Annotated in this window: 49 protein-coding genes and 1 pseudogene (1 of these 50 running past the window's edge); 29 read left to right on the top strand and 21 right to left on the bottom strand. The window is 72.8% G+C overall.

Annotated features, from left to right (window positions below):
• Positions 1-733 carry the 3' portion of an acyltransferase family protein gene (locus ACXJKF_RS19645; RefSeq protein WP_456789410.1) on the top strand. Its footprint begins 341 nt before the window's first position, so the window shows 733 of its 1,074 coding nt (coding positions 342-1,074); the start codon falls outside the window, past its left edge; the stop codon is at positions 731-733.
• On the opposite strand, the gene ACXJKF_RS19640 is transcribed toward ACXJKF_RS19645, so the two are convergent.
• Positions 734-1,633 (bottom strand): glycosyltransferase, encoded by a 900-nt coding sequence (locus ACXJKF_RS19640; protein WP_456789409.1) that lies wholly within the window; start codon positions 1,631-1,633, stop codon positions 734-736.
• 119 nt (positions 1,634-1,752) lie between these two features.
• Here ACXJKF_RS19640 and ACXJKF_RS19635 point away from each other — a divergent pair, with 119 nt between their 5' ends.
• From ACXJKF_RS19635 to ACXJKF_RS19620, 4 genes are read left to right on the top strand one after another with little or no spacing between them, the layout of a single operon-like run.
• Positions 1,753-2,847, top strand: a complete 1,095-nt coding sequence (locus ACXJKF_RS19635; RefSeq protein WP_456789408.1) for a glycosyltransferase family 4 protein — start codon at positions 1,753-1,755, stop codon at positions 2,845-2,847.
• Positions 2,844-4,109 (top strand): hypothetical protein, encoded by a 1,266-nt coding sequence (locus tag ACXJKF_RS19630; protein WP_456789407.1) that lies wholly within the window; start codon positions 2,844-2,846, stop codon positions 4,107-4,109. Before ACXJKF_RS19635 ends, ACXJKF_RS19630 begins: the two co-directional genes overlap by 4 nt.
• Positions 4,110-4,119: 10 nt before the next feature.
• A complete protein-coding gene (locus ACXJKF_RS19625; protein ID WP_456789406.1) occupies positions 4,120-4,863 on the top strand; it encodes a glycosyltransferase family 2 protein in 744 nt (247 codons plus the stop codon).
• Complete coding sequence (locus ACXJKF_RS19620) at positions 4,860-5,243, top strand: DUF2304 domain-containing protein (protein ID WP_456789405.1); 384 nt, start codon at positions 4,860-4,862, stop codon at positions 5,241-5,243. The genes ACXJKF_RS19625 and ACXJKF_RS19620 overlap by 4 nt, the downstream gene beginning before the upstream one ends.
• On the opposite strand, the gene ACXJKF_RS19615 is transcribed toward ACXJKF_RS19620, so the two are convergent.
• From ACXJKF_RS19615 to rfbD, 3 genes are all read right to left on the bottom strand, one after another.
• Positions 5,216-7,198 carry a DUF7657 domain-containing protein gene (locus ACXJKF_RS19615; protein ID WP_456789404.1) on the bottom strand — a complete coding sequence of 661 codons (1,983 nt, stop codon included), beginning with the start codon at positions 7,196-7,198 and terminating at the stop codon, positions 5,216-5,218. The two genes, ACXJKF_RS19620 and ACXJKF_RS19615, sit on opposite strands and share 28 nt — an antisense overlap.
• On the bottom strand, positions 7,195-8,070 hold the full coding sequence (locus tag ACXJKF_RS19610; RefSeq protein WP_456789403.1) for an NAD-dependent epimerase/dehydratase family protein: 876 nt from the start codon (positions 8,068-8,070) through the stop codon (positions 7,195-7,197). The genes ACXJKF_RS19615 and ACXJKF_RS19610 overlap by 4 nt, the downstream gene beginning before the upstream one ends.
• Before the next feature lie 123 nt (positions 8,071-8,193).
• Positions 8,194-9,048, bottom strand: a complete 855-nt coding sequence (gene rfbD, locus ACXJKF_RS19605) for a dTDP-4-dehydrorhamnose reductase (RefSeq protein WP_456789402.1) — start codon at positions 9,046-9,048, stop codon at positions 8,194-8,196.
• A gap of 90 nt (positions 9,049-9,138) precedes the next feature.
• Between rfbD and rfbC the strand changes: the two genes are divergently transcribed.
• Positions 9,139-9,756, top strand: a complete 618-nt coding sequence (gene rfbC, locus ACXJKF_RS19600) for a dTDP-4-dehydrorhamnose 3,5-epimerase (protein WP_456789424.1) — start codon at positions 9,139-9,141, stop codon at positions 9,754-9,756.
• A 5-nt stretch (positions 9,757-9,761) separates the two neighbouring features.
• Complete coding sequence (locus tag ACXJKF_RS19595) at positions 9,762-10,871, top strand: glycosyltransferase family 4 protein (protein WP_456789401.1); 1,110 nt, start codon at positions 9,762-9,764, stop codon at positions 10,869-10,871.
• A 9-nt stretch (positions 10,872-10,880) separates the two neighbouring features.
• On the opposite strand, the gene ACXJKF_RS19590 is transcribed toward ACXJKF_RS19595, so the two are convergent.
• On the bottom strand, positions 10,881-11,918 hold the full coding sequence (locus tag ACXJKF_RS19590; protein ID WP_456789400.1) for a lysylphosphatidylglycerol synthase domain-containing protein: 1,038 nt from the start codon (positions 11,916-11,918) through the stop codon (positions 10,881-10,883).
• A complete protein-coding gene (locus ACXJKF_RS19585; RefSeq protein WP_456789399.1) occupies positions 11,915-12,607 on the bottom strand; it encodes an acyl-ACP--UDP-N- acetylglucosamine O-acyltransferase in 693 nt (230 codons plus the stop codon). Before ACXJKF_RS19585 ends, ACXJKF_RS19590 begins: the two co-directional genes overlap by 4 nt.
• Positions 12,608-12,776: 169 nt before the next feature.
• Between ACXJKF_RS19585 and ACXJKF_RS19580 the strand changes: the two genes are divergently transcribed.
• On the top strand, positions 12,777-13,877 hold the full coding sequence (locus ACXJKF_RS19580) for a DegT/DnrJ/EryC1/StrS family aminotransferase (RefSeq protein WP_456789398.1): 1,101 nt from the start codon (positions 12,777-12,779) through the stop codon (positions 13,875-13,877).
• Positions 13,874-14,548: pseudogene (locus tag ACXJKF_RS19575) on the top strand (Gfo/Idh/MocA family protein); the annotation flags it as partial. The gene ACXJKF_RS19580 and the pseudogene ACXJKF_RS19575, both read left to right, overlap by 4 nt.
• A 279-nt stretch (positions 14,549-14,827) precedes the next feature.
• Here ACXJKF_RS19575 and ACXJKF_RS19570 read toward each other — a convergent pair.
• From ACXJKF_RS19570 to ACXJKF_RS19555, 4 genes are read right to left on the bottom strand one after another with little or no spacing between them, the layout of a single operon-like run.
• The gene (locus tag ACXJKF_RS19570; protein WP_456789397.1) at positions 14,828-16,015 is read right to left on the bottom strand and encodes a glycosyltransferase family 4 protein; all 1,188 of its coding nucleotides are present in this window, start codon (positions 16,013-16,015) and stop codon (positions 14,828-14,830) included.
• The gene (locus tag ACXJKF_RS19565; RefSeq protein WP_456789396.1) at positions 16,012-16,467 is read right to left on the bottom strand and encodes an acyltransferase; all 456 of its coding nucleotides are present in this window, start codon (positions 16,465-16,467) and stop codon (positions 16,012-16,014) included. Before ACXJKF_RS19565 ends, ACXJKF_RS19570 begins: the two co-directional genes overlap by 4 nt.
• Positions 16,467-17,399: an NAD-dependent epimerase/dehydratase family protein gene (locus ACXJKF_RS19560; protein WP_456789395.1), complete on the bottom strand. Its 933-nt coding sequence runs from the start codon at positions 17,397-17,399 to the stop codon at positions 16,467-16,469. Before ACXJKF_RS19560 ends, ACXJKF_RS19565 begins: the two co-directional genes overlap by 1 nt.
• Before the next feature lie 40 nt (positions 17,400-17,439).
• Positions 17,440-18,579 (bottom strand): DegT/DnrJ/EryC1/StrS family aminotransferase, encoded by a 1,140-nt coding sequence (locus ACXJKF_RS19555; RefSeq protein WP_456789394.1) that lies wholly within the window; start codon positions 18,577-18,579, stop codon positions 17,440-17,442.
• 218 nt (positions 18,580-18,797) lie between these two features.
• On the opposite strand from ACXJKF_RS19555, the gene ACXJKF_RS19550 reads away from it, so the two are divergent.
• The 6 genes from ACXJKF_RS19550 to ACXJKF_RS19525 all read left to right on the top strand — a co-directional run bounded on the left by ACXJKF_RS19550 (position 18,798) and on the right by ACXJKF_RS19525 (position 26,372).
• Positions 18,798-20,135, top strand: coding sequence for a hypothetical protein (locus tag ACXJKF_RS19550; RefSeq protein WP_456789393.1), 1,338 nt, complete (start codon positions 18,798-18,800; stop codon positions 20,133-20,135).
• A gap of 54 nt (positions 20,136-20,189) precedes the next feature.
• Positions 20,190-21,377, top strand: coding sequence for an L-2-hydroxyglutarate oxidase (gene lhgO, locus ACXJKF_RS19545; protein WP_456789392.1), 1,188 nt, complete (start codon positions 20,190-20,192; stop codon positions 21,375-21,377).
• Positions 21,378-21,516: 139 nt separating this feature from the next.
• Positions 21,517-22,059 (top strand): hypothetical protein, encoded by a 543-nt coding sequence (locus tag ACXJKF_RS19540; RefSeq protein ID WP_456789391.1) that lies wholly within the window; start codon positions 21,517-21,519, stop codon positions 22,057-22,059.
• Entirely contained in the window at positions 22,056-24,125 is a 2,070-nt protein-coding gene (locus ACXJKF_RS19535; protein WP_456789390.1) for a hypothetical protein, read from the top strand. The genes ACXJKF_RS19540 and ACXJKF_RS19535 overlap by 4 nt, the downstream gene beginning before the upstream one ends.
• A 229-nt stretch (positions 24,126-24,354) precedes the next feature.
• A complete protein-coding gene (locus ACXJKF_RS19530; protein WP_456789389.1) occupies positions 24,355-24,909 on the top strand; it encodes a hypothetical protein in 555 nt (184 codons plus the stop codon).
• Entirely contained in the window at positions 24,906-26,372 is a 1,467-nt protein-coding gene (locus tag ACXJKF_RS19525) for a hypothetical protein (RefSeq protein WP_456789388.1), read from the top strand. The genes ACXJKF_RS19530 and ACXJKF_RS19525 overlap by 4 nt, the downstream gene beginning before the upstream one ends.
• 212 nt (positions 26,373-26,584) lie before the next feature.
• Here ACXJKF_RS19525 and ACXJKF_RS19520 read toward each other — a convergent pair whose 3' ends face one another.
• The 4 genes from ACXJKF_RS19520 to ACXJKF_RS19505 all read right to left on the bottom strand — a co-directional run bounded on the left by ACXJKF_RS19520 (position 26,585) and on the right by ACXJKF_RS19505 (position 32,189).
• On the bottom strand, positions 26,585-29,098 hold the full coding sequence (locus tag ACXJKF_RS19520) for a glycosyltransferase (protein WP_456789387.1): 2,514 nt from the start codon (positions 29,096-29,098) through the stop codon (positions 26,585-26,587).
• Entirely contained in the window at positions 29,095-30,300 is a 1,206-nt protein-coding gene (locus ACXJKF_RS19515; protein WP_456789386.1) for an ABC transporter ATP-binding protein, read from the bottom strand. The genes ACXJKF_RS19520 and ACXJKF_RS19515 overlap by 4 nt, the downstream gene beginning before the upstream one ends.
• Complete coding sequence (locus ACXJKF_RS19510) at positions 30,297-31,139, bottom strand: ABC transporter permease (RefSeq protein WP_456789385.1); 843 nt, start codon at positions 31,137-31,139, stop codon at positions 30,297-30,299. The genes ACXJKF_RS19515 and ACXJKF_RS19510 overlap by 4 nt, the downstream gene beginning before the upstream one ends.
• Positions 31,140-31,268: 129 nt before the next feature.
• Positions 31,269-32,189 carry a class I SAM-dependent methyltransferase gene (locus tag ACXJKF_RS19505; protein ID WP_456789384.1) on the bottom strand — a complete coding sequence of 307 codons (921 nt, stop codon included), beginning with the start codon at positions 32,187-32,189 and terminating at the stop codon, positions 31,269-31,271.
• 154 nt (positions 32,190-32,343) lie between these two features.
• On the opposite strand from ACXJKF_RS19505, the gene ACXJKF_RS19500 reads away from it, so the two are divergent.
• The 5 genes from ACXJKF_RS19500 to ACXJKF_RS19480 all read left to right on the top strand — a co-directional run bounded on the left by ACXJKF_RS19500 (position 32,344) and on the right by ACXJKF_RS19480 (position 38,331).
• Positions 32,344-33,438, top strand: coding sequence for a glycosyltransferase family 4 protein (locus ACXJKF_RS19500; protein ID WP_456789383.1), 1,095 nt, complete (start codon positions 32,344-32,346; stop codon positions 33,436-33,438).
• Positions 33,435-34,511, top strand: coding sequence for a glycosyltransferase family 2 protein (locus tag ACXJKF_RS19495; RefSeq protein WP_456789382.1), 1,077 nt, complete (start codon positions 33,435-33,437; stop codon positions 34,509-34,511). Before ACXJKF_RS19500 ends, ACXJKF_RS19495 begins: the two co-directional genes overlap by 4 nt.
• Before the next feature lie 67 nt (positions 34,512-34,578).
• The gene (gene rfbB / locus ACXJKF_RS19490; RefSeq protein ID WP_456789381.1) at positions 34,579-35,574 is read left to right on the top strand and encodes a dTDP-glucose 4,6-dehydratase; all 996 of its coding nucleotides are present in this window, start codon (positions 34,579-34,581) and stop codon (positions 35,572-35,574) included.
• 93 nt (positions 35,575-35,667) lie between these two features.
• Positions 35,668-36,912 carry an LCP family protein gene (locus ACXJKF_RS19485; protein WP_456789380.1) on the top strand — a complete coding sequence of 415 codons (1,245 nt, stop codon included), beginning with the start codon at positions 35,668-35,670 and terminating at the stop codon, positions 36,910-36,912.
• A gap of 384 nt (positions 36,913-37,296) precedes the next feature.
• Positions 37,297-38,331 carry an LCP family protein gene (locus ACXJKF_RS19480; RefSeq protein ID WP_456789379.1) on the top strand — a complete coding sequence of 345 codons (1,035 nt, stop codon included), beginning with the start codon at positions 37,297-37,299 and terminating at the stop codon, positions 38,329-38,331.
• A 6-nt stretch (positions 38,332-38,337) separates the two neighbouring features.
• On the opposite strand, the gene purE is transcribed toward ACXJKF_RS19480, so the two are convergent.
• Both purE and ACXJKF_RS19470 read right to left on the bottom strand, forming a co-directional pair.
• Positions 38,338-38,877 (bottom strand): 5-(carboxyamino)imidazole ribonucleotide mutase, encoded by a 540-nt coding sequence (gene purE, locus ACXJKF_RS19475; RefSeq protein ID WP_456789378.1) that lies wholly within the window; start codon positions 38,875-38,877, stop codon positions 38,338-38,340.
• 86 nt (positions 38,878-38,963) lie between these two features.
• Entirely contained in the window at positions 38,964-40,130 is a 1,167-nt protein-coding gene (locus ACXJKF_RS19470; RefSeq protein ID WP_456789377.1) for a 5-(carboxyamino)imidazole ribonucleotide synthase, read from the bottom strand.
• Positions 40,131-40,253: 123 nt separating this feature from the next.
• On the opposite strand from ACXJKF_RS19470, the gene ACXJKF_RS19465 reads away from it, so the two are divergent.
• The gene (locus tag ACXJKF_RS19465) at positions 40,254-40,763 is read left to right on the top strand and encodes a GtrA family protein (protein WP_456789376.1); all 510 of its coding nucleotides are present in this window, start codon (positions 40,254-40,256) and stop codon (positions 40,761-40,763) included.
• A 25-nt stretch (positions 40,764-40,788) separates the two neighbouring features.
• On the opposite strand, the gene manA is transcribed toward ACXJKF_RS19465, so the two are convergent.
• The 3 genes from manA to ACXJKF_RS19450 form a co-directional block, all read right to left on the bottom strand.
• Entirely contained in the window at positions 40,789-41,985 is a 1,197-nt protein-coding gene (manA, locus tag ACXJKF_RS19460; RefSeq protein ID WP_456789375.1) for a mannose-6-phosphate isomerase, class I, read from the bottom strand.
• 103 nt (positions 41,986-42,088) lie between these two features.
• Positions 42,089-43,411, bottom strand: a complete 1,323-nt coding sequence (locus ACXJKF_RS19455; protein WP_456789374.1) for an ATP-binding protein — start codon at positions 43,409-43,411, stop codon at positions 42,089-42,091.
• A gap of 3 nt (positions 43,412-43,414) precedes the next feature.
• A complete protein-coding gene (locus tag ACXJKF_RS19450) occupies positions 43,415-44,113 on the bottom strand; it encodes a response regulator transcription factor (protein ID WP_056585365.1) in 699 nt (232 codons plus the stop codon).
• A 153-nt stretch (positions 44,114-44,266) separates the two neighbouring features.
• Here ACXJKF_RS19450 and ACXJKF_RS19445 point away from each other — a divergent pair, with 153 nt between their 5' ends.
• From ACXJKF_RS19445 to ACXJKF_RS19425, 5 genes are all read left to right on the top strand, one after another.
• Entirely contained in the window at positions 44,267-45,622 is a 1,356-nt protein-coding gene (locus ACXJKF_RS19445) for a sensor histidine kinase (RefSeq protein ID WP_456789373.1), read from the top strand.
• A complete protein-coding gene (locus tag ACXJKF_RS19440) occupies positions 45,619-46,335 on the top strand; it encodes a response regulator (RefSeq protein ID WP_456789372.1) in 717 nt (238 codons plus the stop codon). The genes ACXJKF_RS19445 and ACXJKF_RS19440 overlap by 4 nt, the downstream gene beginning before the upstream one ends.
• A gap of 104 nt (positions 46,336-46,439) precedes the next feature.
• On the top strand, positions 46,440-47,240 hold the full coding sequence (locus ACXJKF_RS19435) for an ABC transporter ATP-binding protein (protein WP_456789371.1): 801 nt from the start codon (positions 46,440-46,442) through the stop codon (positions 47,238-47,240).
• The gene (locus tag ACXJKF_RS19430; protein ID WP_456789370.1) at positions 47,240-49,831 is read left to right on the top strand and encodes an ABC transporter permease; all 2,592 of its coding nucleotides are present in this window, start codon (positions 47,240-47,242) and stop codon (positions 49,829-49,831) included. Before ACXJKF_RS19435 ends, ACXJKF_RS19430 begins: the two co-directional genes overlap by 1 nt.
• A 111-nt stretch (positions 49,832-49,942) precedes the next feature.
• A complete protein-coding gene (locus ACXJKF_RS19425; protein WP_456789369.1) occupies positions 49,943-53,593 on the top strand; it encodes an FtsK/SpoIIIE domain-containing protein in 3,651 nt (1,216 codons plus the stop codon).
• On the opposite strand, the gene ACXJKF_RS19420 is transcribed toward ACXJKF_RS19425, so the two are convergent.
• Positions 53,575-53,970 (bottom strand): hypothetical protein, encoded by a 396-nt coding sequence (locus tag ACXJKF_RS19420; RefSeq protein ID WP_456789368.1) that lies wholly within the window; start codon positions 53,968-53,970, stop codon positions 53,575-53,577. The two genes, ACXJKF_RS19425 and ACXJKF_RS19420, sit on opposite strands and share 19 nt — an antisense overlap.
• Before the next feature lie 382 nt (positions 53,971-54,352).
• Here ACXJKF_RS19420 and ACXJKF_RS19415 point away from each other — a divergent pair, with 382 nt between their 5' ends.
• Complete coding sequence (locus ACXJKF_RS19415) at positions 54,353-54,601, top strand: WhiB family transcriptional regulator (protein WP_055912771.1); 249 nt, start codon at positions 54,353-54,355, stop codon at positions 54,599-54,601.
• A gap of 83 nt (positions 54,602-54,684) precedes the next feature.
• Here the strand turns inward: ACXJKF_RS19415 and ACXJKF_RS19410 are convergent, their stop codons facing one another.
• Positions 54,685-56,166: a sensor histidine kinase gene (locus ACXJKF_RS19410; RefSeq protein WP_456789367.1), complete on the bottom strand. Its 1,482-nt coding sequence runs from the start codon at positions 56,164-56,166 to the stop codon at positions 54,685-54,687.
• A gap of 102 nt (positions 56,167-56,268) precedes the next feature.
• On the opposite strand from ACXJKF_RS19410, the gene ACXJKF_RS19405 reads away from it, so the two are divergent.
• Together ACXJKF_RS19405 and ACXJKF_RS19400 are read left to right on the top strand one after the other, a co-directional pair.
• The gene (locus ACXJKF_RS19405) at positions 56,269-56,835 is read left to right on the top strand and encodes a DUF2505 domain-containing protein (protein ID WP_456789366.1); all 567 of its coding nucleotides are present in this window, start codon (positions 56,269-56,271) and stop codon (positions 56,833-56,835) included.
• A 288-nt stretch (positions 56,836-57,123) separates the two neighbouring features.
• Positions 57,124-57,671, top strand: a 548-nt coding sequence (locus tag ACXJKF_RS19400) for an extracellular solute-binding protein (RefSeq protein WP_456789365.1), incomplete at its 3' end; no start/stop codon positions are given.

Raw genomic sequence — 57,671 nt, 5'->3', positions numbered from 1 at the left:
GCTCCTGCCGTACGGAGGCTCGGCCTACGCGCTGGGTGTCGAGTGGACGCTCGTCTTCGAGATCGTGTTCTACATCTTCGTCGCCGTCCTGATCGCCCTGAAGCTGCAGAAGTCCGCCGCGTCCGCGCTCATCGGCTGGCTCGGGCTGATCCTGATCCACAACGTCCTGCGGCCCGACAACCCCGCGGTCAACGTGTTCCCCGCCCACCAGTTGCCGTTCGTCGCGATCAACACCGCGTTCGCGTTCGGCATGCTGCTGCCGATCGTCGTCACCCGGTGGTCGCCGCACCCGGTCCTGGCGCTGATCGTCGGTACCGCCACGTGGCAGCTGGGATCGAGCATCAACGTCACCTGGAGCCGGTGKGGACTGGGGTTCGGTGCTGCGCTCCTCGTACTGAGCCTGGTGCGGTTCACGGGGTGGCGCACGATCTTCGGGGACACGGTCCTGGGCCGGCTCGGCAACCACCTGGGCAACTACAGCTATGCCCTCTACCTGCTGCACGTCCCGGTGATCAGGACCGTGTACGCGGTGTTTCCCCTGCTCAGCCCACGCCGCTCGTTCCTCCTCGCGGTCGTGGTCGCCCTGCTGCTCTCGATTCCGCTGGGCTGGCTCGACATGCGCATGTACCGGAGCCTGCGGGCGAGGGTCGACGCGGGCACGCCCCGCGTCCTGGCGATCTGCGCGTCGGTGTTCGTCGCCCTGTTCGCCGTGCAGTTCGTGCGCTTCTTCTAGTCAGGCCTTCCGCAGCGGGACGAGCGCGTGGCGCAGGAGCACCCCGACGCCCGACAGCCCGCGCGCCCGCACCGCCGCGGGTGCCAGCGTGAGTGCGTGCAGGCGCGACGTGAGGTGCCAGCGGGCCGCTCGAGCCGCCCGGTGCCAGCCCTGCGCGTCCGCGAGGGACGCCGCGAGCGAGAAGTAGTCCCGCTCCCCCGTGAACCGTGAGCCGTCGAACGCCTTCGCCGACGACGCGCTCGACGCGTGCCGTCGGTACTGGAAGCAGGTACGGGGCTCCACCAGCAGCGACCCGCCCGCGAGCACGAGGTCCACGACGATCGCCAGGTCCTGGATGATCGGCATCCCGTCCCGGAACGGCACGCTGGTCAGGGCGTCGCGGCGGAACGAGAGGGACGGCCAGTAGAGCCAGTCGGCCTGCAGGAGGCTCGCGGCGAGCGCCTCGCCGCGCAGCAGGCGCCCGTGCCGGGTCGCCCGACCGCGCAGCCGGTCCTTGACCAGGTCGCCGAGCGGGCGCACGACCGTGCCGTCGGCGTCGATGACCTGGACCCCGGGCTGGATGATCGCGGCCTCGGGGACACGCGCGTGCGCTGCGAGGACGGTCCGCACGTAGCTGGGCAGCAGGACGTCGTCGCAGCCCAGCAGGGCGACGTGCTCGTGCGTGGCCATCGCGACGCACGACCGGTAGTTCTCGGTGATCCCGACGTTCGACTCGTGCCGCACGTAGCGGACGCGCTCGTCGTCGATCCCCTCGACGAACGCGCGCGGACGCGGGTCGGGGTAGGCGTCGTCGACGACCGTGAGGACCCAGTCGTCGCTGTCTTGAGCGAGGACGCTGCGGACGGTGGTCTCGAGGAGGTCCGGGTCGCCCCAGAACGGGACGAAGATGTCGAGCGGCACAGCGGCGAGCCTAGTCGTTGCACGGGTCACACCACGGACGGCACCGACCCTCGGCGACGTGCACCAAGATGGTGCAGTGCCCGGCCGGCGTGCCGGTCCACCCCACGAGAAGGAGCCCCATGTCGCAGGGTCAGACCCGGTTGCGTGTCGCGGTGTCGATGCCGACCCTCGTGCCGGGCGGCATGGGCGGCACCGAGACGTACACGCGCGAGCTCCTCGCGGCGCTCGCACGCCGGGACAACGTCGCGGTGCACGCCTTCGTCCCCGCGTCGGCCCAGGGCACCAACGGCGACGTGCCGGAGACGGTCCTGCCGGGCGTCGGACGACGCACCGGGACCGTCGGCAGGATCGACACGCTGCTGCAGGCGGGCGTCCTGCAGCGCGGCCGGATCCGGCGCCTGCTGCAGGGCGCGGACGTGGTGCACCTGCCGTTCACGGTCAACCTGCCCGCGCCCCGCGGGCCGGGCGTCGCCGTCACGCTGCACGACGTGCAGCACCTGGACCTGCCGCACCTGTTCACCCGCGTCGACCACGCCTACCGGCGGGTGTTCTACGAGAACGTCTCCCGGCGCGCGGACGTGGTCATCACCATCAGCGAGTTCTCCCGCGAGCGGATCGTCGAGCACCTCGGCCTCGACGACAGCCGTGTGGTGGTCGCGCCGCTCGGTGTCGACACCGACGGCTTCACCGTCGCCGGTGCGGAGGGTCGGGAGAACTTCGTGCTCTTCCCCGCCCGCAGCTGGCCGCACAAGAACCACGCCCGCCTCGTCGAGGCGGTTGCGCGGCTGCGCGAGGACGACCCCGACCTGCGCCTCGTGCTGACCGGCGGCGCGCTCGACCGGCTCGGCCCGCTGCCGGAGTGGGTCGACGTCCGCGGACTGGTGCCCCTCGCGGAGCTGCGCGAGCTCATGCGCCGCGCCCGCGTCCTGGCCTTCCCGAGCCTGTACGAGGGGTTCGGGCTCCCCCCGCTGGAGGCGATGGCGTCCGGGCTGCCGGTCGCGTCGTCGAACGCGGGCGCCCTGCCCGAGGTGTGCGGGGACGCGGCCGTGCTGTTCGACCCCACGGACGTCGACGCGATCGCCGACGGGATCACCCGGGCCGCGGCGGACCACGAGCGCCTGCGGGCAGCGGGGATCGAGCGCGTCCGCGAGTTCACGTGGGACCGCTCCGCACAGCTCCACGAGGAGGCGTATCTCGCCGCGGCACGGTCGTGAGCCCGTCCACCGATGACCGCTCGGCGGCCGGGTCCCGACCACCGGTCGCGATCGGTCGTCGCGGCGCCACGCGGGTCGCCGCCGCGTCGGTCGTCGCCGCCGCCGGTGGCTACGTCGTGCTGGTGCTGGCGTCCCGGACGCTGACGCCCGCCGCCAACGCCGACTTCCTCGCCTTCTGGGCGCTCATGTTCGGGATGTTCGGCGTCCTCGCCGGCGTGCAGACCGAGACGACCCGCGGCGTGCGTCGCGCCGCGCAGGAGGGCATCCGGGGCGCCCGCGCACTGCCGGTCGGGCTCGCGGTCGGCGCCGTGCTGGCCGTCGTCGTCGCGGCGACGTCACCGCTGTGGGCGGGTCGCGTCCTGGGCGACGACCACGTCGGCGACCTCGTGGTCGTGGTCGCCGCCGTCCTGCTGTTCGCCGGGCACAGCGCCCAGGCGGGCGCCCTGTCCGGCATGGGGGCGTGGACCCGGTTCGCGGACCTCGTCGGCCTCGAGGCGCTCGTCCGGGTCGCCGCGACGGCGGTCGCCGCCGCGGCGGGTGCCGCCGTCGCGGGGTTCGAGGCGGCGGCCGCGGCCGGCGCGTGCACGTGGGTCCTGCTCCTCCTGGCGCCGCCCTACCGCCGCACGGTCCGTGCCCGGGTCGACGTGCCGTGGCCCGCCTTCGTCCGCGGCCTCTCCCACGCCATGGCCGCGTCGGCGGCGAGTGCCGTCCTGCTCGTCGGGTTCCCGGTGCTGCTGCGGCTCACGTCGACACCGGCGGAGTTCGCGACCGCCGCTCCCCTCATCCTCGCGGTGTCCCTGACGCGCGCGCCGCTCCTCATCCCGCTCAGCGCGTTCCAGGGCGTCGTCATCACGCACGTGCTGGAGAACCGGGACCAGGGCCTGCGCGCGCTCCGGCCCGTCGTGCTCGCGCTCGTCGGTGCCGGGCTCGTGGGTTCGGCGCTCGCCTACCTCGTCGGGCCCGCGCTCATGACCCTGCTGTTCGGTCCGGAGTACGAGGTGTCCGGCGCGGTGCTCGCGGGGCTGACCGCGGCCGCCATCGGCCTGGCCCTGCTGACGCTGACCGGCGCGACCACCGTGGCGCTGGACCTGCACCGCGCCTTCTCCGCCGGCTGGATCGTCGCGACCGTCGTCACGGTGGCCCTGCTGGTCGCCCCGTGGACGATCGAGGCGCGGACCGTCGCCGGACTCCTCGTCGGGCCGCTCGTCGGCATCGTCGTGCACCTCGTGGCCCTGCGCCGTGCCCGCGTCGCGCGCCGGTAGAGTGCGCGCCATGCAGCACCAGCCGTCCCGACGGTTGCTCGCCATCATCCCCGCGTGGAACGAGCAGGCCACCATCGCTGCCGTCGTCTCGGAGATCCGCGACACCCTCCCCGACGCCGACGTCCTCGTCGTCAACGACGGGTCCACCGACGGCACGAGCACGGTGGCCCGACGCGCGGGCGCCGCCGTCCTCGACCTCCCGGTGAACCTGGGCGTCGGCGGAGCGATGCGCGCCGGCTACACGTACGCCTTCCGCGCGGGGTACGACAGGACCGTCCAGCTCGACGCGGACGGCCAGCACGACCCCCGGGGCGTCGCCGAGCTGGCACGGGTCATGGACGCGGAGGGAGCCGACATCGTGATCGGCGCGCGGTTCGCCGGCGTCGGCGCCTACGACGTCCGCGGGCCGCGGCGGTGGACGATGCGACTGCTGTCCGTCGTGCTGTCGCGGGTCACGGGCACCCGGCTCACGGACACCACCTCGGGCCTCAAGCTCTGCGCCCGCCCGGCGATCCGCCTGTTCACCTCGAACTACCCGGCCGAGTACCTGGGCGACACGATCGAGTCCATCGTCATCGCGTCCCGCGCCGGGCTGACCATCCGGCAGGTCGGCGTGGAGATGCGTCCCCGGGCCGGCGGCAGACCGTCGCACAGTCCCATCAAGGCAGCCGTGTTCCTCAGCCGCGCGCTGCTGGCGCTCGTCGTCGCCCTCAGCCGTCCTCGTGAACCGGTCCCCGGARGTCCCGACGCATGACCGCGTACCCCTTCGCGCTCGCGATCAGCGCCGTCGTCGTCCTCCTGCTGCTCTGGCTGCTGCGCAGCCGGCGGCTCAAGGAGAAGTACGCGGGCCTGTGGATCGTGCTCGCGCTCGCCGTCGTCATCCTCGGCGTGTTCCCTGACCTGGCGGGCTGGCTCGCCCGGCTCGTCGGGGTCCAGACCCCGATCAACCTCGTCTTCCTGCTCGGCTTCGTCGCGGTCCTCGCGGTGTGCATCCAGCTGAGTGCTGAGCTGTCCCGGGCGGAGGAGACGACCCGCACCCTCGCCGAGGAGATCGCCCTGCTCGGCCTCCGGGTCGAGGGTGTCGAGGCGGCGACGTCCGGCGACACTCAGGGCGCGGACGACACCACCTCGTAGACGCGGTAGGTCGCGTCGGGCGTCGTCGTGCTCGCGATCTCCTGCACGCAGTCCTGCTCGAGAGGCTCGGCGGTGGCGACGTAGTCGACGTGCTGCTGCGCGAACTGGGCGCAGGAGTCGAACCGCAGCGTCAGCGCGTCAGCCGCCGGCAGGGCGATCGGCGGCGCCGCGGGGTCCGCGGTCCAGCCGACGTAGGCGTAGCGGTTCCACGCGGACTCGTTCGCGCCGGTCGGGTCGATCAGGTCCCACATCTCGTCCGAGGGCCAGCCCTGCACGCCGCTGAACGACGGCACCCCGGACTCGCGGAGCACGGCGACGACCGCACCGTCGTCGAGGCCGACCCAGTTCCCGGGGTCCTCGTCCTGCACGCTCTCGACGAGCTTGCCGAGCTCGGTCTGGCGCAGGTCCAGCACGCCGCGGTACAGCGGCACGACCCCCGCCACCATCGCCAGCGCCACGACCGCGACGATGACGGACGGCAGCGTCGCCCTGCCGCGCGCGTACATCCACACGGCCGCGGCGAACGCGACGACCAGCACGGGCCACCACCAGAACTCGGAGAGGACCTGCGGGGCGTTCGCGCGCAAGTACAGGGCGACCAGTGCGTGCGCCACGAGCACCAGGAGGACGGACACCCCGGCCACCCAGCGCGCGGCGGGACCCTCCTGGGAGACCCGGTCCACGACGACCACCAGGACGAGCAGCGCGACGAGCCCGAACCCCACGATGAGTCGCGGGAGGCTGGTCAGGTCGAGCAGGAGGAGCGAGGCGAGGGCGTCCCAGCCGGGGACGTACACGAAGGCCACGAGGACGACCAGGATGCCGAGGAGGGCCGCCAGGGTGCCGTCGACCCGGCCTGGACGGCGACGCGGCCGCAGCAGCACGAGCGCGACCGGCAGCAGGTAGAGGCCGGTCAGCAGGAAGCTCGAGCCCTCGCTCGCGTTGATGGCGAAGCCCTCCGGGGTCGACGCCCGCAGCCCGATGCCGAAGACTCCGGCGAACATGGGCGCCCAGGGGAACTGGGTGGGGTCGCCTGTGGGCCATCGCCGGTCGCCCGGGTACTCGGTCGACGTGATGTCGTCGAGGGTCGCCGCGTGCGTCGTGAGGAACAGCACGAGCACCACGGCGGCGACCGCCCCGCTCACCAGCAGCGGGACCAGCCGGACCAGCCGGGTGCGCCAGGCGAGGTGGCGTGCGTCGACCAGCGTCCCCAGGACGAAGGCCGCCGCGACGAGCGCGCAGGGCACGAGGAACGGCGGGTACATCGTCATGGCGGCGACGACGGCGACGTAGGCCGTCAGGCCGGCCGTGACCCAGCGCACCCACGCGCGTGTGGGGCGGACGGCGACGACCACGCTCAGGCAGACCATGACCGCGAACGTCAGAGGCCAGTACGTCCCGGCGCCGAACCACCACTGCGTGAACGGCGAGAACGCGAACGCGACCGAGACCGCCAGGGCCGCCAGCGGCTTGCGCCACACGACCACGACGAGCGTGTGCACGGCGATGCCGAGCGCGACCAGCGGGAGCCACCAGCGCAGCGCGAAGGCGTTGTCCAGCGGGAGGACACCGAAGCCGAGGTTCTGCGGGCGGAACACCGCCCAGACGTCGCGGTACGGGACGTCGAACAGGACGGAGACGTCCAGGCCGCCCGGGATCACGCGGCTGAACCGGGGCAGTCCCTGCTCGATCTGCCCGATGAGCAGCGGCGTGGTCACCATCCACTCGTCGCTGCGCAGGCCACGCGGTCCGCCGAGCAGGAGCCGCGGGTCCCGTCCGTCGTAGAAGTCGCGGTAGAACGCGCCGGACGAGGAGCCGTTGATCGTGGTGACGACCAGCACCGCCAGGGCCAGGAGGTACGCCGCGACCCCGAGCAGCACCTGCCAGCGCAGCCGCAGGCCGTTGAGGGTGCGCAGCGGGCTCAGCACCCGGTCGAGGACGTGCCGGGCCCTCACCGCGGTGCTGCCGCGTCGCGGCCGGTGGCCTCGCGCTCGAGGACGGCGCGCACGAGGGTGGCGTCCCCCCAGATTCCCGGCGAGTCGTACGGCCGGTCCGGGAACCGCCCGTAGTCCAGCTCGATGTCGAGCCCTCGCTCGCGGATGAACTGCTCGGCGCGCTCCCCCAGTGACATCGGGACCCCGGAGCAGCAGTTGATGATCCCGCTGACCTCGTCCTGCAGGGTCACCGCGGCGATCTGCTGCGCGAGCTCGCCGACGTCGAGGAAGTCGTAGAGGTTGCGGCCACTGGTGAACGGGAAGGTCCGCTCCCCCCGGGCGGCGGCCGCCGCGATCTTGGAGAACACCGACGCGTTGCCCTCGTCGTCCCCCGTCACGTAGAAGCACCGGAGCCACTGCAGCACGGTGTCACCACCGGCGAGCTCGATCTCGAGGGCCTGCCGGAGCGCGTTCTTGGCCACGCCGTACAGGGAGAGCGGACGCGTCGGCGTGGTCGCGACGACGGGACCCTCGTGGTACCCGACCTCGTGCATCGACCCGATGACCGCGAGGCGACCCACCCCGCTGCGCGCGAGCTCCCGCAGGAGGTCCAGGTGCTGAGGCAGCCGCTCGACGTGGACCGGCGCGTTGTGCACGAAGCCGGCCTCCCAGGCCAGGTGCAGGCACACGTCCGGCGAGCCCAGCCGCTCGAACCGGTCCCCGGGGTGCGCGAAGATGTCGGCCTCGATGCGCCGGACTCCCGGCGGGGGCGGTGCGCCCTGCGGGTCCCGCTCGACGGTGACGACGTCGGCGTCGCGTGCGACCAGCGCCTCCACGACGTGCCGACCGATGTACCCACCGGCCCCGGTGACGAGGACGACCGGGCGCGTCATACCGGCTGCGCCATGGTCGGGCGACTCACCATTCGCATGCAGACTCTCCACCTACCGTGACCGTCGCGGTCCTGCTGCGGACGGCGAAACCTGCCGCGAAAGGTATCACCGTCGCGGCAGCGGTCACGGCGCGGGCGCCAGCACCTCCGCGGCCGCCGCCTCCCACCGCTGCGCCCAGTCGGGAACAGGGGCGACGCCCACGTCGGCGAAGCGGTCGTGGCCGAGGACCGAGTACGCCGGGCGCGGCGCGGGACGCGTGAACTGCTCGCTCGTCACGGGCCGGACGATCTCCGGGTCGAGCCCGGCGGCGGCGACCACCGCGCGCGCGAAGCCGAACCACGTCGCGGTGCCCTGCGAGGTCGCGTGGTAGATCCCGGCGGGGGCCTCCGCCGCGACGAGGTCGAGCACGACCCGCGCCACGTCCTTCGTCCACGTCGGCTGCCCGACCTGGTCGTCGACCACGTCGAGCCCGCCACGCTCCGCGGCGAGGCGCGCGATCGTCCGGGGGAAGCAGTTCCCGTTGTGCCCGTAGAGCCATGCCGTGCGGACCACGATCCCGTCGGGGCAGCCCGCGAGCGCGGCCCACTCCCCCGCGGCCTTCGTGCGTCCGTACGCGGACCGAGGGGCCACGGCGCCGTCCTCGGCGTACGGGGTCGACGCGTGCCCGTCGAACACGTAGTCGGTCGAGACCTGGACCAGCCGGGCGCCGTTGCGGCGTGCCGCGGCGGCCAGCAGCGAGGGCGCGACGGCGTTGAGGCGGAACGCGTCGGCCTCCCGCGTCTCCGCGTCGTCGACCCCGGTCCACGCGGCGCAGTTGACCACGACGTCGTGCCCGCGGACCGCCGCGGCCACGGCGTCGACGTCGAGCACGTCGAGCGTGGCACGGTCGGCGGCGGTGACCTCGACGCCTGCCGAGCGCAGCGTCGCCACGATGTCGCTGCCGAGCATCCCGGCAGCTCCCGTCACCAACCAGCGCACAACTGTCTCCCCAACCTCGCTCACGACTACGGCGGCCAAGATTAGCCGCCTAGAGTGGCTCGGCACACTTCGACCATGAGGAGACAACCCGTGCAGTTCCGCGAGCTCGCCGTTCCCGGCGCCTGGGAGATCACGACGAAGCAGTTCGGTGACCCTCGGGGCGTCTTCCTCGAGTGGTTCAAGGACGAGGCCTTCCAGGAGGCCGTCGGTCACCCGCTCGACCTGCGGCAGGCAAACTGCTCGGTCTCCGCGGCCGGCGTCCTGCGCGGCATCCACTTCGCCGACGTGCCCCCGGGCCAGGCCAAGTACGTGACGTGCGTGAAGGGCGCGGTCCTGGACGTCGCCGTCGACATCCGGGTCGGGTCGCCGACGTTCGGCCGGTGGGACGCGGTCCTGCTCGACGACACCGACCGGCGCGCCATCTACCTCTCCGAGGGCCTGGGCCACGCGTTCCTGTCGCTGGAGGACGACTCGACCGTCGTCTACCTGTGCTCGACCGGCTACTCCCCGGGCCGCGAGCACGGGATCCACCCGCTGGACCCCGCGATCGGCATCGACTGGCCGACGGTCGACCGGCAGGGCCGCAGCATCTCGCCGCAGCTGTCCGAGAAGGACCTCGTCGCGCCCACCCTGGAGGAGGCGCGCACCGGAGGGCTGCTCCCGACGCTCGAGGACGTCGAGCGCTACGTCGGCACGTTGCGCGGCTGACCCGCGTGACAGGCCCCCACGACCTGCGCGTCGCGCTCACCGTCGAGCAGGTCTGGCAGCGCACGCCCGGTGGTTCGGGCACCTACGTCGTGGAGCTGAGCCGCGCGCTGTCCGAGCGGTCCGGCGTCGACGCGGTCGGCATCGCCGGGTGGCACCGCGAGCCGCCGCCGTCGGCCTGGCCGGTGACCATCCCGGTCCGCCGCGTCCCGCTGCCCCGGCGTGCGCTCTACGACGCGTGGCAGCTGCTGCACCTGCCGCGCGCCGAGCACGTGGTGCCCGGCACGGACGTCGTGCACGCGACGACGTGGGCGATCCCGCCGACGCGGCGACCCCTCGTGGTGACCGTCCACGACCTCGCGTTCCTGCACGACCGCAGCCACTTCACGGCCCGCGGCAACGCGTTCTTCCGACGAGCCCTGGACCGCGTGCGCGACGACGCCGCTGCCGTGCTGGTGCCGTCGCAGGTCACGGCCGACGAGTGCGTCGCCGAGGGGCTCGACGCGGCGCGCATCACCGTGGTGCCGCACGGCGCCCGGATCACGCGCCCGTCCGACGCGGCCCTCGCGGACTGGCGCCGGCGGCACGGCGTCGAGCGCGACTACGTGCTGTGGTGCGGGACGGTCGAGCCGCGCAAGAACCTGCCCACGCTCCTGGCGGCCTACCAGCGGGCCGCCCTGGCGGACGTGGACCTCGTCCTGGTCGGTCCGCAGGGCTGGGGCCGGCTCCCGGCGATCGGCGAGGAGCTCGACCACGGCAAGGTGCACGTGCTCGGCTCGCTGGACCGGGCGGACCTCGACGCGGCGTACGCCGGGGCACGGGCCTTCTGCTTCCCCTCGATCCGGGAGGGGTTCGGCCTGCCCGTCCTCGAGGCCATGCAGCACGGCGTCCCGGTGGTGACGTCGGCGGGGACGGCGTGCGCGGAGGTCGCCGGTGACGCGGCCCTGCTGGTCGACGCGCTCGACGTGGACGCGCTCGCCGAGGCGCTGGTGCAGGCCACGGGCGCCGCGCACGACGAGCTGGTCGCACGGTCGACGGTGCGGGCCCAGGACTTCTCGTGGGAGCGCTCGGCCGATTCGACCGTCGGTGTCTACCGCGAGGTCAGCGGGACCCGCTGACGGCGGCCTTCAGCGCGGGACCGACTGCGCGTGCTCGGCCAGCTCGGCCTCGTGCACCAGCTCAGGGTGGTCCTGCTCGTCGGCCGCGGTGTGCTCGAGGGACCGGCGCTGCACCAGGACGGCGACGAGCGCCGCGGCGCCGGCGACCAGCAGGTCCGCGACGGTGAAGATCAGGCGCGACGCGACGGCGAGCCCGGTCGCTGCACCGGTGGTCATCACGGTGCTGAGCGCGGCGATGATGACGGCCTCGCGGACTCCGACCCCCGACGGCAGGAACACGGCGAACAGACCCGCCGTGAGCCCGATGGCGATCGTGCCGACGCACAGCAGGAGCGTCGTGACGCCGGGGTCGACCAGCGAGTTCGCCAGGATCCAGAGGTGGACGCCGAAGCACGTGTAGGAGAACACGGCCCACCCGAACGACCGCGCGACGACCCGCCCGCCGAGGCGGTGCTCGAGCGGCGGGCGGCGCAGGATGCGGAACACCAGCCCGGCGAGGTAGGTCATGACGCGCGGGAGCAGGCAGACGAGGCCGAGCGGGAGGAGCGCGAACAGCCACAGGAGGTCCTGGTGCCCGTCCATCACCACGGGGATCGCCGCCAGGCCGAGCACCAGCGAGGCGACCACGCCGATCCCGGCGGCGAACAGGCTCGCGGCGAACACCCGTGCGCGAGCGATGCCGTAGCGGCGACCGAGCTCCATCTGGAGCACGTACGCCCACACCGAGCCGGGCACGTACTTGCCCAGCTGCCCGACGAGCACGACCTGACCGCCGCGGGCGACGCCCACCTTCGGTCCCATGTCGTCGAGCAGCGCCTGCCAGCTCAGCGCGCCGGCGATGATGCCGACGACGACCGCCACGAACGACGCCGCGATGGACAGGGCGTTGACCTGGCGCAGCGCGACCGAGACCTCGTCCCACTGGTAGACCACCTGCCAGACGGCGGCCGCGACGACGACGAGGATGAGCACCCACCGGCCGACCACCAGCAGACGCTGCTTCGTGGTGCGGGGCGGCGTCTCGGGCACGACCTGCTCGACGCTCACGGAGCGGACACCTTCTCCCAGGTGAGGAACTCGTCGCGCAGCTCGTCCGGCACGTCGTCGGCGGTGGGCACCAGGCCCTGCTCGTAGAACGTGCTGATGGCGTCGACGGCAGCCTCGTCGAGACCGCGGCGGGTCATCCCGACGCGGTTGGCGCCGCGCACCCGGGCGGGGTTGCCGAACGCGAGCGCGAACGGCGGGACGTCGCGCGTGACGACCGATCCCATCCCGACCATGGCGCCCGCGCCGACGAAGCGGCGCTGGTGCACGACGCTGCCGAGCCCGATGTTCGCGCCCGCACCGATCCGCACGTGCCCGCCCATGGTCACGGTCGACGCCAGCGTGGAGCCGCTCTCCACGACGGAGTCGTGCGCGACGTACACCTTGTTCATCAGGAAGCAGTCGTCACCGATGACCGTCTGCTGCTGCCACCCCTGGTGGATCAGCGTCTGCTCGCGGATCACGTTGCGGTGCCCGATGACGATCCCCGGCCCGGTGGGCGCGGACTCCCACTGCGCCACGTGCTCCACGCCGCGCACCTCAGGGGGCGTACCGATCGTGACGCCGGGGCCGATCCAGTTGCCGTCGCCGATCTCCAGCGGGCCGTACAGGACGACGTGCGGCCCGATCACATTGCCGTCACCGAGGACCACACCGTCTCCGATGACGGCCGTGGGATGGATCGAGTTCATGTTCCTCCGAGCGCAGACATAGCACACCGATGTTACCCGGGCTCGTGACGCCCTCGCGCCTCGACGGCGTGTCGAGGGGCTGACCTGGGGGCATGCGGCGAAACGTGGCGCCGCTGGTACCGTCGTGGCCGCATCCCACCAGCCGCACCCCGAAGTCGAGGTCGTTGTCGTGATCCCCATCTCCTCCGTCGAGCTCGGTCCCGAGGTCGAGGCCGAAGTCCTCAAGGTCCTGCGCTCGGGAATGATCGCGCAGGGTCCGGTGGTCGCCGAGTTCGAGCGCCGCTTCGCCGAGCTCACGGGCGTCAAGCACGCCGTCGCCGTCAACAACGGGACCACCGCCCTCGTGGCGGCGCTGCAGGTCCAGGACCTGGAGCCCGGTGACGAGGTCGTCACGAGCCCGTTCACGTTCGTGGCCACGCTGAACGCGATCCTCGAGGCCGGCGCGACGGCGACGTTCGCCGACATCCGCGACGAGGACTTCAACCTCGACCCCGCGGCCACGGAGGCGGCCCTGACCGACCGGACGCGCGTCGTCATGCCGGTCCACCTGTACGGGCAGACCGTCGAGGCGTCCGCCTTCACCGACCTGGCGCAGCGCCGCGGCCTCGTGCTGGTCGAGGACTCGGCGCAGTCGCACGGGGCCACGTTCGAGGGCCGCGCGGCGGGCAGCTTCGGCATCGGCTGCTTCTCGTTCTACGGCACGAAGAACCTCACCACCGGCGAGGGCGGCATCATCACGACGGACGACGACGGGATCGCCGACCGGCTGCGGGTGCTGCGCAACCAGGGCATGCGTGCGCGCTACCAGTACGAGGTCGCCGGCCACAACTACCGGCTGACCGACCTGCAGGCCGCCGTGGTGCTCCCCCAGCTCGACCGGTACGCGGCCAAGGTCGCCGACCGCCGGGCGAACGCCGCGGCGCTCATCGAGGGCCTGCAGGACGTGCCCGGCCTCGTCGTCCCCCGCCAGCTGGCCGGCCGCGAGCACGTCTGGCACCAGTTCACGGTCCGGGTCACCGCGGACGCGGCTGTGAGCCGCGACGAGCTGGTCACGCGGCTGACGGAGGCCGGCGTCGGCAGCGGCATCTACTACCCGAAGCTCGTCTTCGACTACGAGACGTACCGCACCCACCCGCGGGTGCGGATCAGTGACGTCCCCGTCGCCGCGCAGGTGGTGACCGAGGTCGTCTCCCTGCCCGTCCACCCCAAGCTCTCGGGCGACGACGTCCAGCACGTCGTCGAGTCCGTCCGCAAGATCCTCGGGGCATGACCGTGGCCGCTCCCCGGATCCTGCTCGTCGGCGCGGGCGCGATGGGGTCGCTGCACGCGCGCGTCACGGCCCAGCACCCCGGTGCCGAGCTCGTCACCGTCGTCGACCCCCGTCCCGAGGTCGGCCAGGMGCTCGCCGACCGCTTCGGTGCCACCTGGCGGCCCGAGATCGGCTCGCTCTCCGACGTCGACGCGGTGATCGTCGCCGCCGCGACCGAGGCGCACTTCGGCCTCGCGCGCGAGGTGCTCGAGGCCGACGTCCCGCTCCTCGTCGAGAAGCCCGTCACGGACAAGCTGACGCAGACCATCGAGGTCCTCGAGCTGTCCGCCGCGCGCGGCGTCCCGATCATGTGCGGCCTGCTCGAGCGGTACAACCCCGCCGTCCTGACCGCCCGGACCATGATCGACTCGCCGATCCACGTGACCGGCGTCCGGCACTCGCCGTACGCGCCGCGGATCCGCACCGGCGTGGCGTGGGACCTGCTCGTGCACGACGTCGACCTCGCGCTCCAGGTGATCGGCGGCAACGTCTCGCACATCGAGGCCGCCGTCGGCCACTACCACCCGACGTCCGTCGCGGGCGCCGAGGACGTCGTCGAGGCGCTCCTGCGGTTCGACTCGGGCGCGGTGGCCAGCGTCTCCGCGAGCCGGCTCGGGCAGCGCAAGGTGCGGTCCCTGACCATCCACGAGCTGGACCGCCTCATCGAGGTGGACCTGCTGCGCCGGGACGTGACGGTCTACCGGCACGTGTCGGGCGAGTCGGCCGACGACGGCCGCGGGTACCGCCAGCAGACGATCATCGAGATCCCCGAGCTCGTGACGTCGCAGGAGCCGCTCGCCGCCCAGCTCGACCGGTTCCTCGGCATCCTCGCGGGCACGGTCGACGCGGACGCCGAGCGCGCCCGCGTGCCGGACCGCAGGGTCCTGGCACGCGCCTCTCGTCGTCGGGCCTCAGCCCCGGTTGGCCACCATCTTGCCCAGCACGTCGAGGTGCTGGTCGAGGACGTGCTCGAGGGAGAACGACTCGTGCACGACGGCCTGCGCGTTCGCGCCCACCGCGCGCCCGCGCTCACGGTCGCGGAGCACCTCGCGCAGCGCCGTGCCGAGTCCGGGCACGTCACCGGGCGCGACGAACCAGAGATCCTCGCGGTTCCGCAGCGGGATCGTCGGGAAGTTGTCCTCCCGTGCCGGCGCGACCACCGGGACGCCCGCGGCCATCGCCTCGAGCGTCGCCGTGCCGAGCCCGATGCCCTGCTCGTGGGACTCCACGTCCGCCGCCGCGAGGAAGTCCGGGACCTGCGCCTTGGGGATGGCGCCGACCGAGATCACCGACGACCGGATGCCGAGCTCGTCGGCACGCTGCTCGAACGCGTCGTAGTACACCTTGCCGACCACCACGAGCTTCGCGTCCGGGAACTCCGCGAGCACGTCCGGCATCGCCTCAACCAGCGCCACGCGGTCCCGCAGCGGGATCACGTGACCGAGCGAGAGGATCAGGGGCACCTGCGCGTCCAGTCCCAGCGCGGCGCGCGCCGCCGACCCGTCGCCCCCCGCGGTCCAGGCCGGGTCGACGCCGACGGGGATGTAGTCCAGCCCCCGGTACGCGCCCTTGTACCGACCCTTGATGTACTCGTCCATCAGGACGTCCATGACGACGACACGCGGCTGCGAGATCCGCAGCGCCGGCTTGACCATCGTCGCGTCGAGGACGCGGAACACCCCGTGGTAGTGCGCCTTGGGATTCTCCAGGCGGGTGTGCACGCTCAGCAGCACCGGGATCCCGCGCCGCCGTGCGTACATGCCGGTCGCCCACGTCAGGTCGAAGAACTGGCCGTGCTGGTGGATGACGTCCGGCCGGAAGTCGTCGAGCAGGGCGGCCAGCCGCCGGCCCAGGCTGGGCCGCGACGCGAACGAGATGTCGAAGCTCACCGCGAGCCGGGTCTCCGGCAGGGAGACCGACGGCAGCCGGACGATCCGCAGCCCGTCGCGGACCTCACGCGCGGGCGCGTCGCCGTAGGACGCCGTGACGACGAGCACCTCGTGGCCACGCTCGGCGTACCCGCGGGCGAGGGCGTCCGCGAGGTGCGAGCTCCCACCCACCCGCGGCGGGAAGAAGTTGTTGACGACGACGATCCTCATGTGGCGTCCGGCACCCGGACGAACGCCGGGGTGCCGTCCTCGTCGAGCTCGACGGTCGAGACCACCCGGGCGGGCACGCCCGCGACGACGACGCCGGCCGGGACGTCCTGCGTCACGACGGCGCCGGCCCCGATCACGGAGCCGTCGCCGATGGTCACGCCCATGGTGATGACGGCGTTCGCACCGACGAACACGCGGTCCCCGAGGGTCACCGGAGCCCGGTCGACCGTCGGGTAGCGCCGGCCCGAGACGCACCTGCGTGCGCTGCTGTGCGTGTAGATCTGGGCGCCGGCGCTGATGTCGCAGCCCGCACCGATCGTCAGTCCGCCGGAGCCGTCGATGACGGTGAAGGCACCGATCCAGGTGCCCTCACCGATCGACGGCTCACCGACGATCCAGGCGAGCTCGTGGTACGGGTTCTCGGGGAGGACCCCCGGCCGACGCACCTCCATCAGCCGCCGTTCCGGATGAGGTCGGCCATCCCGTCGCCCACGGCGATCGTCGGCTCGAAGCCGAGGATCTCCTTCGCGCGCGTCACGTCGGCCGCGCGGCGGCTGACCAGGACGTCGCGCGGGTTGAAGATCGGCTCCACGTCGGCGCCGACGGCGTCGATGAGGATCCGGGCCAGGTCGGCGATCGAGGTGTCGATGCCGGTGCCGACGTTGACGGGCACGTTCGCCTGCTCCGACTCGAGGGCGAGCACGACCGAGCGCGCGATGTCGTGGACGTGGATGAAGTCCATCGACTGCTCACCCTTGCCGTCGATGACCGGCGCCTCGCCGTTGCGCAGCCGGTTGACGAAGTGGTTGATGACGGACGTGTAGTACGCCGTCGTCTTCTGCCCGGGGCCGTAGACGTTGAAGAACCGCAGCGCGATCCAGGAGAGGTTCGAGCGCCGCTGGTAGTAGCCGAGCAGGTCCTCGCCCGTGCGCTTCGCGATGCAGTACGGCGTCAGCGGCGACAGCTCGTCGTCCTCGTGCATCGGGAGCTTCTCCGGGTCGCCGTAGACCGACGCGCTCGACGCGTACACGAGGCGCTCCACGCCGTGGTCGGCGGCCGCCGCGAACACGTTGTGGCTGCCGATCATGTTGATGTCCATCGACTCGTACGGGTCCGACTGGCTCTTGTTGATCGACACCGCCGCGAGGTGGATGACGTGGCTGGCACCCTTCATCGCCTGGTGGACCGCGCCGCCGTACCGGACGTCCTGGTCGATGAGCTCGACGTCGCCCGTCTGCGCGAGGGCGGCGACCGCGTCCCGGTCACCGCGGAACATGTTGTCGAAGATGCGGACCTTGTAGTCCTTCTCGAGCAGCATCGGGACGACGTGGAGGCCGATGAACCCGGCACCACCGGTGATGAAGACGGTCTTCTTGTCTGCCATGACGAACGAGGGCTCCTTGGTCGGTGCGTGCGGGTGGGCGTCAGCGACGCGAGGCGGGTGCGGTGACGACGTCGCGCACGACGTCGGACACGCGTTCCACCTGGGCGTCGGTCAGGTTGGCGTGCATCGGCACCGCGAGGTGCCGGGCGAAGAGGTCGGCCGAGACCGGCAGGTTCTGGCGACCACCATAGACGGGCTGCAGGTGCGAGGCGTACGTCCCGAAGTTGCACTGCACGCCGCGTGCGCGCAGCTCGAGCGCCACCGCACCGCGGTCGAGGCTCGGGTCGAGCGTCAGGACGTACGACTGCCACGGGTGCTCGCGGTCGTCGAGCGCGGCGGGGAGCGTGACGAGGTCGAGGTCGCCCAGCAGCTCGGCGTAGCCGGCGGCGGCCCGGCGGCGCGACGCGAGCAGGTCGGGCAGGCGCTTGACCTGCACCCGCATGATCGCGGCGGCCACGTCGGACAGGCGGTAGTTGTACCCCGCCTCGTCGAACGACGGCACGGGCAGCTCCTGGGCGCCCTCGCGGGAGAGCGCCGGCTCGATGCCGTAGGTGTGCAGCTTGCGGGCGTGGCTGGCCAGGTCGTCGCGGTCCGTGGTCAGCGCACCGCCCTCGCCGGCCGTGATGCCCTTGCGGCCGTGGAAGCTGAACGTCGCGACGTCGGCGAGCGAGCCGGCCGGACGGCCCTTGTAGGTGGCGCCGGCGGAGCATGCCGCGTCCTCCATGAGCCACAGCCCGTGCCGGTCCGCGATCGCACGCAGCTCGTCGTAGTCGGCGGGCTGGCCGAAGACGTCGACCGCGAGGATGCCGACGGTCCGCTCCGTGATGGCGGCCTCGACGGCCGCCGGGTCGGCGCTCCAGATGTCCGGGCGGACGTCGGCGAACACAGGTGTCGCACCGGTCCACATGACCGAGTGGCCGGTGGCGGGGAACGTGTAGTCGCCGACGATGACCTCGTCACCGGGACCGGCGCCGAGCACGTCGAGACCGAGGTGCAGCGCCGACCCGCAGTTCGACGTGGCGAGCACGTGCTGCGTGCCCGAGACCGCGGCGAAGTCGGCCTCGAACGCCTTGCACGCCGGTCCGGCGCCGGAGAGCCAGCCCGAGGCGAACACCTCGGCGATGGCGTCGAGCTCCTCGCTGCCGACGGTGGGCTGCCCCAGCGGGACGACCTCGGTCATGTGACTCCTCGAGACGGGGCAACCCGTGTCGGTTGCCGGTGGCGACGTGCCGGTCGGCGGTCGCGGCGCCGCGACGCCGGAACGCCGCGACGCGGGCCCGGGCCGCTGGACGTGGGTCCGCGACCCGACCTGCAGGGCCCGCCTACCCTACCCGGCGAGTCAGGTTCGGCCCGTATCCGCGGGTACCCTGTGGCGACTCCCCGGACCGAAGGACCGCCATGACGACCGAGCTCGCTCCCCCTGAGGACGCGACCCGATCCCTCCCCCTCGCTCGCCGGCTGCTGCGGTCGCCGATCGTCCAGTTCCTGATCGTCTTCGGGTGCGCGCTGCTGATCAGCGCCCCGTTCCTCGGTCAGCGCATCCGGGAGACCCCGGGCATCAGCCCGCAGGACGAGCTCTCCTACATCGACACGCTGATCCGCATCCAGGACGGCCAGCTGCTGATGCACCAGGGCGACACCCTCGACGAGGAGACGCTGCAGGAGCTGGGGTGCCGCGGCGTCGACGCGTCGGCGCTGGTGCCGAACGTCGCCGTCTGCAAGGGCACGGCCGACTCGGACGTCGAGTTCTTCAACACCGCGGACATCGACCCTCCGGTGTACCACTGGACCGTCGCTGCGCTGTCCCAGCTGCCGTTCGACATCGGCATCACCAAGAACATGGTCACGGCGGCACGGCTGCTCGGGATCGTGTGGTGCTCGCTGACCATGACGATCATCTTCTTCCTGGCCCGACGCCTCGGGGCGCCCGTGGCCGCGGCCGCCGCGGCGGCGTCGACGGTGCTGTGGCTGTCGATCGTCAACGTCCAGTTCCAGTACGTGACGCCGCACTCGACCGGTGCGCTGGTCGGCGCCGTCGTCGCACTCGTGGTGGCGGCGCGGCTGCAGGACAAGGTGGGGTGGTGGCTCGTCACCCTCGCCGCTCTGCTCGCTGCGACGGTCAAGCTCACCAACCTCGTCATCGTCATGGCGGGCTGCGCGGCGTTTCTCGCCGCGTACGTGTGGCTGCAGGGCGACGGGCCTCGACCGCGGCGACGGCTGTGGGACACCGTGAACCTCGGCGGGACGGCGATCGCGGCCACCCTCGCCTGGGTCGTGATCCGGCGGATGTCGCGGACCAGCGACGTCGAGCCGTACCCGTGGGCAGTGGTCGACCACCTGACCGTGCCGCAGGTGCTGGAGAACGTCGGCGCGTTCGTCTACCCGTGGAGCACGGGGACGGCGCGCGGCTTCGCGATCCTGCTCACCGTCGTCGTGTTCGGTGTGGCCGGCTGGCTCGTCTTCTCGCGGGACACGGCTGCCGTGCAGCGCAACCTCGCGATCGGCCTGCTCGCGTCGGCCGTCCTCGCCCCGGTCGCCCTCGTCGTCATGAACTGGGTGGTCACCCGGTACTACGTGCCGACGCAGGGCCGCTACGGCCTGTCGCTCGTGCCGCTCGCGGTCGCGCTCGCCGCCTCGCAGGTCCGTGCGCGATGGCTGCAGATCACGCTCGTCGTGGTCTCGCTCGTCGCGTTCTGGCTCGCGTGGCAGTCCGCCCCCTCGCTCGCCGGCTCCTAGCGCGAKACCGCACGCCCGCTCGTCGACCTGTCCCTTCCTTCTCCCGGAGCGCCCGTGGCCCGCATCGTCATCGTCGGAACCGGCATCGTCGGCCTCGCCGTCGCCGCACGTCTGGCCCAGCGGGGCGACGACGTCGTGGTCCTCGACAAGGAGCACCGGCTCGCCGCGCACCAGACGGGCCGCAACTCCGGGGTGATCCACTCCGGCCTGTACTACGCACCCGGCAGCCTCAAGGCGCGGATGAGCCGCGCGGGCGCCCGGTCCATGGCCGCGTTCGCCGCCGAGCACGGCGTCGCCACCGAGCGCACGGGCAAGCTCGTCGTCGCCACGGACGACGCCCAGGTCCCCGCCCTGCACAAGCTGGCCGAGCGCGCCAAGGCGAACGAGATCGAGGCGACCCTGCTCTCCCCCGCCGCGGCACGCGAGCACGAGCCGCACGTCCGCGCGGTCGCCGCGCTGCACGTGCCCAGCACGGGCATCGTCGACTACCGCGGGGTCTGTGACGCGCTCGCGCGCACGGTCGTCGAGCACGGCGGCGAGATCCGTCTCGGGACGGTGGTCGCCGCCGCCCGGACGCAGGGTGCGCACGTCGTGGTGGAGACCTCGGACGGCGACGTGACCGGCGACGCCTTCGTGAACTGCGCCGGGCTGTTCAGCGACCGTCTGGCCGCGGCGTCCGGCCTCACGCCCGACGCCCGGATCGTGCCGTTCCGGGGCGAGTACTTCGAGCTCGTGCCCGAGCGCTCCGACCTGGTCCGGGGGCTCATCTACCCGGTGCCCGACCCGCGCTTCCCCTTCCTCGGGGTGCACCTGACCAAGATGGTCGGCGGGTCCGTGCACGCCGGACCGAACGCCGTGCTGGCGCTGGCCCGTGAGGGGTACCGGTGGTCGGACGTGAACGTCCGCGACGTCGTGGACGCGCTGAGCTGGCCGGGGCTGTGGCGGCTTGGTGCCCGCAACCTGCGACCCGGCGCGCAGGAGGTCCTCCGGTCGCTGTCGCGGACGCGGTTCGCTGCGAGCCTCGCCGAGCTGGTGCCCGAGATCACTGCTGCGGACCTCGTGCCGTCCGCCGCGGGCGTCCGCGCACAGGCCATGCGACGCGACGGGACCCTCGTCGACGACTTCCTCGTCCAGCGCGCACCGCGACAGGTGCACGTCCTGAACGCCCCGTCCCCCGCCGCGACCGCGGCTCTCGAGATCGCCGCGCACCTCGTGGACGAGGTCGACGCGGTCCGCGCCTGAGGCGCTCCCCCTCGGCAGACCGGGACGAACCGGACCGCCTGGCGAGTGGCCGGTGACCCGTGCCGCGTCGCGCGCGATCGACCGCGCACGGCGCGCTACCGTGGCGGTCGGACACCGACCCCCACCCCTGAGGTTCGTCATGCATCGCGCCGACCGCCGGGCCGTACGGCTCGCCGTCCCGCTCCTCGTGCTCGGCGGGCTCGCTGCATGCACGCCAGGCTCCCCCACCTCGTCCTCGCCGACGCCGAGCTCCTCGACCGCGCGCCCGAGCGCCGTCGCGACGACCGCCGGACCGACCTCGGTACCGACGACGACCCCGACGGACGGCACACCACCGGCCTCGCAGGAGCCCACGGCCGGCGCACCGGCTCCCGACGACCTGACGCAGGTCGCCGTCACCATCTCCTACGCGGGCTGGGTGGCGGACGGCGCACGCGTGGAGGTCGGCGCGTACGTCGACGGCGTCATCGAGGGCACGGGGACCTGCACGCTCACGTTGACCCGTTCCGGCCGGTCGGTCAGCGCGACCGTGCCCGGCACGGCCGACGCGTCGAGCACCAGCTGCGGCGCCGTGGCAGTCGACGGCTCCCAGCTCAGCAGCGGCACGTGGTCCGCTGTCGTCGACTACGGCTCACCGACCTCGGTGGGCTCGTCCGCTCCCACAGAGGTGGTCGTCCCGTGACCTCGTCCCCCGCGCCCTGGCGGCGCCTCGTCTCGCTCGCGGTCGCCGCAGCGGTCGCCCTGCTCGGCCTGACCGTCGCCTCGGTCGGCGCCCCCGCGCCCGCCACCGCCGCTGACCTGTCGAGCTTCGACCCGGGCTACCTGGTCTCGGAGCAGAACTTCTGGGACTCCACGGCCATGGGGGTGGCGGACATCCAGGCGTTCCTCAACGCCCGCGGCTCGGCATGCGTGCTGAACACCACCGACGGCGCACCCTGCCTCAAGGACGTCCGGCAGGACACCACCAGCCGCACGGCGGACGACCGCTGCGCCGGCGGGTACGCCGGCGCCGCTTCCGAGAGCGCGGCCACGATCATCGCCAAGGTCGCCCAGGCCTGCGGCGTCAGCCCTCGCGTGATCCTGGTGACGCTCCAGAAGGAGCAGGGGCTGATCACGACGAAGAAGCCGACACAAGACATGTACCGCAAGGCGATGGGGTACGGCTGCCCCGACACGGCGCCGTGCGACGCCCAGTACTACTGGTTCCAGAACCAGGTCTACAAGGCCGCGTGGCAGTTCCGCAGCTACGCCCTGACGCCCACGCGCTGGACCCACCGGGCGGGCATGGTCAACAACATCCGCTTCCACCCGAACTCCGCCTGCGGGACGTCTCCGGTCACCATCCGGAACCAGGCGACGGCCGGCCTGTACAACTACACGCCGTACCAGCCGAACGCCGCCGCGCTGGCCGCCGGCTACGGCACGGGAGACTCCTGCTCGTCCTACGGCAACCGCAACTTCGTGTCGTACTGGACCGACTGGTTCGGCTCCCCCACCGGCGTGTCGCCGGTCGGCAACGTGGACGGGATCGGCTTGACGAACACGGGCATCACCGTGGCGGGCTGGGCGCTCGACCCCGACACCACTCCCTCGATCGCGGTGCACGTGTACATCGACGGCGTCGGGACGGCCATCACCGCAGACCAGTCCCGGCCGGACATCGCGGCCATCTACACCCGGCACGGGGACAAGCACGGGTTCACGTTCACGTCCCCGCAGGACCCCGGCAGCCACGCGATCTGCGTGTATGCGATCAGCTCCGACCCAGGCCCCAACACCCTGCTGATGTGCCGGACCGTCGTCGTCCCGGACTCGGCGCCCATCGGATCCGTGGACTCGGTGACATCCACGTCGTCGAGCATCACCGTCAGTGGGTGGACGATCGACCCCGACACGTCGGCCTCCACCCAGGCGCACATCTACATGGACGGCGTCGGCGTCGCGGTCAAGGCCAACAAGTCCCGCCCCGACCTCGTCGCGGCGTTCGGTCGCGGTGACAAGCACGGCTTCTCGCTCACACTCCCGGCGACGGTGGGGCGCCACCAGCTCTGCGTCTACGGGATCAACACCGCCAAGGCTCCGCACACGCTGCTGTGGTGCGGCGCGGTCGACGTCAAGATCGTGACCGCGGCACCGTTCGGTTCGCTCGACTCGGTCACGGTGAGGGGGCGGACGGTCTTGCTCGCCGGCTGGACCATCGACCCGGACACCACGGACCCGACCGACGTCCATGTGTACATCGACGGTGTCGCCACCATCGCTGTGCGGGCGGACAAGTCGCGCCCCGACGTCGCCAACGCGTTCGGCAAGGGCGACAAGCACGGCTTCGCCTGGTCGACCACCCTGGCGGACGGGCCGCACACCGTCTGCGCCCATGCGATCAACACCCAGGGCACCCCGCACACCCTGCTCGGGTGCAGGTCGATCACGGTCGCGAACGCGGCCCCGATCGGCGCCGTGGACTCCGTCACCGTCTCGGCGGGGTCCGTGACCGTCTCCGGCTGGACGCTCGACCCGGACACGTCCGACCCGACGCAGGCGCACGTCTACATCGACGGCACCGGCGTGGCCCTGGTCGCCGACCAGTCCCGCCCCGACGTCGCCRCGGCGTTCGGCAAGGGCGACAAGCACGGGTTCAGCCACACCGCCGCGCTGTCGGCCGGCAGCCACGCGATGTGCGTCTACGCGATCGACACCACGGGCGGGGTCAACACGACGCTCACGTGCAGGTCGTTCTCGGTGCCCTGACCGGGCCGGTCACCGGCGCGGCGCGCGGCCTCGCGCACCCCGCCCTGGTTCAGGTGCTCGCGGAACAGGCGCGGGGTGCACTCCGCTCCTGTCGCAGGACGACGGGAGAAGACGGTCGTGGCGACGGCATCGGCCCCGGGCGACACGGGAACTCGCGAGTGCGCCATCGACCACCCCCTGACGCGCTACCGTGGCCGCCGGACACCGACCCCCACCCCTGAGGTTCGTCATGCATCGCGCCCACCGCCGGGCCGTACGGCTCGTCGTCCCGCTCCTCGTGCTGGGCGGGCTCGCGGCGTGCACGCCGGGCTCCCCGGCGTCGTCCTCGCCGACGCCGAGCTCCTCGACGACGCGTCCGAGCGCTGACGCCACCACCACCGGACCGACCTCGGCACCGACGACCGCACCGACGACCGCACCGACGGACGACGCTCCGCCGGCCTCGCCCGAGCCGACGTCGGCCGCGCCGGCACCCGACGACCTGACGAAGGTCTCCGTCACCATCGCGTACGCGGGCTGGGTGACGGACGCCGCACGGGTGGAGGTCGGCGCCTACGTCGACGGCGTCATCGAGGGGACCGGGACGTGCACGCTCACGTTGACCCGCTCCGGGCGGGAGGTCACCACGACCGTGCCCGCGGTGGCCGACGCCTCGAGCACGAGCTGCGGTGCCGTGACCGTCGACGGTGCTCAGCTCAGCAGCGGCACGTGGTCCGCTGTCGTCGACTACGGCTCACCGACCTCGGTGGGCTCGTCCGCTCCCACAGAGGTGGTCGTCCCGTGACGTCGTCATCCGCGCCCTGGCGGCGTCTCGTCTCGCTCGTGGTCGCCGCGACGGTCGGCCTGCTCGGTCTGACCGCCGTCACGGTCGGCGCGGCAAGCCCCGCCACGGCGGCGGACCTGTCGGGCTTCGACCCCGGCTACCTGGTCTCGGACCGGAACTTCTGGGACTCCACGGCGATGTCGTCGACCGATATCCAGTCGTTCCTCAACTCCCGAGGCTCGGGCTGCGTGGCGGCCGCCGACGGCACCCCGTGCCTGAAGGACTTCCGCCAGGACACCACGAATCGCAGTGCGGACGACCGCTGCAGCGGTGGGTATGCCGGCGCTGCGTCGGAGAGCGCGGCCACGATCATCGCGAGGGTCGCCCAGGCTTGCGGAGTCAGCCCTCGCGTGATCCTGGTGACGCTGCAGAAGGAGCAAGGTCTCGTCACGACGAAGACGCCGACCCCGACCCGTTACCGCTCCGCGATGGGGTACGGCTGCCCTGACACGTCGGTGTGTGAGTCCAAGTACTACGGGTTCCAGAACCAGGTCTATATGGCCGCGTGGCAGTTCCGGGGCTATGCGCTCACACCGTCGCGCTGGGCCCACAAGGTGGGCCTCGTCAACAACATCAAGTTCCATCCGCGCACCGACATGGACTGCGGGACGTCCCCGGTGCTGATCCGGAACCAGGCCACCGCCGGCCTGTACAACTACACGCCGTWCCAGCCGAACGCCGCCGCGCTGGCCGCCGGCTATGGCACCGGCGACGCGTGCTCCTCCTACGGGAACCGCAACTTCGTGGCCTACTGGACGGACTGGTTCGGCTMCCCCACCAACCTGCCGCCGGTCGGCAACGTGGACGGGATCGGCCTGACGAACACGGGGATCACCGTGGCGGGCTGGGCTCTGGACCCCGACACGAGCGCCTCGATCGCGGTGCACATCTCCATCGACGGCGCCGTCTCCGCCATCACCGCGAACCAGTCCCGCCCGGACATCGKGGCCCTCTACACCAAGCACGGAGACAAGCACGGGTTCACGTTCACGTCTGCGCAGGACCCCGGAAGCCATGCGGTCTGCGTCTACGCGATCGACGCCGACGCCGGCACCAACACGCTGCTGACGTGCCGGACCGTCGTCGTGCCCGACGCGGCCCCCATCGGCGCGGTCGACTCGGTCAGTGCGACGTCGTCGACGATCACCGTCAGCGGCTGGGCGATCGACCCCGACACGTCGGCCTCCACCCAGGTGCACATCTCCCTGGACGGCGTCGTCGTCGCGGTCGCAGCCAACCGGTCGCGCCCTGACCTCGCCGCGGCCTACGGTCGCGGTGACAAGCACGGCTTCACGCACACGCTGCCGGCGACGGTGGGGAGCCACCAGGTCTGCGTCTACGGCATCAACACCGTCAACGGTCCCCAGACGCTGCTCTGGTGCGGCAAGGTCGACGTCATGGGGCGCTTGGTGGGGTCCTGGTGACAGGGCGGTCCGTCGCGTTCGGCACGCACGGGTTCAGGCCTACCGCCGCCCTGTCGGCCGGGAGGCACGCGAGGGGCTTCCCCGAGATCGACGCAGCGGGCGGGAGCAGCACGACGCTCACGCGCCGGACGGTGCCCTGACCGGACCGGCAACCACGACGACGGGCGGGTCACTCTCGGTGACCCGCCCGTCGTCGTTCGTCGTTCGTCCACTCAGGCGTGCGTGCCGCCCAGGCCGGTGACGCGGCGGACGCGTCCACCGGCACGACGTGCGACCTCGCGCACCCCGCCCTGGTTCAGGTACTCACGGAACAGCCGCAGGTCACCGCGGACCGAGACCGGCGGCGGCGGGGGCAGACGGAGCGAGTCGGTCGTCGTCCCCGGTGCGCGCAACGCCAGGTCCGCAGCCCGGCGCGGTGACCGGCAGAACTCGACGAGCGGCGCGAGGACCCGGGTCCACCGGTAGGCCTCGGCGAACTCCTCCACGCGTGCACGCGCCGCGGCGATCGCCTCCTCGTCGTACAGCATGGCCTCGAGCGCCGCGACGAGACCGTCGACGTCCTCCGGCTCCACCGTCCGGCCCAGACCCTTGTCCCGGATCAGCTCGCCGAAGGTGTCCCCACCGGTCGCGACGATCGGGAGCGTGCACCACAGGTAGTCGAGGATCCGCGTGCGGAAGCTGAACGCCGTCTCGATGTGGTGGAAGTGCGTCGACACGCCGACGTCGGCGTCGAGCAGGTAGTCCGCCCGCTMCTCGTACGGCACCCAGCTGTCGTTGAAGAACACGTGCTTGTCGGTCAGCCCCAGCTCGGAGGACAGCTCGCGCGCGTCCCACGCGATGCGCATGTCCGGCACCCCCGGGTTCGGGTGCTTGGTGCCCAGGAAGAACAGGCGCACCTCGGGGTGGGCCACCCGCAGGCGGTCGACCGCGTGGATCAGCGTCAGCGGGTCGAACCAGTTGTAGATGCCCCCGCCCCACAGGATGACCTTGTCGTCGGGGCCGATGCCGTCGATCGTGCCCTTGATGCCGTGCCGCTTCTGCACGGGCGGCTCGTCCGCGATGCCGAAGGGGACGACCGTGAGCAGCGAGTTGAGCGTCGCGTCCTCGTCGTAGACCGTCGGGTTGATGCGCCCCTGGCCGGCGAGCTGACCGAGCCAGAAGTCGCGCTGCTTGTCCGACGCGCACAGCAGGAGGTCGGCGCGGGCGATCTGCTCGTTCAGCGTCCGGGTGGTCTCCCGGACCGCCATCGCCCGGCCACCGAGCCCGAGGTCCCGCGCCTGCTCGAGCTGCTCGAGGTGGATCGGGTCGTAGATGTCGGCGACCACGATCTTGGTGCTGTTCTTGAGCCAGGGAGCCGCCTCGAGGAGGAAGCCCTGGAAGATGATCACGTCGGCCCAGCCGGTGGCCTCGACCAGCGACTTCCCGTGCACGTACTCCGTCGCGAAGTCGTCGTGGGTCACCGAGACGCCGGAGGTCGACGCGAGCCGCACCTCGTGGTCGGGAGCGAGCGCGCGTGCGATCTCCCAGGCGCGGATCGCGGGGCCGGCCATGCGTGCCTTCAGCGGCTCGCCGGTCACGACGAGGATGCGCTGCTTCGACCGGAAGTGGCTCGCGATGCCGAACGCCTCGACCAGGACGCGGTGCGCCTCCAGGTAGCTGTCGATCGCGTACGCGGGCTCCATCGCCTCCCGGAAGAGCGGCAGCAGCTCGCGGTCCGTCCGGCGGCGCCGCGACTGCAGAGCCTGCCGCGTGACGTGCAGCGACTCGAGCTGCTCGACGAAGTAGTCGATCGCGTACGGGCCCGTCAGGCTCATCTTCGGCAGCTCGAGCGTGCCGATGTCGTCGTTGCCCGGCGACCGCTGCAGGTCGAGCGTCGTCGTGTCGACGTCCGCCCGTGCGAAGGAGCGACGCACGGCGAGCGCCATCGCTGCAGGCAGGGCCCGCGCGAGCGTCTCGTCGTCGAAGTTCTTGTACATCGAGAGCAGCGCGTTGCGCTCGAGCAGGTAGCTCTCGCGGAAGTTGCCGAACTTCTTCATCGTGACGTGGTGCTTGTGGTACGCGACCGAGCCGGGCACGTACCGGACCCGGTAGCCGAGGAGATTCAGGCGCCAGCCGAGGTCGACGTCCTCGTAGAACATGAAGAAGCGCTCGTCGAACCCGCCGACCTCACGGAACAGGGCCGCGGGCATGAACATCGCCGCACCGGTGCCGAACAGGACGTCCTTGGCGACGTCCCACTCCCCCGTGTCGGGCTTCTCGACCTCGCGCTTGTAGCCCATGCCGAACCAGGTGAGGGAACCGTCGACGTAGTCGATGTTCTCGCCCTCCCAGTCGAGGACCTTGCTCGCGAYGGCGCCGATCGTCGAGTCCGCCTGGAGCGTCTCCACGGCGGCCCGGATCCAGCCCGGCCCCGGTCGGGCGTCGTTGTTCAGGAACCCGACGAACTCGCCCGTGGCGATCTTCACACCGGCGTTGCAGCCCCCGGCGAACCCGGTGTTCGACCCGGCACTCACGACGACGGCGTGCGGGACCGCGGCACGGATCTTCTCGACGCTGCCGTCGTCCGAGTCGTTGTCCACGACGATCAGCTCGAGCTGGTCCGACGGCCAGTCGACGTCCACGAACGACCGGAGCGCCACGATCGTGTCGTCGGCCCCCTTGTAGTTCACGAGGACGATCGACACGACCCCCGGGCGGACTGTCGGCTCCGAGCGGTCCTGCTTCATGCGTCTCCCTTGATCGGCGACCAGGTCGCCCCCATCGCCACGATGCCGCCCGACTCGCGCGGCTCGCCTGCCTCGACGTCGAACCGGCTGACGTGCCGACGAAGGTCGTACGTGTGCTGAGTGGTCCAGTCGACGGCCGAGGCCGTCAGGTCGAAGGTGCCCGGCTGGAGCGGGAGCCGCGGCACGACGCAGTCGATGAACCCGTCGCCCGAGACGCTCGTGATGTCCAGACCGCCGTCCCGGGAGTGGTACGCCCAGACGTACGTGCCCTCGATCGTCTCGATGGCGAGCCCGAACACCGGCCGCTCGATCGTCTCGTGGGCACGGTAGTGCACCCGGATCGTCATCGCCTCCCCGGTCCGGAACGACGACACGGAGTCGTCGGCGCCGTCGAGCAGCTCGACGCGCTCGACCGTGAGCTGGCCGGAGCCGTGCCGTCCGGACTCGTGCGCGGCCTCCTCGACGGGCCGGTCCGTGTGCGTCGTGTCGATGTAGTTGTCGACCAGCTCGGTGGCCGGCCCCGATGCGACGAGGCGACCGTGCTCGAGCCACGCGGCGTGGTCGCACATGGTCCGCATGGCGCCCATGGCGTGGCTGACGATGACCACGGTCTTGCCCGCGGTGCGGAAGTCCGCGAACTTCTCCATGCACTTCGCCTGGAAGTTCGCGTCGCCGACGGCCAACACCTCGTCGACGAGGAGGATGTCGGGGTCGACGTTGATGGCGACCGAGAACCCCAGCCGGACGTACATCCCGGAGGAGTAGTTCTTCACCGGCTGGTCGATGAACTGCTCGATGCCGGCGAAGTCGACGATCTCGTCGAAGCGCGACTCGATGTCCTTCCTGCCCAGGCCCAGGATCGACCCGTTGAGGAACACGTTCTCTCGGCCCGTGAGCTCCGGGTGGAAGCCCGACCCGAGCTCCAGCAGCGCAGCGACGGAACCGTTGACGCGGACGTTGCCCGTGTCCGGGACGAGGATCCGTGCGAGGCACTTGAGCAGGGTCGACTTGCCCGAGCCGTTCTCGCCGATGAGCCCGAACGTGGTGCCCTCGGGGATCTCGAAGCCCACGTCGCGCAGCGCCCAGAACTCGTCGTACTTCGCCCGGCGCCCGCGCATCAGCGACGCCTTCAGCGACTGGTTGCGCTCCTTGTACATCCGGAAGCGCTTGGAGACGTCGTTGACCTCGATCGCCGTGCTCACAGCTCCTCCGCCATGCGAGGCTCGAACTTCTTGAACACGAACCACCCGATCACGATCGCGACGACGGCGGACCCGATGCACCAGAGCATGTCCGTCGTGGTCGGCATCATCTCCTCGTACAGCACGGAGCGGAACGCCTGCGTGAAGTGCAGCATCGGGTTGAGCTCCCAGAGCTGGGTCAGGGGGAACGAGAGGTTCCACTGCGCGAGCCACTCGTTGAGGGCCTCCTGCGCGCGGACGACGTACGCGAACGGGTAGATGATCGGCGTCGCGTACATCCAGATCTGCAGCGCGATGGCGACGAAGTGCTCGGTGTCCCGGAAGTAGACGTTCGCCACGGCGAGCACGAGCGCGAAGCCCAGCGCCATGACCGTCAGCAGCGCGAGCAGCACGAGGACCATCGGCAGCCAGGGCAGCACCATCTGCCCGAAGAGCATGAGCGCCACCATGAGCACGCCGAGCTCGATGGCCGTGGTCACGTCGAGCGCGAACACCGATGACGCGACGAGGACCTCGCGCGGGAAGAACACCTTCTTCACCAGGTTCGCGTTGATCACGATCGACTGGAGCCCGGTCTGCAGCGAGGCCGCGAAGAACGTCCACGGCACGAGCGCGCACATGAGCCAGAGCGCGAAGACGTGCAGACCGGTCCGCGACGGCTCGATCTCGACGCGCATGAAGTACCCGAACACGACGGTGTAGATGAGCATCGTCGCGATGGGGTTGATGAGCGACCAGAGGTTGCCGAGGGCGGTGCGCTTGTACCGGCCCTTGACCTCACGGAGCGTGAGGTTCGCGAGAAGCTCACGCGTGCGGACGTTCGCGAGGTCGGCGATCATGCGTTCGTCACGACCTCGTCCTGGCCGGCGTCACCATGTCGGACGCACGCGCGCACGACGACGGTCGAGAAATGGGGCATAGGTCGATAGTAGGTGACTCGGCCGTCTCCGATGACGGACGATCAGGCCCTACGGACGCCGTCCGCCCCGCAGCACGCCGTACAACCGACGCGGTGCGGCCAGTGCGCGCCAGGTCACCGTGGAGTGCACCGCACCCAGCTCCCGCTCGGCCTCACCGGCCCGGGACTGCACCGCGGCGAGCTCCTCGTCGACCCGCTCGGACCGGGCCGCGAGGTCGCGCGACCGGATCTGCGTCTCGTGCAGCTCGGTCTCCAGCGCGTCGATCCGCGTGCGCATGACCTGCAGGTCTCCGTCGGCATCGGCCACCACGGCCCGGACCACGAACTGGTAGGTCAGACCGTCGGGCTGGTCGCGCACCCAGTCGATGACGCCCGGCGGCAGCGCGTGCGCGTCGATGTCGACCTCGACACCGAGCGGGTCCGCGGTGGTGCGCTTGACGTCGGTCGCCACCAGGCCGGCACCCTCGATGAGGGCGAGCAGGCCGTGCCGGTCGAAGAATGTGACGTGCGTCCTGTCGAGCAGGCCGAGGTCGGTGTAGCGCCAGCGCCCCTGGAGCAGCGCGAGGCGCAGGCTCCCGTGGGAGACGTTCGGCGTCGAGATGACGACCGACCCGCCGGGCGCGAGCAGTCCCGTGACGTGCCGGAGCAGCCGGTCGGGGTCGGTGAGGTGCTCCAGGATGTCGCCGAGCACGACGACGTCGAACGACTTCGGCCCGAAGTGCGCGACGAGGTCCACCTGCGTGAGGTCCGCGACGACGACCTCGTCGAGGAGCTTCGCGGCACGGGAGGCGGACTCGGGGTCGATCTCCACCCCGCTCACGCGGCACCCGCGCGCGAGGAGGGCCTCACCCAGGTAGCCGGTGGCGCACCCGACATCGAGCACACGCTTGTCGGGCCCGACCATGCGGACCATGAGGCTGTGGGAGTTGTTGTCCGACGAGGCGTCGAACTCAGCGTCGTACGTTGGCATGTCGCCTTCCAGAGGTGGACGCGTCCGCGCGACCGGCTCGCACGGGGCGGGACCCCCGTACCCGCGCGAACAGGATGAGGTCTGCGCGGCCCGGAGCACAAGCGGTCACTTGGCGCGTCGTCGGCGTGCAGAGCATCCGTGAGAGTATCGCGCGGTGCGAATCACGCTCGACGCGACCCCTCTGCTCGGTCGACGGACGGGCATCGGACGGTACGTCGAGCAGCTGCTCGACGCGCTCGCCGCCCGCAGCGAGCGGGACGGCCTCGAGCTGCAGGCCTCGACCTGGACGTGGCGCGGCGCCGAGCTGTCCGACCTCCCGTCGCAGGTCCGCCCGGTCGGGCGCCGCGTGCCCGCCCGCCTGCTGCGGGAGCTGTGGTCGCGCGGGGACGTCCCTGTCATCGAGACGCTGGTCGGCGCGACCGACGTGTTCCACGGCACGAACTTCGTCTCGCCGCCGACCCGGCGAGCCCACGAGGTCGTCACGGTGCACGACCTCACCTATGTGGAGCACCCCGACACGGTGGACGCCGCCACCCTGGCGTACGAGCGCCTTGTCGCCCGTTCGGTCGCACGTGGCGCGACGGTGCTCACGCCGTCGCACACCGTCGCCGCGGCCGTCCGCGCGCACTACGACCTGCCGCAGGACGCCGTCGCGGTGACCCCGCTGGGCGTCGACGACGCCTGGTTCGACGCGACCCCTCCGACCACGTCGTGGTTGCAGGAACGCACCCTGCCCTCGAGCTACGTCGTGTTCGTCGGGTCGCTCGACCCGCGCAAGAACCTCACGCGGCTCCTGCGCGCGCACGAGCAGGCACGCATCGCCGACCCGTCGCTCCCGGACCTCGTGCTCGCCGGCCCGGCGGGACGCGCGACCCCGGAGGGCGTCGGACCCGCCGTCCACGTCACCGGGTGGCTCACCGACGAGGACCTGCGCACGCTCGTCGGCGGCGCGTCCGGGCTCGTGCTGCCGTCGCTGGACGAGGGTTTCGGTCTGCCGGCGATCGAGGCTGCCGCGGCCGGCGTGCCGGTGCTCGCCTCCGACCTGCCCGTCCTGCACGAGGTCGCCGCGCCCGGCACGGTGTTCGCCCCGCCGACGGACGTCGACGCCCTGTCCGGCGCGCTGCTGCACCTCGCAGGCGCCGAGCGGACGCCCGACGCGGACGACGCCCGCCGGTCGTGGGCCCGCCGGTTCACCTGGGCCGCGTGCGCCGACGCCACGCTGACCGCCTACGCCACGGCCCGGTCGTGACCGGGACCGTGGACGTCACGGTCGTCACGGTCACCTACGACGCCGCCGACCTGGTCCGCGCGTGCCTCGACGGGCTGCGCGCGCAGGAGCTCGGCGACGTGACGATGGACGTGGTCGTCGTCGACAACGGCTCGGCCGACGGGACCGCGGACCTCGTGGCGTCGGAGTACCCGGAGGTCCGGCTGATCGCCAGCCCGGTGAACGCCGGGTTCACCGGGGGGAACAACCTGGCCCTGGCGGGTCTGCGGTCGCGCTACGCGGTGCTGCTCAACAACGACGCCGTCCCGGCGCCCACCTTCGTGGCCACCCTGGTGCAGGCCATGGACCGGGCGGCTCCCGAGGTCGCGGCGATGGCGGCGACCGTCCTGCTCGCCGCGCGCTTCCGCCCCGCCGGGCCCGACGACGCGCTCGACGGCACCCACGTCGTGCACGGACCCGACGGGTCCTGGGTCGAGGACGCCGACGGGCCCGTCCGGCTGGTCAACTCCACGGGCAACGAGGTGCGCACGGACGGGTTCGGCGTCGACCGCGGCTGGCTCGCGGACGCCTCGGGCCACCACCCCGCCCGGGACGTCTTCGGGTTCAGCGGAGCCGCGGCGATCCTGCGGACGAGCGCGCTGCGTGCCGTCGGCCTCTTCGACGAGCGCCTCTTCATGTACTACGAGGACACCGACCTGTCGTGGCGGCTCCGCCTGGCCGGGTACCGGGTCGAGCACTGCGCCCCCGCCGTCGTCTCGCACATCCACGCGGCGTCCTCGTCCGAGGGCAGCGACTTCTTCCGGTTCCACGACCTGCGCAACAGGCTCGCCGTCGTGACCAAGAACGCGTCGGCCGGGCTCGCGCTGCGCTGTGTCCTGCGCTTCGGCCTCACCACCGCGTCGGTGGGCCTGCGCCGACGACAGCCGTGGCCCCAGGTCCGCACCCGCCTGCGCGCGTCGCGGTCCTACCTCGGCCTGCTCCCGCACCTGCTCGCGGAGCGCCGCCGGATCGGCCGCAGCTCCACGGTCGCTCGCGGCACGGTCGACGCCCTGCTGGTCCCGCCGACGGCCGGGACGGGGTCGTACCGCACCTGACCGACCGCGCCCGGGACCCGTCACGTTAGGCTCTCGGGTTGATCCCGCCTTCAGGAGGTTGTCTCGCATGCACGTGCTCGTCACCGGCGGAGCCGGCTTCATCGGCTCCAACTTCGTCCACCAGACCGTCCGCGAGCGTCCCGACGTGCGCGTCACGGTGCTTGACGCCCTGACCTACGCGGGCGACGAGCGGAGCCTGGACCCGGTCGACGGGAAGGTCGTCTTCGCCAAGGGCGACGTCGCGGACCCCGACATCGTCGACAGCCTGGTCAAGGACGTCGACCTGGTCGTGCACTTCGCGGCGGAGTCGCACAACGACAACTCGCTGCACGACCCGTGGCCGTTCCTGCGGACCAACATCATCGGCACGTACCAGCTGCTCGAGGCCGTGCGGCGCCACGACGTGCGCTTCCACCACATCTCGACCGACGAGGTCTACGGCGACCTCGAGCTGGACGACCCCGCGAAGTTCACGCCGGAGACCCCGTACAACCCGTCGAGCCCGTACTCGTCGACGAAGGCGGCCTCGGACCTGCTCGTGCGCGCCTGGGCCCGCAGCTTCGGCGTCAACGCGACGATCTCCAACTGCTCCAACAACTACGGCCCGTTCCAGCACGTCGAGAAGTTCATCCCGCGGCAGATCACCAACGTCATCGACGGGGTCCGTCCCAAGCTCTACGGGTCGGGCGAGAACGTGCGCGACTGGATCCACGTCGAGGACCACAACAGCGCGGTCTGGGCGATCATCGAGCGCGGCCGCATCGGCGAGACCTACCTCATCGGCGCGGACGGCGAGGAGAACAACAAGACGGTCGTCGAGGACATCCTCGAGATCATGGGCMAGTCGGCCGACGCCTACGACCTCGTGAGCGACCGCCCGGGCCACGACMTGCGGTACGCGATCGACTCCACCAAGCTGCGCGAAGAGCTCGGCTGGGTCCCCCAGTACGCGAACTTCCGCGCGGGCCTCGAGGCGACCGTCGCGTGGTACCAGGCGAACGAGGCGTGGTGGCGGCCGCAGAAGGACGCGACCGAGGCGAAGTACGCCCAGCTGGGTCGCTGACGTCGGGGGGCGCGCGCTGATCTGCACAGGTCCTCCACGACGCCACTGCGCGCGCTCCCCCGGACAACCGTCCTGCTCTCCTACGATCGTCGGGTGACTTCCCGCCACGCTGCTGTCCAGCGCCCTCGTGCCGCCCGGCACTCCCGACGCCTGCGGACCCACGGCGTCCTGCGCGGGGTCTCCCTCGTGGTGGCCGCCGTCGTCGTGTTCGGTGCCAGCGGCGTCGCCGCGGTCGCGGCCAAGCTGAACGGCAACATGGACAAGGTCGACGTGTCGGCTCTGGTCAACCCGATGCCCTCGGCCAGCAAGGAACCGGACCCGGACGACCCGAACGCCGGGCAGGCCGTGAACCTCCTGATCCTCGGCTCGGACCAGCGCGACGGGGTGAACGCCGAGATCGGCGGCGAGGTCGCCGGCATGCGTTCCGACACGTCGATGGTCCTGCACATCTCCGCCGACCGGTCGCGTGTCGAGCTCGTCTCCATCCCGCGTGACTCCCTGGTGGACATCCCGTCGTGCACGATGACCAACGGGAAGACCACGCGCGCGACCCACGGGATGTTCAACTCGGCCTTCGCGACGGGCTGGGACAACGGCGGCGACATGACGTCGGCGGCCGCCTGCACGATCAACACGGTGCAGCAGAACACCGGCGTCACCATCGACCACTTCGTCGTCGTCGACTTCGCCGGGTTCCAGCAGATGGTGAACTCCATCGGCGGGGTGCCCATGTGCATCCCCACCGACATGAAGTCGGACATGGCCGGCCTCTCGCTCTCGGCAGGCTTCCAGACGCTCGACGGCCCGACGGCGCTCGCGTACGCCCGGGCGCGCAAGGGCGTCGGAGACGGCTCGGACACCAACCGCATCGGCAACCAGCAGAAGCTCATCGCCGCGATGGTGCGCGAGGTCCTCTCCCGGGATGTCATGACCAACCCGCAGAAGCTGATCTCGTTCCTCAGCGCGGCGACCGGCTCGCTGACGACGGACACGGGGATGTCGATCGGCAACATGACCGGCCTCGCCTACAACCTCCGCAACATCAACAGTGGCAACATCACGTTCATGACGATCCCGTTCGCCGCCGCGAAGTCCGACCCGAACAGGGTCGAGTGGACGTCGGAGGCCGACGCCGTGTGGGCGAACATGGCTGCCGACCTCCCGGCGCTCGGCGAGGAGCCCGCCGCGCCGGAGACGACCACTCCCCCGGCGACCACCACCACGACCCCCCCGGTCGAGCCGGTCGCACCCGTCGAGCCCGTCGCACCCACACCGGTGGAGACGAAGAAGGCGGGCCAGGAGGCGTTCAGCGTCGACGACACGACGGACGTCTGCTGAGGCATGGCTCCCGACGACAGGACCTCACGCACCCCTCCGCCGAGCTTCGCACCCGGCACGCCCGCGCGGCCCGTGCGCCCGGACGACGCCGAGCCGATCGTCGTCGGGCGTCCGTCGAGGCCTACCGCACCCCGCAACCCTCGTCCGGCCCCCGCACCCGCCCCGGCGCGTGCGCCGCGGCCGGCGCCATCGGCCCCTGACGCGCGACCGGCGTCCAGCCGTCCTCCGACCATCGCCCCGGCCGGGAACGGGACGCGGCCCGCGGGCGCGGCACCCGTCGAGGTCCCCGGTCGCACCGGGAGGCAGGCGACCCCGGTCGCGGCTCCCGCGCCCCGGACGACGTCCTCGCGGCCCGCGACGGGTCGGCCCGCGCCAGGTCGGCCGGTGCAGCAGCCGGTCCGCCCGCCGGCCGGGCCGACCAAGCCCCGGCCTCAGACCACGAACCCCGGCGCCGCCGACCCGACGGCGCGCCGCAGCCGCAAGCCCCTCGTCGGTGTCGTCGCCGCCCTCGTGCTCGTCGCTCTGCTCGCCTGGCCGATCGGACTCGCGGTGTGGGCGAACGGCAAGGTCCAGCACACCCCGGCGCTGAGCGGTGCCGCGAACACGCCCGGCACCACCTACCTGCTGACCGGCTCGGACTCGCGTGCCGACGGAGGCATCGAGCAGGACGGGACCGAGGGGTCCCGGACCGACACGATCCTGCTGCTGCACGTGCCCGACAGCGGACCCACCGCCCTCATCTCGCTCCCGCGGGACACCTACGTGGAGATCCCCGGCAACGGTGCGGCAAAGCTCAACGCGGCCTTCTCGTGGGGTCAGGCCCCGCTGCTCGTGCAGACGGTGGAGGGCCTGACGGGCCTGACCGTCGACCACTACGCCGAGATCGGCATGGCCGGGGTCGAGCAGATCGTCGACGCGGTCGGCGGGGTGAACCTCTGCCACGACACCGACGTCAACGACGTCGACTCCGGCATGGTCTGGGTGGCGGGCTGCCACGACGTGGACGGTACGCAGGCGCTCGCGTTCGCCCGGATGCGCAAGGCAGACCTGACCGGCGACGTGGGCCGGGCGGAGCGGCAGCGCCAGCTCATCGGTGCCGTGATGGCCAAGGTGAAGCCGAGCCAGCTCGCCTTCCGGCCGGGTCAGCAGGTCGCCCTGGTCGACGCCGGCACGGGCGCCCTGACCGTCAGCGACGAGTCCGGCATCCTCGACATGGCGAAGCTCGCGCTCGCGTTCCGTGCGGCCAACGGCCCCGACGGCATCACGGGCACGCCCCCGATCTCGTCGATCGACTACCGCCCCGGCGGCAACGTCGGCTCCACCGTGCTGCTGGACCCGGACGCCGCACCGGCGTTCTGGGCGGCGATCCGCGACGGCTCCCTGCCCCCGGGACCGGTCGGCGGGATGCCCGGCGCCTGACGACGGTCAGACGCTGAAGCCCACGCTCGGCCGGCTCGTCGTCTGCGCGCGCAGCCGCTCGCCCTTGCCGTCGGCCTGACCCTGCAGGTCCTCCTGGAACGCGGCCATCGCAGCCCGCAGCCGCACGGCCTGCTCACCCTCGCCCGAGGCGAGGATGCGCACCGCCAGCAGCCCGGCGTTGCGCGCTCCGCCGATGGAGACCGTGGCGACGGGGACCCCGGCGGGCATCTGCACGATCGAGAGCAGCGAGTCCATGCCGTCCAGGTACGCCAGCGGCACCGGGACACCGACCACCGGGAGCGTGGTGACGGCGGCGAGCATGCCGGGCAGGTGCGCGGCTCCGCCGGCTCCGGCGATCACCACGCGCAACCCGCGGTCCGCGGCGCTGCGGCCGTACGCGATCATCTTCTCGGGCTGACGGTGCGCCGAGACCACGTCGATCTCGACGGGGACGTCGAACTCGGCGAGCGCCTCGGCGGCGGCCTTCATGACCGGCCAGTCCGAGTCCGAGCCCATGACGATCCCCACCAGGGCCTGCGCTGCCATCACTGTCTCCGTTCCTGACGCCGTCCGGGTGACGCCGCGCGCCCCATCATGTCCCAGCCGGTCCGCGGTACGGCGCGCTGTTCGCGTCAGGCGGACGCGTCACCCTGCAGCAGGGCCGCGGCGGCGACGGCTCGGCCGCGGACGTCGTCGAGGTCGTCGCCGCTGACGTTCACGTGCCCGAGCTTGCGGCCCGCCCGGACCTCCTTGCCGTACAGGTGCACCTTCGCAGCCGGGTCGAGCCGGGCGACGCCCGCCAGCGCGTCCGTCGGGCTCGGCAGCGTGCTGCCGAGCACGTTCGCCATCACCGTCCAGCGGGAGCGGGCGCTCGTGTCACCGAGCGGCAGGTCGAGCACGGCGCGCAGGTGCTGCTCGAACTGGCTGGTGACCGCGCCGTCGATGGTCCAGTGGCCCGAGTTGTGCGGGCGCATCGCGAGCTCGTTGACGAGCACCCGCGGTGCACCGCCCGCCGGGTCCGCGACCTCGAACAGCTCGACGGCGAGCACGCCGGTCACACCGAGGCCGATGGCGATCCGGGTGGCGACGTCGACGGCCTCCGCCCGCGTCGCGGGGTCCAGGTCCGGGGCGGGGGCGACCACCTGAGCGCACACCCCGTCGCGCTGGACCGACTCGACCACGGGCCACGTGCGCGTCTCGCCGCTCGGCCGCCGGGCGACCAGGACCGCCAGCTCACGGGTGAACGGCACCTTCTCCTCGGCCAGGAGGGGCGCCCCGGTGCCGTCCTCGACGGCGGTGAACCAGTCCGCGACGTCGTCGGCCCCGCGCACGACGCGGACGCCCTTGCCGTCGTACCCGCCCCGGGACGTCTTCACCACGGCGACCCCGCCGTGGTCGGCGAGGAAGGTGTCGAGCTCCGCGGCCGACGGCAGATCCGCCCAGGACGGCACCGGGATCCCCAGCGCGGTCAGCCGCGTCCGCATGACGATCTTGTCCTGCGCGTGGACCAGCGCGGCAGCATCCGGACGGACCGCGACACCCGCGCTCTCCAGGCGGTCGAGCAGCGCGTTCGGCACGTGCTCGTGCTCGAACGTGAGCGCGTCCGCGCCGTCGACCAGGCCGGTGATCGCCTCCTCGTCGGAGGCCGACCCGACGGGTGCGTCCACGACGACCTGGGCGGCCGAGGACGTCGAGCTCTCGACGAGCACCCGCAGGTGCACCCCCAGAGCCGTCGCCGCCGGCACCATCATGCGAGCGAGCTGCCCACCACCGACCACTGCCACCACGGGTGCCGTCACGGGCGACGACACTAGCCGAGCCCCGCTCGACGCCGAAACGCTTCGCACCGGTCCCCGTCCGTTCGCTCCCAGATCGCGGGGCTATCCTTCCCAGACCGCAATGTCCGAGATCCGAGGAGCTCCGTGAGCGCCAGCGACGAGCTGACCGACAACCGGGCCGTCAGTGCGCCCCCGCTCGCCCCGGCCGTCCGCGCCGCCGCGCTGCGCGCCCGCGCCTACGAGCTCGCCCGGTTCCTCTCGGTCGGCGGGATCGCGTTCGTCGTCGACCTCGGCCTGTTCAACCTGCTGCGGTTCGGCCCCGGCGAGGTGCTCGGGCACAAGCCGCTGACCGCGAAGATCATCTCCGTCGTCGCCGCGACGCTCGTCGCGTGGCTGGGCAACCGGCACTGGACGTTCTCGCAGCAGCGCACGGACAGGCGGGCGCGCGAGCTCACCGTCTTCGCAGGCATCAACGTCGTCTGCGCGCTGATCCCGGTGGCGACCCTCGCGTTCTCCCACTACGCGCTCGACCAGACGACCCCGCTCGCGGACAACGTGGCCACGGTGATCGGGATCGGGATCGGCACCGTCCTGCGCTACCTCGGCTACAAGCGGTGGGTCTTCACCGGCCTGCGCGTGCCCCCGACGGCCTGACGGCCGCACGTCGTCGGGCAGGTCGTCAGGGCACGTCCGCCTGGACGACCGTCGCGTCGCCGGACCCGGTGAGCGCCCCGTCGGAGGCGGGGACGAACACGGACTGCCCGCGCGTCAGGGCCAGCGTGCTCCCGTCCTGGGTGCCGAGCTGCACCTCGCCCTCCAGGCACACGACGATGCGCGGGCCACGGCCGGGCAGCCGGGTCGCGCCGTCGTCCGTCAGCCGGGTGACCGAGAGCTCGAAGTCGTCCACAGGCGCGTAGAAGATCCGGGTCGACGTGAACACGCGCTCGGGGGCGATCCGGATCGGCGGTGCCGCCACGCAGTCGACGTTGTCCAGCAGCTCGACGATGTCGACGTGCTTGCTGGTCAGGCCGGCCCGCAGCACGTTGTCCGAGTTCGCCATGATCTCGACGCCGACGCCCTGCAGGTAGGCGTGCACCGTCCCGGCGGGGACGAACAGCGCCTCCCCCCGCTGCAGGGTCACCGGGTTGAGCAGGACGGACGTCACGGCGCCCGGGTCGCCCGGGTACGCAGCGGCGAGCCGCATGACCGTGCGGTCGGTGCGCGGGGACGGCGACCCGTCGGCGAGCCGGCGAGCACAGGCCTCGGCGAACTTGGCGACGTCCGCCGCGGTCGGCCGGGTCTCCGGCTGCAGGAGCCACTCGAACGCGGTGCGCACGCCCTCCGACGACGGGTCCGCAGCGAGCAGCGCGTGCAGGTCCGCGGCGAGCGGGGTGTCGAGGTCGGCCAGCAGCTCCGCCGCCCGCCGGGGGGCGCGGAACCCCACCATGGCGTCCAGCCTGCTCAGTGCGTACACCAGCTCCGGCTTGTGGTTGTCGTCCCGGTAGCTGCGCTCGGGTGCGGACACGGGGATGCCCGCAGCGTCCTCGGCCGCGAAGCCGGCCCGCGCGCGCTCGAGGGTCGGGTGGACCTGCAGGGACAGCGGCGCGTTCGCCGCGATGATCTTGAGCAGGTAGGGCAGGCGCGCACCGAACCTCGACGTGACGTCGGCGCCGAGGTGGCGGTCGGGCTCCGCTGCGATGAGCTCGTCCAGCCCGTGCGGACCGTCGGCCGTCTGCGCGACCGCCGGCGCACTGGTGTGGGCGCCGAACCAGGCCTCCGCCACCGGCCGGCCGTCCGGCACCAGGGCGAGCACGTCGGGGATCGCCGTCGTCGAACCCCAGGCGTAGTGCTGGATGGCTGGCGTGATCCGGTACACGGCGATGATCTCCTGCGGATGCTCGTGGTCGTCGTAGCGACCTAGGTTACGTGGCCGCCCCTCCGTCCCACGCCCTGCCGCGGGGTGATTCCGGACATATCGGTCAGCGCCGGCGGCGGTCCATCCGTGCCGAGACGACCGCACCCAGCGGGAGCACCACGTCGGGCCGCATCGAGGCCGGCACGCCCGAGAGGAAGAGGGCGAACACCGCGGGCCGCCGCTGCGCGAGCTCGAGCCGCCCGCCGTCGGCGGACGCGAGGTCACGGGCCAGGGCGAGCCCCAGACCCGTGCCCTTCCCCGACGTCACCTCGCGCTCGAAGATCCGGGGGGCCAGGTCGTCGGGCACCCCGGCGCCCTCGTCGGCCACCTCGACCACGACCGCCCCCGAGGGGCCGCTCGGCCGGGAGCGGACGGTGGTGGTGCCGGCACCGTGCCGCAAGGAGTTCTCGATCAGGGTCGCGATCACCTGGGCGAGCGCCCCCGGAGTGGCGAGCACCTGGGTGGTGCGGTCGACCTCGACGACGAGCCGGCGGCCCGTCGCGTGGAACGTCGGCTGCCACTCCTCCTCCTGCTGGTGCACGACCTCCAGCAGCCGCACCGCCTCGGTGGTGCCGCCCTGGAGCCGGCGGGAGCTGGCCAGCAGGTCGTCGACGACGCGCACCAGCCGCTCGACCTGCTCCAGCGAGATGCGGGCCTCCTCGCTGACGTCCGGGTCGTCCGTGGCGACCATGATCTCCTCGAGCCGCATCGACAGCGCCGTGAGCGGGGTGCGCAGCTGGTGGGACGCGTCGGAGGCGAACTGCCGCTCGGCCGCCAGCCGGGCGGCCATCCGGTCCGCGCTCCGGGCGAGCTCGGCGGCGACGAGGTCGATCTCCTCGACCCCGGACGGTTCGAGGCGAGGTCTGACCTGCCCGGCGCCGAGCTGCTCCGCGGATGCCGCCAGGTACACGAGCGGGGCCGTCAGGCGGTTGGCCTGCCAGATCGCCATCGCGATACCGGCCGCGAAGGCGACGACGGCGGCCACCACGACGAGCGCGATGACGCGGGCGCTGAGCCAGAAGACGTCCCACCACGACACGTACAGCAGGACCTCGGCGCCGGTGTCGGAGTCGGTCGTCACCGAGAGGCTGCGGCCCTGGATCCGCTCGCCCGCCTGGTAGATCTCACCGTCGGGAGTCCGGACGATCACCGAGGCCGGGACCTCCCCGACGTCGCCTGTGTAGTTCTCGAGCATCCGGTCCGTCAGGCCGATGTCCTGCTCGACGCGGAAGTCGACCGCCCGCGCGGCGGACTCGGCGCGCGCGGAGAGCGCCTGCATCTCGTTCTCGCGGACCAGCTGCGCACCGAGGAAGGCAAGAGGGAACCCGAGCAGGACGACCGCGACGGTGACCGCGGCGATCGTGGCCTGCAGGACGCGACGACGCAAGGCTCAGCCCCGCTCGGCGCTCGCGCCGCCCGTCTCGAACCGGAAGCCCATGCCGCGCACCGTGGTGACGTAGCGCGGGGCGTTGGCGTCGTCGCCGAGCTTGCGGCGCAGCCAGGACACGTGCATGTCGAGCGTCTTGGTGGACCCCGTCGGGTCCGAGCCCCAGACCTCGCGCATCAGCGTCTCCCGCGCGACCACCGTGCCGGCCGCGCCCACCAGGACGCGCAGGAGGTCGAACTCCTTGGCCGTCAGGTGCAGCTCCCGCTCGCCCTGGAACGCGCGGTGGGCGGCGACGTCGACGCGGACGTTCTGCGCGTGCAGCTCGTCCTCGTCGCCCGGGTCGCCCACGCTGCGGCGCAGCAGCGCCCGGACGCGCGCCAGCAGCTCGGCCAGACGGAACGGCTTGGTCACGTAGTCGTCAGCACCGGCGTCGAGCCCGACCACGAGATCCACCTCGTCTGCGCGCGCGGTGAGCACGAGCAGCGGGGTGGTCAGGCCGAGGTTGCGGATCGCTCGGGCGACGTCGAGGCCGTCCATGTCCGGCAGGCCCAGGTCGAGGACGACCAGGTCAGCCGCCGCGGCGCCGTCGATCGCACCTTGACCAGTACCTTGCACGCGCACGTCGTAACCTTCACGCCCGAGGGCGCGGGCCAAAGGCTCGGCAATCGCGGGATCGTCCTCGGCCAGCAGCACCTGGGTCATTCGCCCATGCTAGGTCATGGGACGGTCTTGACCGCCAGTGGGGCGCGCCCACATGTTCACGTGAACCGTGTGCGCCCACGGACGGACCCCCGCGGGCCTCCCGTCGTCCTGCGGGGGCACGCCGCGCAGGGCCCGCGCGCCTACCCTCGTGGGGTGACGAGATGGGATCGCCTGCTGCGCTGGGAGGAGGCGCACCGGTTCGCGGTCGACGCGACCGGGACCGGGTTCCTGCTGCTGCTCATGGTCACGACGTCGACGGACATCACGACCGCGACGGCCGACGCGAGCCGCTCGCTCGCCACCCCGCTGATCTCCTTCGCGGTCGTGGCCCCGCTGGCCTGGCGCCGGGTGCGCCCGACCGCCTCGGCGGTCGCCGTCTACTCGTTCGCCCTCCTCCAGCTGGCGTTCTTCGCGCCGCTCGTCGTCCCCGCGGACTTCGCCGTCCTGCTCTCGCTGTACTCCGTGACGGTGCACGGTCCCCGGTGGGCGCACCGCGTCGCGATCGTCAGCACGCTCGTCGGCTCGGTCCTGCTCGGCGTCGCGATGAACGGGTGGTTCAACGCCCCCGGGGCCGCGTCGACGGCGGTCTTCACCGGGTTCGCCGCGCTGACCGTCTGGGCGTTCGGGCTGGTGCGCCGCTCACGCCGCGAGACCATCGAGGCCCTCGTCGACCGGGCGGAGCGGCTCGAGGTCGAGCGCGACCAGCAGTCGCAGATCGCGACCGCGGCCGAGCGCGCGCGGATCGCCCGGGAGCTCCACGACATCGTCGCCCACTCGCTCACCGTGATGATCGCGCAGGCCGACGGGGGCCGGTACGCGGCCGACGCCGACCCCGGCGCGGCGACCCGGGCGCTCGGCACCATCGCCGAGACCGGGCGAGCGGCCCTCACCGACATGCGACGCCTCCTCGGCGTGCTGCGCGGCGGCTCCGAGCCACCCACGTCGACCGGGGCCGTCCCTGTGCTCCCCGGCCCGGGCGGCCTGAGCCACGGCACGGGCCAGGGCTTCGCCCCCCAGCCTGCCGAGTCCGACGTCGGCGCGCTGGTCGAGCAGGTCAGGGCCAGCGGCCTGCGCGCCTCGCTCGTGCGCATGGGCGAACCGCGGAACCTGCCGCCGGGGACAGGGCTCACGGTCTACCGGATCGCCCAGGAGTCGCTGACCAACGTGCTCAAGCACGCCGGGCCGAACCCCAAGGTCACCGTGCTGGTCCAGTGGCTCCCCGACGCCATCGTGCTCGAGGTCAGCGACGACGGCCGCGGCGCGTCCGCGGACACCGACGGTCTCGGGCAGGGTCTGCTCGGCATGCGCGAGCGCACCGCGATGTTCGGGGGGACCGTCAGCGCCGGCCCCCGTCCCGGGGGCGGCTTCCGCGTCCGCGCTCAACTGCCCACGCCGACAGACGCACCCGCCGGCTTCTCCGCCAGCACACCCATCAGCACGGCCGCCGACGCAGCCGTCGACGAGAGGACGACCCCCGTGCCGAGCACCCAGGACGAGGCCACCCGATGAGCGACGGCACCATCCGCGTCGCCCTCGTCGACGACCAGCAGCTGGTCCGCGCCGGGTTCCGCATGGTCATCGACTCGCAGGCCGACCTCGAGGTGGTGCTCGAGGCGGGCGACGGTGCGCAGGCCGTGCGTGCCCTCGATCCCGCGTCGCGGACYGTCACCGGTCCGGTCGACGTCGTGCTCATGGACGTCCGCATGCCCACGATGGACGGGCTGACCGCGACCGCGCAGATCACCGCGCGCGCCACGGAGGACGCTCCGGCGCCGCGGGTGATCGTCCTGACCACGTTCGACCTCGACGAGTACGTGCTCTCCGCCATCCGGGCGGGTGCGAGCGGCTTCCTGCTCAAGGACGCGCCGCCGGAGGAGATGCTGGCCGCCATCCGCACGGTGCACCACGGCGACGCCGTCATCGCGCCGTCGAGCACCCGGCGGCTCCTGGAGCACCTCGTCACCGCCCTCCCTCCCGACGAGCCGGGCAGCCCCACCGACCCCGCACGCCTCGCCGTCGCCGAGCTCACCGAGCGGGAGCGCGAGGTGCTCGTCCTGATGGCGCGCGGCCGGTCGAACACCGAGATCGGTGCCGACCTGTTCGTCGCCGAGGCGACCGTGAAGACCCACGTCGGACGCATCCTGGCCAAGCTGCGCGTCCGCGACCGGGTGCAGGCCGTCGTGGTGGCGTACGAGACCGGTCTGGTGCGGCCGGGCTCCTAGTCGGACCACGGGATGACGGACGACCAGCCCGGGGCCTGATGCGACCGGTACCGGCCGCTCCGTAGCGTCGAGGACGTCATCACCGCCCTCGAAGGAGCCCAGTCGTGGACACCACCGTCTTCCGCCCGATCGACGAGGACCAGCCGCGCGTGCCGGGCGGGTCACCGGTCGCCGTGAGCGCCCGTTCGCTCACCAAGGTCTACGGGCAGGGCGCTGCCGAGGTCCGAGCGCTCGACGGTGTCGACGTCGACTTCGCGGCCGGCGCGTTCACCGCGATCATGGGCCCGTCCRGCTCCGGCAAGTCGACGCTGATGCACGTGCTGGCGGGACTCGACCAGGCCACGTCGGGCACCGCCCGGCTCGGCGCGACGGAGATCACGGCGCTGGACGACGGCGCGCTGACACGGCTGCGTCGCGACCGCGTCGGGTTCGTGTTCCAGAGCTTCAACCTGCTGCCGATGTTCACCGCCGAGCAGAACATCCTGCTGCCGCTCGAGCTCGCCGGCACCGCGGTGGACCGCGCGTGGTTCGACACCCTCGTCTCCACGCTGGGGCTCGGTCAGCGCCTGACGCACCGGCCGTCGGAGCTGTCCGGTGGCCAGCAGCAGCGGGTGGCCATCGCGCGCGCCCTCATCGCGAAGCCCGAGGTCGTCTTCGCCGACGAGCCCACCGGCAACCTCGACTCCCGGTCGGGCGCCGAGGTGCTGAGCTTCCTGCGCCGGTCGGTGCGCGAGCTCGGCCGCACGATCATCATGGTCACGCACGACCCGACGGCCGCGGCGTACGCGGACCGCGTGGTCCTGCTGGCCGACGGGCGGATCGCCGGCGACATCGCCGACCCGACGCCGGAGTCCGTCCTCACCGGCCTGGAGGCCCTGCGCGCGCTCGACCAGGCGGCCCTCTGATGCTGCGGCTCACCTGGGCGCAGATGCGCCGCAGTCTCGGCCGGCTCACCGCCGCGGCCGTCGCCATCGCGATCGGCACGGCGTTCGTCGCCACCACCCTGATCGCCGGGAACGTCATGACCCGCACCGGCTACGACGCCGTGACCGCGACGTACGCGGACGCCGACGTCGTCCTGGACGGCGACATCACCGACACCCAGCTGGAGGCGGTGCGGGCCCGGCCGGACGTCCAGGCGGCCGACCTCCTGGCCCCGACGGGCGTCGAGATCCGCAAGGGCGGCACGAGCCGCTGGCAGCTCATGCTCCCGACCTCCGACGACCCGCGGCTCAGCTCGCTGGCCGTCGAGGACGGCACCGTCCCGTCGGCGCCCGGCGAGATCGCCCTGCCGCCCGCGACGGCGGAGGCCCTCGGCGTCGGCGTCGGGGACCACGTGCAGGTCCGCTGGACCACCTCCGAGCCCGCGGACGATGCGAGTGCCGAGCCCACTCCACCCGCGGAGCGGGATGACGAGGTGTGGCGGACCGTCGACGAGGACGTCGTCGTGACGGGCATCGCGTCCGACCCGGCGTCCGCGTGGTCGCAGACCGGAGGTGCCGGCCTGGTGACCATCGACGACGCCCTGCGCTGGAGCGACGTGGAGTCCCTGACCGAGCTGAGCTCGACGACCCTCGTGGCCGCTGAGCCGGGTGTCGGCGTGGAGGCGCTGCGGGACGACGTCGGCCCGCTCGTGCCCGGCGCCGAGGCGCTCACCCGCGACGAGGCGGCCGAGCGGTCGGTCTCGCAGTTCTCCGACGGCGGGAACGTGCTCATCACGCTCGTCCTCGGGTTCGCCGCCGTGGCGCTGCTCGTCGCCGCCCTCGTCATCGCGAACACGTTCCAGGTGCTCGTCGCGCAGCGCACCCGCACGCTCGCGCTGCTGCGCTGCGTCGGCGCGGGCAAGGGCCAGCTGCGCCGGTCCGTCCTGCTGGAGGCGGCGATCCTGGGGGCCGCCGCATCGGTCGCCGGACTGGTCCTCGGCCTGGTGCTCGGGCAGTCGGCGCTCATGGTCCTGGGCCGGCTGKACCTCGGCGTGCCGCTGCCGTCCGCCATCCAGGTGACCCCGCCCGTCGTGCTGCTCCCGCTCCTGGTKGGCACGGTCGTCACGGTTCTCGCCTCTCTGGTGCCGGCCCGCGAGGCCACCCGGGTGTCCCCGATCGCCGCCCTGCGCCCGGCCGAGTCCCCGGCCGTCGGCGCCCGCGGCGGGCGCGTCCGGTTGGTGCTGTCCCTCCTGCTCACGCTCGGCGGTGTCGGGGTGATGCTGCTCGCGGCTGCGATGTCCAGCGCCGGCCGTGCCGACGCCACCGTGCTGCTCGGCGTCGGGGCGCTCGCCGGTGGGCTGTCGTTCGTCGGCGTCCTGGTCGGCGCGGTGTTCTGGGTGCCGAAGGTCGTGTCCGTCGTAGGACGCGCGCTGGCGGGCACCGGGACCAGCGCACGCCTGGCCGCGGCGAACACCGTGCGCAACCCGCGCCGGACCGCCGCGACCAGTGCCGCTCTGCTGATCGGCGCGACGCTCGTCGCCATGATGAGCACCGGCGCCGCGAGCGCCCGCGTGTCCCTGGCGCAGGAGCTCGACGAGCACTACCCGGTGGACCTCATGGTCGACGGCTCCGTGTACGGCGAGACCGCGGCCCTGCCGTCCGACGTCCGCGCGGCGGTCGCCGCGGTGACGGGCGTGGACACCGTGCTCGAGATGCGCACCGCCCTCGTGACGATCGACGACGTCGGGATCACGGTGGCGGCACCCGTCGACGGCTCGGCGAGGTCCGTGCTGCGTGACGCACGTACCGCGGACGGGCTCAGCGACGAGACGTTGCTGCTCCCGAAGCTCATGTCCGACCAGGCGACCACCGGGACGATCCCCGTGAGGGCGAACGTGCAGGGCGAGGACCACTCCGAACCGGCCCCCGGCGGCTCGATGGTCGACCTCCGGCTGCTGCCCAGCGACCTCGGCGGGATCTACCCCCTCGTCACCCCCGCCACCCTCGACCGCCTCGCTCCGGAGGCGCCGGTCTCGATGCTCTGGGTCGGTCTGGACCCGGGCGCCGACCCGGCGCTCGTGCTCCAGGACGTCCGGGCGGCACTGCCCGACACCCCCGCGGAGGTCAGCAGCGCCGGGGCCGAGCGCACCAGCAACGAGCGGGTGATCGACACGCTTCTCGCGATCGTCGTCGGGCTGCTCGGCGTCGCCGTGGTGATCGCCCTGATCGGCGTGGCCAACACGCTGTCGCTCTCGGTCCTCGAGCGCCGCCGGGAGTCCGCGACCCTGCGGGCCATCGGCCTCTCGCGGCGGCAGCTGCGGGTGATGCTCGCGATCGAGGGGATGCTCATCGCCGGTGTCGGCGCCGTCCTCGGTGCCGGGCTCGGGCTGCTCTACGGGTGGGCGGGGGCGGTGATCACCTTCGGGGAGATCGGGGACGTCATCCTCGTCGTCCCGTGGACCGACCTGGCGCTCCTGCTGGTCGTCGCCCTCGCCGCCGGTCTGCTCGCCTCGGTGCTGCCGGGTCGCGCTGCCGCCCGCACGTCACCGGTCGCCGCGCTCGCCGTCGACTGACCTCGTCCGGTTCCGCCGCTGAACCGACCGGCGGTCCTGTGCACGGACCGGCCCGTCCCCTGAACGCCGGGGGCGGGCCGGTCCGTCGTCGTGTGGCGGCACGCTCAGGCGGTGCGCTTCACGCTGCTCCACCCCGACCCGTCGCGCGGCCACGGGCTCGTCCCGACCGACGTCGAGGCGGACGTCGGCACGGCCCTGTCCGCGCTGCGCCCGGCGCTCGCGCGCGTGAGCGGGTACGCGGGCTGGGCGAGCGCCGGGGTGCGCGCCGCCGTCGGGGACGCGGTGCTCGACGAGCACCATGTCGTCGGCCAGCCTCCCCTGGTCGCGGGGTGCCTCCTGCGGACCGGGCAGGGCAGCCCGGTGGACGCGGAGCTCGCCGTCCGGGCCGACTGGCACGTCGCCGTCGTGGCCGGTCCGGACAGCGGCGGACTCGCCCCGGTGCGTGCTGACGAGCGCCTGACTCTGGGTCCGCCCGGAGGTGCTGTCGGGTCGGCCCCGCAGCTCGTCGTGCACGACTCCACGCTCCCCCGGGTGCAGGTCCGCCGGGACGGCGACCGGGTCCGCGTGCGTCTCGGCGACCGCGGGCGCTGGCGCCGCTGGCGACCGCGCCGTCCGCTCCGGCTCGGCGCCACGACCCTCGCGCTGCGCGGAGCGCGCGTCGACGAGGCGCCATCCGCGGAGCCCGGGCCGACGGCCCGTCCTGCGACGTGGCTGGCGCCGCTCCTCGGTTCGGTGGCCCTCGCGGTCGCCCTGCGCCAGCCCGTCCTGCTCCTCGCGGGTCTGGCCGTGCCGCTCGTCGCGCTCGGGGCGGCCGGCGTCGCACGGTGGCGGCAGCACCACCGGTCCGGTCCTGACGCGTCCGTGCKGGACCTCGCTGCCCTGGTCGCGGCGACCGCCCGTGCTGCTGTCACCACGGCCGACCCCGTGGCGCTCGACCAGCCCTGGGATCCGGGCGGTTCCCTGGCGGTCGTCGGCCCTCGTGCCCTCGCCCTGCCGGTCGCACGGGCCGCCGCGCTCGGAGCCCTCGGCACGCACCTGGGCACCGTGCTGGCCGTCCGCACCCGCCGGCCCGACGACTGGTCGTGGTGCGTCTGGGCGGCCGACCCCGACTCCCCCCTGCCGCCCGGTCCGGGGGCGGGCCTCGTCGTCGCGGACGACCCGCCCGACCCGGGAGCGCTGGCCCGGTGGCGGTCGTCGTCCCCCGCGTCGCAGCGCCTGCTCCTGGTCGCGGACTCCTCGGCAACGGTCCCCGCTTGGTGCCGGGCGCGGCTCGAGGTGGGGCCGAGAGCCGTGCGGCTGCACGGGGCGGACGGGCGGGTGCACGACGTCCCCCGGCAGGCCGTCGGCGCGCACCGCGCCCTGGCCCAGGTCCGAGCGGCGGCATCGGCGCGGGCGCTGGCGGCGCCCGGTGGAGCCGACGGGGGCGCGCTGCCCGTCCGGGCGTCGTTGGCGGCCCTCGACGGCATCCCCGGTCCGGACCGGGTCGCCGCGGCCTGGGCGACCCCCCGCACCGGTCTCGTCGTCGCGCTCGGGGTCGGACCCGGCGGCCGCACCGCCTCCGTCGACCTCGTCGCGGACGGTCCGCACGCCCTGGTGGCGGGGACCACGGGCGCCGGTAAGTCGGAGCTGCTCACGACCCTCGTGCTCGCGCTCGCGCTGACGCATCCCCCGGACCGTCTGGCGATCCTGCTCGTGGACTTCAAGGGCGGGACCGGACTGGGCCCGGTGGCCGGCCTCCCCCACGTGCTGGAGCACGTCACGGACCTCGATGCCCCGCACGCCCGACGCGTCCTGTCGTCGCTGCGCGCCGAGCTGCGCCGACGCGAGGGGGTCCTCGCCGACGCGGGTGCCCGCGACCTGCTCGAGCTCGATCCCGCCGACCGCACGACGCCTCCCCGCCTGCTCGTCGTCGTCGACGAGCTGCGAGCGCTCACCGAGGACGTGCCCGACGCGTCCGCGGCGCTCACGCGGATCGCCGCCCAGGGACGCGCGCTCGGGGTGCACCTCGTCCTGGCCACCCAGCGCCCCGCAGGTGCGGTCGGCGCCGACCTGCGCGCGAACGTCGGGCTGCGGATCGCGCTGCGGGTCACCGACCACGCCGACTCCACGGACGTGCTCGACGCCCCCGACGCCGCCCGTCTCGACCCGGCGGTGCCCGGCCGCGCGTGGGTCCGACGCGGAACGCGCCCGCTCGAGGCGGTCCAGGTCGCGCGTGCCGTCACGGCAGCCGCGGCRCCGGCCGTGCGCCTCGCCCGCGCGTGGTCGGACGTCGGTACCGCCTCCTGGTCACCGGCCGCGTCCACCGCTCCCGGGCCCGACGACGCGCGGCACGCCTGGCTGGGCGCCGTCGCGCGGGCGGCGACGGCCCGGCCCGCGAGCGACGGGTGCCCGTGGCTCCCCGCCCTGCCGGCGACTGTCCGCGCGGCGGACGTCCCGGAGGGGCACGGCCTGGCGCTCGCGGTGGCGGACCTGCCCGAGGAGCAGCGTCGCGGTGCGGTGCGGTGGGATCCCGTCGACGGGCCGCTCCTGGTCCTGGGCGGACCGCGCTCGGGCCGCACGACGACACTGGTCGCCGCCGGGCTGGAGGCCCTCGACCAGGGCTGGTCCGTGCACGCCGTCGGGCTGCCGCCCTCCGCGGTGGACCGGCTGCGCGCGGGCGACCGGCACGGCCGGCTGGGCGGCGAGCTGGCGACCGAGGACGCCCGCGAGGTCGCCCGCCTCCTCGAGCTCCTCGGCGGCGTCGCAGGAGGCCCGCCACGACTGCTCCTGGTCGACCGCCTGGACMTGCTCCTCGACTCGCTGGCCCGGCTCGCACGGGGCGCGGGCGTCGACCGCCTGACCGCCCTCTGGCGCGGCGGCACCACCGGCACGGCGCTCGCGGCCGGGGCGGACGCCGGGGCCGCCGCGATGCAGCACGCCGGGGCGTTCGCGGTCCGGCTGGTGCTCCCGCTCGCCGACCAGGCACTCGACTCGCTCGCCGGGGTGCCCACCGTGCTGGCCGGACGCCGAACGACCCCGGGCCGGGCCGTGCACCTGCACGCCGCCGGGGCGGAGCTGTGCCAGGTGATCCTGCCCGTGCCGCCCGGCCCGCGCGCCGCGGCGGTCGGTCCGGACGCCGGAGTGGTGCGGGTACGCCCTCTGCCCGGCCGGGCGGACCCGCCACCCGGCCTCGGCGCCGGGCCGGGTCGTCTGGACGTCCCGCTCGGACCCGGCGGCGACGACGCGGGCGTCGTCCGGGTGGACGTGACCCACGGGCTGCTGGTCGCCGGACCTCCGGGCTCGGGCCGCAGCACCGTGCTGGGCGTGGTGGCCCGCAGCCTCGTGCAGGCCGGTGTGCGGGTCCTGCGGCTGGTCGACCCCGCCGGCCTCCCGGTCCCGGCACTCGCCGGGGTGCAGGACGTCGGTCCGGCCGACCTGGAGCTGCTGGACGACGGTGGTACCGGAGCGACCGTCCTGCTGGTCGACGACCTGGACGATCTCCAGCGGGTAGTCCCCGGGCTCGACGAGCTGCTCCCACCGACGCTCAGCCTCGTCGCCAGCGTGACGTCGGCGTCCGCGTCCCAGGCGTTCCGAGGCACGGTCTCGACGCTCGTCAGGCGTCGCCGCGCGCTCGTGCTGGACGTGCACGACCACGCGTCCGCCGAGCTGGTGGGACCGCGAGCGCCGTGGTGCGTCGACCCGTCCCGTCGGCCGGTGGGACGCGGGGTCCTGCTGACCGGGCGGGACGCGGTCGTCGTGCAGGTCTACGCCGGGGGGTCCTGACGGCGGGCCGTCGCGGCTACGGCCGACGGCAGCAGGAGCCCGACCCCGATCAGGACCGCCATGACGAGCACCACGACCGCCCACGCCGACGGTTCCGCCCCGAGCCAGCCGATCGCGAGGACGGCGAGCAGGATCTGCCACATGACCACCGGCGAACGTGCCCACCGGCGTCCGCGCCACAGCCCGCGTGCGGCGAGCACGAGGAGCAGGGCGACCCCGATCCCGAAGGCGGCGAGGAAGAGGCTCGCCGCCGGCATCGTCGMTGCCCCCCGCAGGACGTCGACGATCCACGCGACCCCGAGACCGAGGAATGCAGCGGCCTCGATGGTCACGAGCAGGCACACGACGAGCAGCACGGGAGGACGACGGTCGGTCACGGAAGGAGCCTAGGCACACCCGGCACGACCCGTCGCCGCCGCCGCTGACCTGCACCGACGCTCACTCCCCGATACCACGGTTCCGGAGTGATTCAGGCCACCACGTGACCCTGATCACCGCCGTCGCGAGACGGCGAGTCCTGGACGTTTGTCCGACTATCCCCCTCACCTGCGGCAACACGCGGGACGCGTCGCGGCACAGCCGTTCCACAGGTGTGACGAACGCCTCAGTCGTTACTGTTATGAAACCTCCTCGTAACCCTTGTGGAGTGACCGGACCGGTGCGAGCCTTGATGCAGTACGTCCCCCACCCCCGATCTCGCGTCCAGACTCGCGCGCCCTGACCCCGGGCGTCTCTCGACGTGTGCCTAGGAGAGAACTCATGGATTGGCGCCACCGCGCAGCGTGTCTCGACGAGGACCCGGAGCTGTTCTTCCCCATCGGGAACACCGGCCCCGCCCTGCTCCAGATCGACGAGGCGAAGGCTGTCTGCCGCCGCTGCCCCGTCGTCGACACGTGCCTGAAGTGGGCCATCGAGACCGGCCAGGACGCGGGCGTCTGGGGCGGGCTGTCCGAGGACGAGCGCCGCGCGCTCAAGCGTCGCACCGCGCGCCAGCGCCGCGCCGGCTGACCCTCCCACACCACGTCGGACCCGGCCCCGCCGCGCACCGCGCAGCGGGGCCGAGTCACGTCCAGGGCCGGCGGGTCAGCCGCTCAGATGAGTGCCGCAGCGTCCCGCGGCCCGCGCAGGCGCGCCTCGATGACGACGGACGTCCCGCCCCCGTCGCGGCTCGCCCACTCGATGGTGCCGCGCATCTCGTTGGTCACCAGGGTCGAGACGATCTGCGTGCCGAGGCCGGTGCCGGCACCCCGCTCGGTCGGCAGCCCGGAGCCGTCGTCGGCCACCTCGACCCGCAGCGCGTCGTCCTGCCGGGCCACGATGACCTCGACCGTCCCCGACTCCCGCCCCTCGAACCCGTGCTCGACCGCGTTCGTGACCAGCTCGGTGAGGATGAGCGCGAGCGCGGTGGCGTCCTCCGCGGGGATGGACCCGAACGAGCCGCGCACCAGCGTCCGCACGTGCGCCCCCTCGGTCGCCACGTCCGCAGCGAGCCGCAGGCTGCGACCGACGAGGTCGTCGAACGGCACGCTCTCGTCGAGGGTCTGCGACAGCGTCTCGTGCACGAGCGCGATCGTGGCGACCCGGCGCATCGCCTCACCGAGCGCCTCCTTGGCCTCCGGTGACGCCACGCGCCGCGACTGCAGCCGCAGCAGGGCGGCGACCGTCTGGAGGTTGTTCTTCACGCGGTGGTGGATCTCGCGGATCGTGGCGTCCTTGGTGATGAGCTCGCGCTCCCGGCGCCGCAGCTCCGAGACGTCGCGGCACAGCAGCACCGCGCCGACGCGCTGGCCGTGCTCGGTCAGCGGCACCGCCCGCAGCGACAGGGCGACGCCACGGGCCTCGACGTCGACCCGCCACGGAGCTCGTCCCATGAGCACCAGCGGCATCGACTCGTCCACGGTGTCGTGCTGCTCGATCAGCTCGGCCGTGACCTCGACCAGCGAGCGCCCGACGAGGTCACCGACGACCCCCAGGCGGTGKAAGCAGGACAGGGCGTTGGGGCTCGCGTAGAGGACCTCGCCCTCGGAGTTGAGGCGCACCAGCCCGTCCCCGACGCGCGGGGCTCCGCGGCGCGGCCCGGTGGGGGCGTCGGGCGCGGGGAACTCACCGCGACCAACCATCGCGAAGACGTCGTCGGCAGCCTCGACGTAGTTGAGCTCGAGGCGGCTCGGCGTCCGCGCGCCGCCGAGGTTCGTCTGCCGGGCGAGCACCGCGATCGCCTTGCCGCGGCGGACCACCGGGACGGCCTCCTCGCGCACCGCGTACGACCCGAACCAGCGCGGCTCGCGCGACCGTTGCGCGGCGCGCTCGTCGAGCGAGCGCTGCAGCTGCGGGCGCTGGCCCTCGGGCGCGCTGGAACCGACCACGTCGTCGTAGTGGACGGTGGCGCCGGTCGAGGGCCGCGCCTGGGCGATCGCGACGAAGTCGCCGTCCGTCGTGGGCAGCCACAGCACGAGGTCGGCGAACGCCAGGTCGGACAGCACCTGCCAGTCGCCGACCAGCAGGTGCAGCCACTCCAGGTCGTGAGCATCGAGCGCGGCGTATCGAGCGGCGAGGGTGCTCAGGGTGGACACGTGCACCAGGGTAGGTGTCGACGGGCGAGCGGTGAGCAGGACGGCCAGGACGTGGGCGGATAGCCTCTGACCCACCGAGTCGATCCACCGAAGGACCCCATCGTGCGACTGAGCGTCACGCTCGACCTACCGACGGACGTGCGCGCCGCTGCGCAGCTCCTGGCGGACCCCGAGTACGTGCACCGGAAGGTCCGCGCGAGCGGCGCGCTCGAGCAGCACGTGGACGTGACCGGCGACCCGGACGAGGCGTTCACCGTCACGACGCGCCGCGCCCTGCCCACCGACCAGATCCCGGCGCACCTGCGCGGTTTCGTCGGCAACCAGATCGACGTGCGGCAGGTCGAGGCGTGGGAGGCCCCCGCGTCCGACGGGTCGCGCGTCGGGACCGTCGTCGTCGAGATCGCCGGCGCCCCGGTGCGGCTCAGCGGGCGGACCGCCCTCACCCCCACCGGCACAGGGTCCACGACGGTCTCCTACGACGGCGACCTGCGCGCGACGGTCCCCCTCTTCGCGTCGGCGATCGAGCAGGCGACCGCCGGCGCGATCCGGTCCGCGCTCGAGGTCGAGCAGGACGTGGCACGCGAGTGGATCGACGGTCTGGACAGCGCTCGGTCGGAGGGCCGGGCCGACGGCCAGGTCGATGGTCACAGCCAGGCGCCGCAGCCGTAACGATTCGGTAACACGGACCGATGTCCATATCGCTCTGACCTGCAGAAACACTGGTGTGGGATCGCTACCACGGCATTTCCCCCACCCCGCGTCCTTGACACTCGGTGGGGCGCCGACGACAGTACTCCGCAGCGCGTGGGAACGCTCCCGCATCACTGCGGAAGGGATCGTGACCGCGCCGGGTCCACACGGCCCAACCCGATGTCCGCACGCCCCCTTCATGGCGGGCGGACGACGGGTGCCCTAGGGGTACGGCGAGGACGCCGTCCGACTGACAAGGGAGTCACAGTGCGCAAGACCACCAGCAAGATGTGGGCGGCCGCGGCAGGGGTCACGGGCATCGCCCTCCTCGCCACCGCCTGCTCCGGCAACGCGGAGACGCCCAGCGACGAGGGTTCCGACGCGGGCTCCGAGAACATCACCCTGACGCTCGGCACGTTCAACGAGCCCGGCTACACGGACGAGATGTTCGCGGCGTACGAGGCCGACCACCCCGGCATCACGATCGAGAACAAGAAGGCCGCGACCTCGAACGAGGCCCGCGACAACCTGAACACGCGCCTCGCGTCGGGTTCGGGCTCCTCGGACGTCGAGATGATCGAGATCGACTGGCTCCCCGAGCTCATGCAGTACCCGGACAAGTTCGTCGACMTGACGGACCCGGCCCTCGACGKCCGCTGGCTCGACTGGAAGGTCCAGCAGGCCACGACGCCCGACGGCGTCCTGCTGGGCTACGGCACCGACATCGGCCCGGAGGCCATCGCGTTCCGCGGTGACCTGCTCGCCGCCGCCGGCCTGCCCTCCACGCGTGAGGAGGTCGCTGCCGAGCTCGGTGG

It is taken from the genome of Cellulomonas sp. P5_C5 (assembly GCF_054049655.1).
The sequence above is the reverse complement of the archived record's forward strand: the minus strand, read 5'-3'. Positions and strand labels throughout refer to the sequence as shown.

Coding starts and splice junctions, on each gene's coding strand:
- ACXJKF_RS19635 (WP_456789408.1), top strand. CDS start 1,753: ATGTCGCAGGGTCAGACCCGGTTGCGTGTCGCGGTGTCGATGCCGACC.
- ACXJKF_RS19620 (WP_456789405.1), top strand. CDS start 4,860: ATGACCGCGTACCCCTTCGCGCTCGCGATCAGCGCCGTCGTCGTCCTC.
- ACXJKF_RS19610 (WP_456789403.1), bottom strand. CDS start 8,070: ATGACGCGCCCGGTCGTCCTCGTCACCGGGGCCGGTGGGTACATCGGT.
- ACXJKF_RS19585 (WP_456789399.1), bottom strand. CDS start 12,607: ATGAACTCGATCCATCCCACGGCCGTCATCGGAGACGGTGTGGTCCTC.
- ACXJKF_RS19570 (WP_456789397.1), bottom strand. CDS start 16,015: ATGAGGATCGTCGTCGTCAACAACTTCTTCCCGCCGCGGGTGGGTGGG.
- ACXJKF_RS19565 (WP_456789396.1), bottom strand. CDS start 16,467: ATGGAGGTGCGTCGGCCGGGGGTCCTCCCCGAGAACCCGTACCACGAG.
- ACXJKF_RS19560 (WP_456789395.1), bottom strand. CDS start 17,399: ATGGCAGACAAGAAGACCGTCTTCATCACCGGTGGTGCCGGGTTCATC.
- ACXJKF_RS19555 (WP_456789394.1), bottom strand. CDS start 18,579: ATGACCGAGGTCGTCCCGCTGGGGCAGCCCACCGTCGGCAGCGAGGAG.
- ACXJKF_RS19550 (WP_456789393.1), top strand. CDS start 18,798: ATGACGACCGAGCTCGCTCCCCCTGAGGACGCGACCCGATCCCTCCCC.
- ACXJKF_RS19540 (WP_456789391.1), top strand. CDS start 21,517: ATGCATCGCGCCGACCGCCGGGCCGTACGGCTCGCCGTCCCGCTCCTC.
- ACXJKF_RS19530 (WP_456789389.1), top strand. CDS start 24,355: ATGCATCGCGCCCACCGCCGGGCCGTACGGCTCGTCGTCCCGCTCCTC.
- ACXJKF_RS19510 (WP_456789385.1), bottom strand. CDS start 31,139: ATGATCGCCGACCTCGCGAACGTCCGCACGCGTGAGCTTCTCGCGAAC.
- ACXJKF_RS19505 (WP_456789384.1), bottom strand. CDS start 32,189: ATGCCAACGTACGACGCTGAGTTCGACGCCTCGTCGGACAACAACTCC.
- purE (WP_456789378.1), bottom strand. CDS start 38,877: ATGGCAGCGCAGGCCCTGGTGGGGATCGTCATGGGCTCGGACTCGGAC.
- ACXJKF_RS19450 (WP_056585365.1), bottom strand. CDS start 44,113: ATGACCCAGGTGCTGCTGGCCGAGGACGATCCCGCGATTGCCGAGCCT.
- ACXJKF_RS19415 (WP_055912771.1), top strand. CDS start 54,353: ATGGATTGGCGCCACCGCGCAGCGTGTCTCGACGAGGACCCGGAGCTG.